The following is a 57,671-nucleotide window of genomic DNA, read 5'->3' on the forward strand; positions in this document are numbered from 1 at the left end:
GATCGTCCCGCAGCGCCGCCCATTGGTCCGGATGGGTGAGCAGGGACAGCACGGCGCTGGCGAGCAGACTGGCCGAGGTCTCGAACCCCGCCGCCACCAGCAACCCGACCATGGCGCGCAGTTCCTCGTCCGACAGCGCGTCCCGCCCGGACTCGGGGTGGGCCAGCCTGCTGACCAGATCGTCACCGGGGCTGTTCCGCTTGAGCACGACGAGATCGCGGGTGTAGGTGTCGAGCCGTTCGCGCAGGACGGGATCGGGGCCGGAGAGCGGGGTCGAGGCGGCGGCGGCCCGGACGGCGAGGTCGTGCAGGCCGGGATGCCATGCCTCGGGGAAGCCGAGGATCTCGCCGAGCACCGTCAGGGACAGCGGATAGGCGTAGGAGTGCAGCAGATCCACGGTGCCGTCGCCCCGGTCGGCCGTCTGCTGCGCGCGGTCGAGCAATCGCTCGGCATGCCGGACGACCGCGGGCCGCAGGGCGGCCACCGATCGGGGGGTGAACGCCCGCTGCGCCGCCCGCCGCAGCCGGGTGTGCTCCGGCGGGTCGGACAGCAGCATGGTGTTCGGCGGGTCCGGGATCTGCGCGCGCGCCCGGGCGGTGCGCTGGGCGGGGGTCAGCAGGGCGCGCGGGTTGTTCGCCAGCCGGGCGTCGCGCAGCGCGGCGTCGGCGGCGGCGTAGCCGAGGACCATCCAGAAACCGCGGCCCGGTTGGTGCGGGAGTTCGGCGTAGACGACCGGTGACCGTGCGCGCAGCTCGTCGTAGACGCGGTGCGCCCGTTCGTGGAAGTCCTCGGCCAGCAGGTCGACCACGATCGGCCGGGGTGTGTCGAGCATGGGTGCGTTGTCCGTTCAGACCGGCATGACCTCAGACCGGCATGGCCTCGAGGAGCGAATACGAGGTGGGAAAGACGGTCGGGTGCGCGGCGACGACCGCGAAACCGGCGCGGCGACAGAGCCGTTCGTACTCGGCGCGGGTGCGCTCCTGCCCGCCCATGTTGACGAGCATGCTGATGTCGGTGAGGTAGGGGGCCGGGTCGGCGGTGTCGACCGTGTCGGGCAGGACCGACTCCACGATCAACACCCGGCCGTCGGCGGGGACCACCGCCCGGCAGCGGTCGAGGATGGTGACGCAGCGGTCGTCGTCCCAGTCGTGCAGGATGTTCTTGAGCACGTAGAGGTCGCCACCCGTGGGCACGGCGGTGAAGAAGTCACCGGCTTCGACGCGGCAGCGGTCGGCGACCCCGGCCGCTGCCAGCGTCGAGGCGGCCTCGGCGACCCCGGTCGGCGAATCGAAGACCACGCCGCGCACCGACCGTGCGCCACGCAGGATCTGCGCGATCAGCGTGCCGTCGCCGCCGCCGACGTCGACCACTGTGCGGTGCCGGGTGAAGTCGTAGCTCACCGGAACCAGGTGCGCGATGGGCAGACTCACCTGCCGCATGGTCGCGTTGAACCGTTCCGACAGCTCGGGCCGGGTGGCCAGGAAGCTGAAGAAGTCGGTGCCGTAGAGCGTTTCGAAGGTCGGCCGCCCGGTGCGCACGGCCTCCTCGGTCAGCTTCCACGAGTCCAGCAGGGCGGGGTCGGTGAACAGCAGCACGGCCGCCGCCTGGGAATCGGGTCGATCCGTCCGCAGCGGCAGGCCCGCCTCGCCCAGCCGGAAGGTGCCCGGGCCGGTCTCGACGACGATCTCCAGGGCGGCCAGCGCGCGCAGCAACCGGGCGAGCGCCCCGGGGTGGGTATCGGTGCGGGCGGCCAGTTCCCGGTAGTCGAGCTCGTCCTCGCCGAGGTGATCGGCGAGCCCGAGCCGGGCGGCGGTGCCGACCACCTGGGAGCAGATCGTCCCGAACATCATGTTCATCAGTCGCTGTTGCGCCGCCATGCCCGCTTCCTGTACCTCGCCGAACCTGCTCGCCGCCTGGGTGTTTCGCCTGCCCGAACGCGAAGGCTCGCTTGACCGAACCGCTCGGTCGCCGTAGATTCTAGCATTGTTGAAAATGATTTTCGTTTTGCTTTGGTCGTTGCTGTTGCTGGTCTGCTGTCGAGGGAAGTGATGAAAGACAATCTCCGTTCGTTACCGACACCCTCGATGGCACCGACAGCCGGGCACGACGATGTGCGGCAGACGGTCAGCGAATTGACCGGAGTACCGGTCGAGGAACTGACCGACAACGCGAACGTGCTCGAGCTCGGCCTCGATTCGGTGACGCTCATGCGGATCTCCGGGCTCATGCGCCGCGCGGGCCACCGCGTCGAGTACCGCGACCTCGTCCGGAACCCGACACTCGGCGCCTGGCAGGCCCTGCTGGGCCGTCGCGAACCCGGCCGCGACGAAAGTCGTTCGGAGGCAGCGGAAACCAGCACGGTGGATCTCGCGCAGCCGTTCCCGCTGGCGGTGATGCAACATGCCTTCTGGGTCGGCCGCACGCGCGCGCAGCACCTCGGCGCGGTCGCCGCGCACTTCTACAGCGAGTTCGACCACGCAGACGGCCTGGACCCGGACCGGCTCGAGCGGGCGATGCGCGCACTGATCGCCCGGCACCCGCAACTGCGCGTCATCGTCGACGCCGCGGGCATGCAGCGGGTCACGGAGCAGGGCTGCTGGCGGGGGTTGGTCGTGCACGACCTGCGTGACATGCCGGAACCGGTCCGGCAGCGGCGGCTGGCCGAGATCCGGGACACCTGCTCGCACCGCAGTATGGACGTCGCGGGCGGCGAGGTGATCGATCTCCAGCTCTCGCTGCTGCCCGGCGGGCGGACCCGGGCCCACCTGGACCTGGACATGATCGCGGGCGACGCGCTGAGCCTGCGCAACCTCCTCGGCGACCTGACCGCGCTGTACCGGCACGGGCCCGACGCGCTGCCCGCCCTGGACTACACCTATGCCCGCTATCTCGCCGATCGCGGTCGGCTGCGGTCGGCCGCGCGCGAGCAGGCCAGGCAGTGGTGGCAGCGCCGGCTACCGGATCTGCCTGCCGCACCCCAGCTTCCGCTGCTGGCCACCGAGACGAACGGGGTGGCGCGGGTCGACCGGCGCGCCCACCGGTTGTCGCCCGAGCGGGCGGCGCTGCTGCGCGAGCGCGCCCACCGGGCCGGAGTGACCACCGCCGGCGTGCTCGCCACGGTTTTCGCGGAAACGGTCGGTATGTGGAGCGCCACCGATCGGTTCCTGCTCAATCTGCCCGCCTTCGATCGCGAGCCGCTGCACGACGACGTGGACCGCCTCGTCGGCGACTTCTCCAGTTCGGTGCTTCTCGACGTGGACCTGTCCGAGCCGCTGCCGGTGGTCGAGCGGGCGCGCGCGCTCACCGTCCGCCTGCGCGAGGTGCTCGGCTACACCGCCTATACCGGGGTCGAGGTGCTGCGGGACCTGAGCCGGGCCGCCGGTGGCGACCGCGTCCTTGCACCGGTGGTGTACACCAGTGCGCTGAGCCTGGGCGAGTTGTACGCGCCCGAGGTTCGGCGGTACCTCGGCGAGCCGTCCTGGACGATCTCCCAGGGCCCGCAGGTCTGGTTGGACGCGCAGGTGACCGAGTTCGACGGCGGCATCCTGCTCAACTGGGACGCCCGGGTGTCGCTGTTTCCCCCCGGGCTGCTGGACGCCATGTTCGACGCCTACGTGCGGTTCGTCGATCTGCTGATCGACGACGACGGCGCCTGGGGCAGGGCAGCGCCCCGTCCCGAGGTCCGCCGCCACCACGCCCCGACCACGTCGGCTCCCGGCGTGCCGCTGCCGCACCGGTTCTTCGCCCGGGCGGCCGTCGACCCCGGACGCACCGCCCTGCTGGCCGACGGTGCCGCGATCTCCTACGGTGCGCTCGCCGAGCGGGCCCGGCGCATGGCGGGCCTGTTGCGGGCGCGGGGAATCGGGCGCGGTGACAGCGTGGGCATCACCCTGCCCAAGGGCGTCGACCAGATCGTGGCGGTGCTGGGCGTGCTCGCCGTGGGCGCCACCTACGTGCCCTCGGGTGTCGACCTGCCCGCGGCGCGGCGCGAACGGGTCTACCGCACCGCCGGGGCGCGGTGGGTGATCACCGATCCGGACACCGCGGCTGCCGGATGGCCCGCGGACCTCACCGCGATCTTCCCCCAGCAGGCGCGCGCGGTGGCCCCGGTGCCGGACATCGCCGAGGTCGATCCGGAGGACGTCATGTACGTCATCTTCACCTCCGGGTCCACCGGGGTCCCGAAGGGTGTCGAGGTGCCGCACCGGGCGGTGGCCGCGACGATCGACGCGGTCGACGACGTGTTCGGTATCGGCGCCGAGGATCGGACGATCGCGCTGTCCGCCTTGGATTTCGACCTGTCCGCCTACGACCTGTTCGCGTTCCTGACGGTCGGCGGCTCGGTGGTGGTGGTCGAGGAGGCGCAGCGGCGGGATGCCGCCGCGTGGGCCGCGCTGATCCGCCGGTGGGGCGTCACCGTCGTCAGCGCGGTGCCCGCCCTGCTGGACATGTTGCTGACCGCCGCGGCCGACACCGGGCTGGGCGCGACGCTGCGGCTCGTCATGCTGGGCGGCGACCGGGTGACGGTGGATCTGCCGGAACGGTTGCGCCGCCTGGTCCCCGATTGCCGGTTCGCCGGTCTGGGCGGCATGACCGAGGCCGCCATCCACGCCACGGTGTGCGAAGTCGGGACGGTGGATCCCGGCTGGTCGAGCGTGCCCTACGGGGTTCCGCTCCCGCACGCGGGCTGCCGTGTGGTGGATCCGCGCGGGCGGGACTGCCCTGACTGGGCGGCGGGCGAGCTGTGGGTCACCGGGGCCGGGCTGGCACACGGCTACCGCGGCGACCCGGAACGCACCGCCGAGAAGTTCGTCCACCACGACGGGCGCCGCTGGTATCGCACCGGTGACCTGGTGCGCTACCGGCCCGACGGAACCCTCGAATTCCTGGGCCGCATCGACCATCAGGTCAAGATCCGCGGGCACCGCATCGAACTGGGCGAGGTCGAAGCCGTGCTCGCCGAGCATCCCCGGGTGACGGCCGCGGCCGCCGGCGTGCTCGAGCACCCGGCCCGTGCCCTCGGTGCGGTCGTGGTCGGGGACGAGATCACCGACGGCGGGCTGCGTGCCTGGCTCGCCGAGCGGCTGCCCCCGTACATGGTCCCGCGCCGGTTCGTCCGCGCCCCCGCGCTGCCGATCACGCGCAACGGCAAGATCGACCGCGACGCGGTGCGCGCCACCCTCGCTGCCGCGAGCACCCGCGACGGCACGGAATCCGGTGCGCCTCTGGAAGGTGTCGAGCGGGCGGTGGCGCGGGCCTGGGCGGCGGTGCTCGGTGTCGAGGAGATCCGTCGCGACGACGACTTCTTCGCCCTCGGTGGCGACAGCCTGCTGGCCACCCGCCTGATCCGGCGGCTGCTCGCCGACGGGGTGCGGGGCGCGGACCTGGCGCGCCTGTTCACCACACCCACGCTCGCCGCTTTCGCCTCGACGCTGACCTTCGGCGCGGCCACGGCGCTGCCGGAGATCGTCGCCGATCCCGCCAACAGGCACGCACCGTTCCCGCTGACCGATATCCAGGTCGCCTACTGGCTGGGCCGGTCCGACGATTTCGATCTCGGCGGTGTCGGCGCGCACCTGTACGTCGAATACGACTGGCCCGGAGTCGATCCGGTGCGGCTGGCGGCCGCGTGGAACCGGGTCGTCGACCGCCATCCGATGCTGCGTGCGGTGGTGGCCACCGATGGGACGCAACGCGTCCTCGCCCGGGTGCCCCGGTACGAGATCCCGGTGGTCGACGGACCCGTCACCGCCGTCCGCGACGACATCGCCGACCGTCTCCGCGACGCCGGGCGCTGGCCGCTGTTCGACGTGCGGGTCGTGCGCGACGGCGACTCGACGCGGGTCTGCGCCGCGTTCGACACCCTCATCGCCGATGGTCTGAGTGCGTTGGTGTTGTTGTCGGAGTGGATGCGGCTGTACGAGGACCCGGCGCTCGAGCTCGCGCCCGTGTCGCTGGAGTTCCGGGATTACGTGTTGAGTTGTGCGCCGTCGGAGGCGGAAGTGGCTGCGGCGCTGTCGTATTGGCGGGGTCGGTTGGCCGAGCTGCCGCCGGGGCCGCAGCTGCCGTTGCGGGTGTTGCCGGCGGCGGTGGGGCGGCCGCGGTTCACGCGCCGGGAGGTCCGCCTCGATTCCGAGCTCTGGCAGGTGATCGTGCGGCGTGCGCGTGGCCTGGGTGTGACACCGAGTGTGGTGTTGCTGGCCTGCTACACCACCGTGCTGGGCGCGTGGAGTGCGCAGCGGGAGCTGACGGTGACGTTGACGCGCTTCGATCGCCGTGAGGTGCATCCGGATGTGATGCGGGTGGTGGGCGATTTCAGCGCATTGTTGCTGGTGGCGGATCAGCCGGCGCGGGGGGAGAGTTGGCTCGGCCGGGTGCGGCGGTTGCAGGAGCAACTGTGGCGCGACCTCGATCACCAGCAGGTCTCGGCGGTGCGGGTGCTGCGCGAGCTGGCGCGGGAGAGCGCGGTGGCCGCGGAACCGGTGCCGGTGGTGTTCACCTCGATGCTCGGGGTGGACGACGAGCTGGCGCGGTCGATCCGGTGGCCGGATGTCACCCGGACCCAGACGCCGCAGGTGTGGCTGGACCACCAGGTCGTCGAGGTGGCCGATGGTCTGGTGCTGAGCTGGGATTCGGTGGACGAGTTGTTCCCCGACGGGCTGGTCGAGGACATGTTCGCCGCCTACCAGGGGTTGGTGCGGGGGTTGGGTGACCTGGATTGGGGGCAGCCGCTCGCGCCTGCGCTGCCCGCGAGGCAACGGGCTGTCCGGGACCGGGTCAACGACACCGCCGCGCCGGTGGACGGTGAGTTGTTGCACGCGCCGATGTTCGAGGTCGCCGCCGCCGATCCCGGCCGTGTGGCGCTCGTTGATGGCGCGGTGACCGTCTCCTTCGGCGACCTGGCGGAGCACAGCCGCCGGATCGCGGCGATGCTGTCCGCGCGGGGCGTGCGTCCCGGTGATGCGGTCGCGGTGTGTGCCGCGCGTGGTGCCGGGTTGGTGGCGGGCCTGTATGGGGTGTTGGCGGCGGGGGCGGCGTATGTGCCGGTGGCCGTGGATCAGCCGGTGCGGCGCCGGACCGCGATCCTTGATCAGGCCGGGGTCACGGCCGTCCTCACCGACGATCGGGCCCGATTCGCGGGCGGGGCCGTCCAAGTGCCGGTGGTAACGATCGCCGACGCCCGCCGGTACGCGCCCGCGCCGGTCCATCGGGGGAGCGGCTGCGATCTCGCCTACGTGATCTTCACCTCCGGCTCGACCGGTGTTCCGAAGGGTGTCGAGATCGAGCATCGGCAGGTGGTGAACACCCTCGCGGATCTGCGGGACCGGTATGGGCTCGGCGCGGGTGATCGGGTATTGGCGGTGGCGGCAGCCGATTTCGATCTGTCGGTGTTCGATCTGTTCGGGGTTCTGGGTGCGGGTGGTAGCGCGGTGATCGTGTCCGACGAGGACCGGCGCGATCCGGAGCGGTGGCTGGCGCTGGTGCGCGAGCACGGGGTGACCGTCTGGAACACGGTTCCGGCGATGCTGGACATGCTGCTCACCGTCGCCGAATCCGGGCCGGGGCTCCCGGCGTCACTGCGGTGCGCGCTGGTGTCGGGGGACTGGGTCGGTCTGGATCTGCCCGGCAGGCTCGCCGCCATGTCGGCGAGGTGTCGTCTGATCGCGTTGGGTGGGGCGACGGAGGCGTCGATCTGGTCGAACTGTTTCGAGGTGGAGTCGGTGGATCCGGGGTGGGTGTCGATTCCTTATGGTCGCCCGTTGCGGAATCAGCGGTTTCGGGTGGTGGACGAGCAGGGCGATGATCGGCCGGATTGGGTGCCGGGGGAGTTGTTGATCGGTGGTGCCGGTGTCGCGCGTGGATATCGCGGGCGGCGGGACCTGACGGCGGCGTCGTTTTTCGACGAGGGCGGTGTTCGTTGGTATCGGACCGGTGATGTGGGGCGGTATCGCGGTGATGGGGTGTTGGAGTTCTTGGGGCGGGTCGATCGGCAGGTCAAGATTCGTGGTCATCGGGTGGAGTTGGGGGAGGTCGAGCAGGCGATAGCCGCCCATCCGGGGGTGCGGCGGGCGTTCGCGGTGGCGGTGGGGGAGCGGGCGCAGGCTCGGCTGGTCGCCTTCGTCGAACCCGAACTCCCCGAAGACCTTCCACACTTCCTCGCGGACCGGATTCCCGGGGGCTGGGCGCCCGAGCTGATCGCCCTGCCGGCTCCGCCGCTGACCGGCAACGGGAAGATCGACCACGCCGCCCTGATCCGGCGCGCCGAAGCGGTGATGGCGGCGCCCGGCACCACGCCCGGTGAGCCGGTGCGGCCGGGGCGGGAGACCCGGATCGCGCGGATCTGGCAGGACATCCTGGGCGGCGGCCTGCCCGACCGGCACGCCAACTTCTTCGCGATGGGCGGCGACTCGCTGTCGGCGACCCGGCTGGTCGGCCGCCTCGCCCGCGAAGTCGGCATCACCGTCACCCTGCGCGCGTTCTTCCTCGATCCGACCATCGCCGGACTCGGCAGGCACGCCGACACCGACACCGCGGTCGAGCCCTTACGGCGCGCAGCCCGGATCCCGGCGGTGACCGCCGACCCCGAGCATCGCCTCGACCCGTTCCCGCTCACCGATATCCAGGTCGCCTACTGGCTCGGTCGGTCGGCCGATTTCGACCTCGGCGGCATCGGTGCCCAACTCTACGTCGAATACGACTGGCCGGACCTGGACGTGCCGCGCCTGGAAGGCGCCTGGAACACGGTGCTCGCCCGGCACGCCATGCTGCGGGCGGTGGTCGGCGCCGACGGTAGGCAACGCGTCCTGCCCGCCACCCCGGGCCACCGGATCCCGATCGTCGCGGCGAACGACGACTTCGAGGGTGTCGCCGCCGCGGTGCGAGCGGAGATGGCGAGCGGGGCACTGGACGCCGCCGCGGGACCGCTGTTCGACCTGCGGGTCGTGCGCGCGGCCGACCGGGCCAGGGTCTGCGTCGTCTTCGACAGCTTGATCGTCGATGGTCTGAGTGCGCTGGTGTTGTTGTCGGAGTGGATGCGGCTGTACGAGGACCCGGCGCTCGAGCTCGCGCCCGTGTCGCTGGAGTTCCGGGATTACGTGCTGGGTTGTGCGCCGTCGGAGGCGGAAGTGGCTGCGGCGCTGTCGTATTGGCGGGGTCGGTTGGCCGAGCTGCCGCCGGGGCCGCAGCTGCCGTTGCGGGTATTGCCGGCGGCGGTGCGGCGGCCGCGGTTCACGCGCCGGGAAGTCCGCCTCGATCCCGAGCTCTGGCACGCCATCGTCCGCCGTGCCCGCACCGTCGGCGTCACACCGAGCGTGGTGTTGCTGGCCTGCTACACGTGGGTGCTCGGCCAGTGGAGTGCGCAGCGGGAGCTGACGGTGACGTTGACGCGCTTCGATCGCCGTGAGGTACATCCGGATGTGATGCGGGTGGTCGGCGACTTCAGCTCCCTGCTGCTGGTCGCGGACCGTCCCGGCGCGCAGGAGAGCTGGCTCGGCCGGGTGCGGCGGTTGCAGGAGCAACTGTGGCACGACCTCGACCACCAACAGGTCTCGGCGATCCGCGTCCTGCGCGAACTCGCCCGCGACAGCGCGGCGCCCGCGGAACCGGTGCCGGTGGTGTTCACCTCGATGCTGGGCGTGGACGACGAGCTGGCGCGGTCGGTGCGCTGGCCGGACTACACGCAGACGCAGACACCCCAGGTGTGGCTGGACCACCAGGTCATCGAACTGCCGGACGGTCTGCTGCTGAGCTGGGACTCCGTCGACGAGTTGTTCCCCGACGGGCTGATCGACGAGATGTTCGCCGCCTACCACGGGTTGGTGCGGCGGTTGGGTGACCTGGATTGGGAGCAGTCGCTCGCACCTGCGCTGCCCGCGAGGCAACGGGCCGTCCGAGACCGGGTCAACGACACCGCCGCGCCGGTGGCCGGTGAGTTGCTGCATGCGCGGATGTTCGAGGTCGCCGCCGCCGACCCCGACCGGACCGCGCTCGTCACCGGGGACACCGTTGTGAGCTTCGGCGCGCTGGCCGACCACAGTCGGCGGATCGCGGCACTGCTCGCCGCCCACGGTGTTCGTCCCGGTGATGCGGTCGCGGTCTGCGCGGCGCGCGGTGCGGCGCTGGTCGCGGCGCTGTACGGCGTGTTGGCGGCGGGGGCGGCGTATGTGCCGGTGGCGGTGGATCAGCCGGTGCAGCGCCGGACCGCGATCCTTGATCAGGCCGGCGTCGCGGCCGTCCTCACCGACGACACCCGCCGATTCCCCGCACCCGCTCACCCCACCGCACCCGCTCGTCCCGCCGGCGCCGCGGCTGCCGAGCCGCCGGTCCTGGACATTGCCGACGCCCGCGGGCACGAGCCCGCGCCGGTCCATCGGGGGAGCGGCTGCGATCTCGCCTACGTGATCTTCACCTCCGGCTCGACCGGTGTTCCGAAGGGTGTCGAGATCGAGCATCGGCAGGCGGTGAACACCCTCGCGGATCTGCGGGACCGCTACGGCCTCGGCGCGAGTGACCGTGTACTCGCCCTCGCCGCAGCCGATTTCGATCTGTCGGTGTTCGATCTGTTCGGGGTCCTGGGTGCCGGTGGTAGCGCGGTGATCGTGTCCGACGAGGACCGGCGCGATCCGGAGCGGTGGCTGGCACTGGTGCGCGAGCACGGGGTGACCGTCTGGAACACGGTCCCGGCGATGCTGGACATGCTGCTCACCGTCGCCGAGACCGTCCCCGAACCCCTCCCGACCCTGCGGCTTGCCCTGGTGTCCGGCGACTGGGTGGGACTGGATCTGCCCGCCCGCCTCGCGGCCCGCTCCGCGAACTGCCGCTTCATCGCGTTGGGTGGGGCGACGGAGGCGTCGATCTGGTCGAACTGTTTCGAGGTCGAGCGGGTCGATCCGGCGTGGGTGTCCATTCCTTACGGTCGCCCGTTGCGGAATCAACGGTTCCGAGTGGTGGACGAGCAGGGCAATGATCGCCCGGACTGGGTGCCGGGCGAGCTGTTGATCGGTGGTGCCGGAGTCGCCCGAGGATATCGCAGCAGACCGGACCTGACGGCGGCGTCGTTTTTCGACGAGGGCGGTGTTCGTTGGTATCGGACCGGTGATGTGGGGCGGTATCGCGATGAGGGGGTGTTGGAGTTCTTGGGGCGGGTCGATCGGCAGGTCAAGGTTCGCGGTCATCGGGTGGAGTTGGGCGAGGTCGAGCAGGCGATAGCCGCCCATCCGGCGGTGCGGCGGGCGTTCGCGGTGGCGGTGGGGGAGCGGGCCCAGGCTCGGCTGGTCGCCTTCGTCGAACCCGAACTCCCCGAAGACCTTCCGCGCTTCCTCGCCGACCGACTGCCTTCCGCCTGGATCCCCGACCTGATACCGCTGCCGGCTCCGCCGCTGACCGGCAACGGAAAGATCGACCACGCCGCGCTGGCCCGCCGCGCCCGAACCCAGTCCGACCCGCCCGACCACGAACCAGGCGAACCCATCCGCCCCGGACTCGAATCCCGGATCGCGCAGATCTGGGCGGACACCGTCGGCGCCGCACCGCCCGACCGGCACACGAGCTTCTTCGCCGTCGGCGGCGACTCGCTGTCGGCGACCCGGCTTGTCGGCCGCCTCGCCCGCGAACTCGGCATCACCGTCACCCTGCGCGCGTTCTTCGCCGCCCCCACCATCGCCGGACTCGGCGACAACGACCCGCACAACGGTATCGACCTCGAAGAAGGTGCTCTGTGAACGTCCCCGAACTGGTAACCGATCTGCGACAGCGCGGAGTGCACCTGTGGGCCGACGGCGAACAGCTGCGATTCCGCGCCCCGCAAGGTGTGCTGACCGCCGACCACCGCGAACAGCTGGCGGCGCACAAACCCGCCGTGCTGGCCCACCTCGCCCGGGAACAGGCGACGATCAGCGTGTCCGCCGACCCGGACGCCGCGCACGAACCGTTCCCGCTGACCCCGGTGCAACAGGCCTACCTGATCGGCCGCGACCCCACCTACCCCTTCGGCGGCGTCGCCTGCGCCAGCTACCTCGAAATCGCCTATGACAGCGCCGAACCCGCAGTCCTCGAACAGGCGTGGAACACCCTCGTTGCCCGCCACGACATGCTCCGCGCCACCGTCCACGCCGACGGCTACCAACAGGTCGCCGCGACCGTACCGCACTACGCGATCCCGGTGACCGATCTGCCGGACGCCGACCCCGCCGACCTCGCCGCCGCCCTCGACCGCCGGCGCGACGCCCTGCTCGGTTCGGCCGGCGACCCCGGCACCTGGCCGCTGTTCGCGCTGCACATCACCCGCACCGGCACCGGATGCGTCCTGCACCTGCTGGTGGAACTGCTGGTGGTCGACGCCGCGAGCATGCAGCTGCTGCTCGCCGAACTCGACGACCTCGTGCGCGCCGGCGACGCCGCCGCACTGCCACCCGCCCCCGCGATCGGCTTCCGCGACTACCTGCTCGGCGTCCAGCAGCTGCGCCACGGCCCGCGCTACCACCGCGACCGCGACTACTGGCAGGCCAGAATCGACTCCCTGCCCGCCGCACCCGACCTGCCCACCCGCGCGAACACCGACGACGCCGACGTCGAGCCCGGCTTCGACCGGTTGCACCACCGGCTGCCCGCCGCCGCCCTGGCCGGACTGACCCGCCACGCGACAGCGCACGGCCTGACCGCCTCCGGCGCGGTGCTGGCCGCCTACGCCGAGGTGATCGGGCGGTGGAGCCGCACCCGGCGGTTCACCCTGAACCTGCCGGTGTTCAACCGGCTGCCCGCGCACGCCGACATCGGCGCGGTGCTCGGCGATTTCACCTCCGTCGAACTGCTCGGCATCGACCTCGACGAGCACGACACCTTCGCCGACCGCGCCCGCGGCATCACCACCCAGCTGTTCACCGATCTGGATCACCGCCTGTTCGACGGCGTGGAAGTGCTCGGCGAACTCACCCGCCGCGCGGGCAACCCGGTGCTCATGCCCGTCGTGTTCACCAGCACCCTCGGCTCCGGCGACGCCGGGGCGCGTGCCCGGCGCGGCCGCATCCTGCGCGGCATCACCCGCACCCCGCAGGTGTGGCTCGACTGCCAGATCACCCCCGACGACGACGGATTGCTGGTCGCCTGGGACGTCCGCCGCGGCGTGCTGGCCGGGGACACGGCCACCGCCGCGTTCGCCGCGTTCGTCGATCTGCTCACCCGGCTCGCCGAAACCCCCGAAACCTGGACCGAGCCCTACCCAGTGCCCCTCCCCGCGGCGCAGCGCGCTCGGCGCGACCGGTACAACGACACCGCCGCCGCGACCACGCCGCGGCTGCTGCACCAGCGGATCCTGGCGCGCGCCGACCTCGCGCCCGACGCGCCCGCGGTCATCCACCGCGACCGCGTGCTCGGCTACGGCGAGCTACGGCGCCGCGTCGCCGCCACCGCCGTCGCACTGCGCGATGCGGGCGTGCGGGCCGGTGACCGGGTGGCCGTGCTCATGGAGAAGGGGCCGGAACAGGTCGTGGCCGTGCTCGCGACGTCGACGATCGGCGCCGCCTACGTGCCGATCACCGTCACCCAGCCGATGGCCCGCCGGGAACGGATCATCGAGCGGGCGGGCGCCCGGGTGGCGCTCACCCAGTCCTGGCTGCGCGACGCGGGCGAGATCCCCGCCACCACCGAACCCCTGGCCGTCGACCTGCTGGCGGGCATCGACATCGTGCCCGACAGCGCGGGCGACCCCGACACCCCCGCCTACGTCATCTACACCTCCGGCTCCACCGGCGAACCGAAAGGCGTCGTCGTCACCCACCGCGCCGCGGCCAACACCCTCGACGACATCGAGACGCGCTTCGCCCTCACCCCCGCCGACCGGGTGCTCGGCATCGCGAGCCTGGCCTTCGACCTGTCGGTGTGGGACATCTTCGGCGTGCTCGCCGCCGGCGGCGCGGTCGTGCTCCCCGACCAGGACCGCGCCGACGACCCCTCCCACTGGCTCGACCTGGTCCACCGGCACGCGGTCACGCTGTGGAACAGCGTGCCCGGACACCTGCAGATGCTGCTGGACGTGCTCGACTCCCCGCCCGATCCGGCCGCACCGGCCGCACCCGCGGCCCGCATCGCCGCGCTGCGGCTGGTCCTGCTGTCCGGCGACTGGATCCCCCTTGACCTACCCGACCGGATGCGCGCCCACCACCCCGAGCTCACCGTGATCGGACTGGGCGGGGCCACCGAGGCCGCCATCTGGTCCATCCACCACCCGGTGCGCGAGATCGACCCGCGGTGGCGCAGCATCCCCTACGGCACCCCGCTGCGGAACCAGGCCGTGCACGTGCTCGACGGTGCGTTGCAGGACTGCCCCGACCACGTCACCGGCGAAATCCACATCGGCGGAACGGGACTGGCCGAGGGCTACCTCGGCGACGAGGAGCTGACCACGCAGCGGTTCATCCGGCACCCCCGCACCGGCGACCGGCTGTACCGCACCGGCGATCTGGGCCGCTTCCACCCCGACGGCAGGCTCGAATTCCTCGGCCGCGAGGACACCCAGGTCAAGATCCGCGGCCACCGGGTCGAACTCGGCGAGATCGAGTCGGCGCTGCGCCGCCATCCCGCCGTCGCCGATGCCGCGGTCCTGGTCGACGGCAGGGGACCGGGCGCGCGGCTGTTCGGCTTCGCCGAGATCGCGACCGGCGACGGCGGCGGCGGGCAGGCCGCGGCGGAGGTGCTCGCTGCCGCCGAGCACGCCGCGGCGGCCGCGCACCGCGACATCGACGGCGAAGCGTTCGTCGCGCTGATGAACGCCGTCGACGAGATGGCCATGCTGTCCATCGCCGCCGAGTTGCGCGCGAACGGCCTGTTCGATCACCGCGACCGCGCCCACGACATCGCCGAGATCGCCGCCGCCACCGGTGTTTCCGACCGCCAGCACGGCCTGCTGACTCGCTGGCTGGCCGCCCTCGCCGACGGGGGAGCCGTGCGCCACGATCCGGCCACCGGCCGCTACCGCGATCTGATCGCCGCGGGTCCGGACGCGGTCGAGGCGGCGTGGCGGCGTATCGACGAACTGGAAGCGATCGTCGGCTACGGCAGCGAGACCCTGTCCTACATCAAGGCATGCAGCAGCAGACTCGACGACCTGCTGCGCGGCGCGCTCGACGTGCGCGAACTGCTGTTCCCCGCCGGGAAACCCGGCGCCGCCCACGCGGTGTACCGCACGAACCTGGTGGCGCGCAGCTCCCATCGCATCGTGATCGACACCGTGTGCGAAATCGCCCGGCAGACACCGCACCGGCTGCGGGTGCTCGAGGTCGGCGCGGGCATCGCGGGCACCAGCACCGACCTGATCCCCGCGCTGGCCGAGTTCGAACCGGACTATTTGTTCACCGACATCTCCGAGTACTTCCTCGGCGAAGCCCGCGCGAGGTTCGCCGCGCATCCCTGGGTGCGTTACGGGCGCTTCGACATCAACGCCGACGCGCTCGACCAGGGCCTGCGACCCAACTCCGCCGATGTCATCCTGTGCGCGAACGTGCTGCACAACTCGGTCGACGCCGACGCGGTGCTGGCGCGGCTGCGCGACCTGCTCGCGCCGGGCGGCTGGCTGGTGTTCCTCGAACCCACCCGGCAGCACAACTACGCGCTGCTGGTGTCGATGGAGTTCGAGTTCTTCAGTGAGCTGGCCGCCTTCACCGATGTTCGCGCGGGCACCGGGCAGGCGTTCTTCACCCGCGACCAGTGGCTGCGCCAGCTCGACACCGCCGGGGCCGAGCAGGTGCGCGTGCTGCCCGCCGAGGACGCTCCGCTCGCCGCCTCCGGCCAGGGCGTGTTCATCGCCCGGTTCAAGAGCGAGCGGCACACCGTCACCGAACACCAACTCACCGACCACGTCGCGACGCTGCTGCCGACCCACATGGTGCCCGACGAACTGCACCTGCTCGACGCCCTGCCCCGCTCGGCCAACGGGAAACTCGACCGGTCCGCGCTGGCCGCCCGCGTCGCCGCCGCACCGGCCGCCACCGCCGATGCCGCCTACACCCCGCCCGCCGACGAGATCGAGGAGCGGATCGCGCAGCTGTGGCAGGAGATGCTCGGCGTGCCCAAGGTCGGCCGCGACCAGAACTTCTACACCCTCGGCGGTGATTCGCTGCTGTTGTCGCAGATGGTCGGCAAGTTGCGCGACCGCGTCCCCGAGGTCGCCGACATCGAATGGCAGGAACTGCTGCGCGACGTCCTGCGCAACCCGACCGTCGCCGCGCTGGCCGCCCGCCGCCGCGGGGCGCGGACCGCGCCCGCCGACACCACCACCGCACCGACCTCGGTGCGGCCGTTGGGCGGCGCGGCCGGACACCCCGCGGGAACCTGGGTGCTGGTGCATGGCGGCACCGGCACGCTCTCGCCCTACGACGCGCTGCTCCCGCATCTGCGCGCCGCGCACCCCGGGGCCCTGCTCGGGCTCGAGCTCACCGACGCGGCGAAGTACTCGGCACTGCCCGCGGACACGGTGATCGGCAGGCAGGCCGCCGACTACGCGAGCGAGCTGCTCGCGCACGACAGCCGCTTCCGGATCATCGGCTATTCCGTCGGCGGGTTGCTGGCCGCCGAGATCGCGCGCACCCTGACCGAGGCGGGGGCGACGGTGGACGAACTCACCGTGATCGGCGCCTACCAGCCGCCCGCCGTGCACGACGAGCTGCTCACCGAGTACGTCTTCGCCCGCTCCCTCGGCGTCGACCCGGCCACCGTCGGATTCCCCGCCGACGACACCGCGGTCGAGACCGCGGTGCGTGTCATCCTCGACCGCACCCCGGACCGGGTTCCGGCCGGTGCGCTCGCCGGGCTCGACGGCGCCGCCGCACTCCCGGCCGCGCAGTTCCGGCAGCTGGCGGCCGTGCCGCGCGCCGATCGCCTCGCCGCGCTGCACACCGCCGCCACCGCCGCGACCGGGCCCTACCGGACCGGCGGACTCACACTCGCCGAATTCCTAAGGCAGTTCGAGATTTTCGCGCACAACCTGCGGGCGATGGGCGCGCACCGCGCCGAGCCCTACGTCGGCCCGATCCGGGTGCTCTGCAACGGCGGTACCGCCACGCTGATGGGCACCCGGGCCGAGGTGGCGCGGTACTGGTCACGGGTCGGGCTCGGCACCGTCGTCATCGACGACATCCCCGGCGATCACCTCACCAGCATGTCGGCGGCGCACGCCGCCGAGGTCGCCGCCCGGATCACCGCGCCGCTGCCGGAGGCGCGCGGCGAGCGGCAGCCGTGACCGAACACAGCCGTCGAACCGGGGCGCGCACCACCGTGGCGGTGCTGGGCGCCACCGGGGTCGTCGGGCGGGCCGCGGTGCGGATGCTCACCGGGCTCGGCATCGGCGAGCTGCGCCTGGGCGCCCGCGACCTCACCCGGGCGTCGGGATTCCCGCCCGACGCCGAACCGCGCCGGGTGGATGCCTTCGACACGGAATCGCTGGCCGCGTTCTGCGCGGGCGCCCGGCTCGTCCTGAACTGCGCGGGCCCGTCCCATCTGCTGCTGGACCGGGTGGCCCGGGCGGCCCTGGCGGCGGGCAGCGACTACGTCGACGTCTCCGGCGACGGCCCCACCCACCGGCTGCTCGCCGGGTCGCCGCTGCTGGACGGCGAGCGGACCGCGGTGCTGTCGGCGGGCATGCTGCCGGGCCTGGCGAACGTCGTTCCGCGCGTGCTGGCCGACGACCTCACCGGCGCCCGGCTGGTAGTCCACGCGGGCGGCATCGAACCGTTCGCCCCGGCCTCGGCCGGCGACCTCGCCCTGTCGCTGGACAGCTCCGACGACGGCCACTGGTACGGCCAGACCCTGGCCGCGTGGTCGGGGGGCCGTCGCGTGCGCAACGCCCTGCCGGTGCGCGAGGACGTCGAGGTCGCCGGGTTCCCCGGCCGGGTCACCACCATGCCGTTCCTCACCGCCGACGCGGAACGGCTGGCCCGGGCGACCGGGTTGGCGGAGCTGCACTGGCACAACGTCTTCGTGGGCAACGCGCTGCGGCTGACGCTCACCCGACTGCGCGGCCGCGTCCGCGCCGACGCCGCGGCGCTCGCCGGGATCGTCGCGGAGATCGGCGCCGCGGCCGACCTCGACCTGGCCGGAACGGACCCCTTCTACCTGATGGCGTTCACGCTGCACCGGCCCGACCGGACCGACACCGCGGTGCTGCGCACCCCGAGCAGCTTCGAGCTCACCGCCGCGACGGCGGTGTGCGCTGTGCGGGCGGTGCTGTCGGGGGCGGTGCCCCCGGGCCTGCACTACGCCGACGACGTCCTCGACCCCCGCGCCCTGCTCGCCGGGGTCACCGCCCTCGGAGCGCTGCCCGTCTGGCACACCCACCGGCACGCCCACGACGAACCGATGGAGGCCGGAAGCCTGTGATCGCCACCGAACCGACGCCCGTACCCGCGACACCGAGGGTCGTCGTGTGCGGCACCTCGTTCGGCCGGGTGTATCTGCGCGCGGTGCAGGCCGACCCGGACGTCGAGCTCGCCGGCATCGTGTCCCGGGGCAGTGCCACGTCTCGGGAGATCGCGAAAACCTCTGGGGTGCCGCACTACTGCGGGGTCGACGAGCTGCCCGGCGACATCGACATCGCCTGCGTCGCGGTGCGCGCGGGCGCGGCGGGCGGTGACGGCGCGCAGCTGGCCCAGCAGCTGCTGCGCCGCGGCATCCACGTGCTACAGGAACACCTGCTGCATCCCGGCGAGCTCGCCGACTGCCTGCGGACCGCCCGCGCGCACGATGCCCGCTACCGGCTCAACGCGTTCTATCCGCACCTGCGCCCGGTCGAATTGTTCCTGCGCGCGGCCGCCATCCTGCGCGCGCGGCAACGGCCACTGCACGTGGACGCCGCGGCGGGTGGCCAGGTCGCCTACTCGCTGCTCGACATCGTCGGCCGTGCTGTGGGCAGGCTGCGGCCGTGGGCGATCGGCGAGCCGGCGCCCGTCGCGCCGGAGCCGGCCGCGCTGGCCGATCCGCCCATGCCCTACACCCACCTGGCCGCCGTGATCGGCGGTGTGCCGGTGTCGTTGCGGGTACAGAACCAGATCCACCCCGCCGACCCGGACAATCACGCGCTGCTGCTGCACCGGATCGCGATCGCCTTCGAGGGCGGCGTGCTGTCGCTGGCCGACACCCACGGACCGGTGCTGTGGAGCCCGCGCCTGCACACCGGCCGCGACGCGACCGGACGACTGGTCATGGCCGGACCCGGCACCGAACGGCTGGACGTGCCAAGCACCGAGGTGCTCGGGCCCGCGACCGCGCCCACGTTCCGGACGGTGTTCGACGAACTCTGGCCGGACAGCGTGCGGGTGGCGTTGCGGCAGTTGCGCGCCGACATCGCCGATCCCCGCCGCTGTGCGGCCGCCGACCAGTGGGCGATGACCGTGACCGCCCTCTGGCAGCGGCTCACCACCGTGCTCGGCCCACCCGAGCTGATCCGGCCGCCCACGCCCGCGCCGGTCCCGTTGCCGCAGCTGCTCGCCGGCCCGGACCCGCAGACCGGAGTCCGCGGATGAACGCGCCCGGTGTGTCCCGGGGACTGGCCGACCTGCACGCGTTCTCGGCCGACCCCTACGCCACCATGTCGCGGCTGTACCGGGAGCACGGCGCGATCACCGAACTCGGAGCCGGGCCGATGCGTTTCCGGCTCGCGCTCGGCACCGACGCGACCGCGTTCATCCTCGGCCACAGCGAACTGTTCAGCTGGGAGGCGGCGTTCACCGCGCTGGCGCCGCTGACCGGGCGGTCCGCCCTGCTGGTCAACGACGGTGACCGGCACCGTCACCTGCGTCGGCTGGTGACACCCGCCTTCACCACGCGCCGTGTCGCCGCGCACCGGGATACCGTGACCCGCCACGTCGAGCAGGCGATGGACGGGTGGGTGCCCGGCGAGGTCGTCGACCTCTATCCGCCGCTGCGCCGGGCCGTGCGCCGCGCCACGCTGGCGAGCCTGTTCGGCGCGGCCGCTGTGGAACGCGCCGACGGCCTGGACGAGTGGCTGCACGACATCCATCAAGCCATCGACACCGACGTCGTCGGCGGGAGCATCGACCGCGGCTCCGGGTCCCCGGTCTGGCGCCGTGCGCTGTTGGCCCGGTCCGCGGTGCACCGGTGGGTGATCGCCGAGATCGAGCGGCGCACCCGGCTGGACGAGCCGGGCGCCGACGTGCTCGGGGTGCTGCTGCGCGGTGTCGACGGCGCCCGCCTCACCGACGACGAAATCACCGACCAGCTGGTCAGTTTGCTCGAGGCCGGTGCCGAGACCACCGCCGCGCAGCTGGCGTGGATGGTGTACCGCACGATGCGTGATCGCCCGCTGTGGGCGTCGGTCACCGCCGCGCTCGCCGGCCATCCCTCGGACGCGCCCGAGCCACCGCGGCTGGCTCGGCTCGTGTCCGAGACGATGCGGCTCTACCCGGCCACGGCGATCATCTCGCGCACGGTGGCCGCCGAATTCACCTTCGCCGGAACCCGTTTCGTCCCCGGCGACCTGCTGATCTTCAGCCCCTTCCACACCCACCGGCTCGATGCGGTGTGGCCGGACCCGGAACGCTTCGATCCCGGCCGGTGGGACCCCGGCTCCCCCCGCTACCGCCGCCCGGCGCCGCACGAGTTCCTGCCCTTCGGTGGCGGCCCGCACCGGTGCATCGGCGCGCGCTTCGCCACCATGGCGATCACCGCCGCGTTCGCCGCGCTCGCGCGCCGGATCGACGGCGAAGTGCTGACCACCGACGCGCGGCCCGCGGGGTTGATCGGGATGCGGCCGCGCGCCGGAATCACGGTGCGTATCACCGCGCGACGATGAGGCGGCGGCCCCGAGGGGCCGCCGTAGGGTCAGCGGCGCGGGGCGCGCAGGACGCCGGCCTGCGCGGTGAGTTGTGCACCGGCCAGGCCGGTTTCCCGCGCCAGGTCCTCGATGCCGAAGGTGTGCCACTCGCTGACGTTGCGCACCACCCTGGTGGGGGCCGCATCGCCGCTGATCCGCCAGGTCGAGGTCATCCGGATCAGGTCACCGCCGATCGGCTCGGCCTCGAGTGTCCCGTCGTAGACGAGGTCACCGATCTGCTCGCGGGCCAACGGCATCGGCGGCAGCGCGGTCGGGCGCGTGACCGGCAGCAGTTCCACCAGCACCGGCGCGCCGGGCGCCAGGCGCGGCAGCATCCGGTCCCACAGCGCCCGGCGATCCTGTTCGCCGATGTGACCGAGCACGCCGAAGACGATCACCGCCGAGATCCGGTCCGGCAGCACCATCGACTCGGCCGGTTCGGCGACGATGGTGACCCGGCGGCGCAGGTCCTCGTCGGCCAGGACGGCGTGGGTCAGCACCGCGCGCATCGCCGGAGACGGTTCGCAGGCAAAGATTTTCGCGGTCGGCAGCACCTCGGCGACGACCCGGCAGGTGCGTCCGGTGCCCGCGCCGATGTCGACCACCGTGCCCGCGGCCGGATCGACCTCGGACAGGATCTTCCGCAGTGCCGCTTCACCGTCGGCGTGTGCGCGGGGCACGAGGTCGTAGAACTCCGCGACGGGTGAGTAGTAGTCGTTCATGCACATCTCCTGATTCCCGGCGGACGCCGACCCGTGTACTTAATGAAAAAGATTATCATTAAGAGTTGGGTCGCGGGCACGGGCTCGACGGGTGCGGGCGCCTGTGCGAGGATAATAAAAAGACGTGTTATTAAATCGGTTTCGGGGCTCGGAGGGGTAGATGGCGCAGACGAACAGACCGGCAGCCGTGCTGGCGACCGTGGTGATCGTGCAGTTCATGGTCTCGCTGGACCTGTCGGTGGTGAATGTCGCGCTCCCGGCCATCCAGTCCGAGTTCGACATGTCGGCCACCGCACTGCAATGGGTCGTCAACGCCTATGCCGTGGTGTTCGGCGGATTCCTGCTGCTCGGCGGACGGCTCGGCGACGTGATCGGCCGCCGGCGGACGATGATCGCGGGCCTGGTCCTCTTCGGCGCCGCCAGCCTGGCGGGCGGCCTCGCCACCGACGAGGCCCTGCTCATCGGTGCCAGGGCGGTTCAGGGCCTGGGAGCCGCCGCCTTGTCGCCGCTGTCGCTGGCCTTGATCACCGTGACCTTCCCGGAGGGGCCCGCCCGCACCAAAGCGGTGGGGCTGTGGGCGGCGGCCACCATGCTCGGCGGTGCGCTCGGCGTGGTGGCCGGCGGTCTGCTCACCGACTTCGTGGACTGGCGGTGGGTGCTGCTGATCAACGTGCCGATCGTGGTCGCCGCGCTGAGCACGGCCGCGCGGGGGATCGGGGGTGCCGAGGACCGGGCGCGACCCCGGCTCGACATCGCCGGCGCCCTGCTGGTGACCACCGCGATGCTGCTGCTGATCCTCGGGGTGGTGCGCACCGACGAGCACGGCTGGGCCTCCGCCGTCACGGTCGGCACGCTCGCGGTCGGCGTGGTGCTGCTGGCGGCGTTCGTCGTGGTGGAAACCCGTGTCGCCGAACCGCTCATGCGCCTGGGGCTGCTCGCGCACGGAAGTGTCGCGGGCGCCAACGTCTTCGGTTTCATGATCACCGCCGGGCAGCTGGCCGCCTTCTACTTCGTCTCGTTGCACATGCAGTCGGTGCTGCTGTACTCGCCCGCCACCGCCGGGGTGTGCTTCGTGCCCTTCGCGCTCGGCGCCGTGGGCGGCATGCGTCTGGTTCCGGTGCTGGTGAACCGGTTCGGCCATCGGGCGACGCTCGTGGTCGGCGGGCTGCTCGGCGCGGTCGGGATCGCGTGGTTCGGCACGGGCGGGCCCGGTGGCACGTTCCTCACCGACATTCTCGGCCCCTCGGTGGTGGCGAGCGTCGGCATCGGCATCAGCTTCGTGGTCATGGGCACCATCGCCATGCGCGGCGTCGCGGCCGAGGAGGCGGGGATGGCCTCCGGCCTGTTGAACAGCTCCCGCCAGCTCGGCGGCGCGCTCGGCCTGGCGGTGCTGGCCACGGTGGCCGCGACGGTCACCGCGGGCGATCGAACTCCCGCGGCGCTCAGCGACGGCTACTCGGCCGCGTTCTTCATGGGTGGCGCGTTGATCGCGGTCGGCACGGTGATCGCGGGACTGCTGATCCCGCGCGCGGAGGTCCCGGCGAAGGTGTGAGGCACCGGGCCGATCCCTGCGGGGATCTGCTCCGGAATGCGCCGATGTGCGAAACTAAATGAAAACCGTTATCGTTAGTGCGTTGTTGTCCCGGGGCGGTTCCGTCGCCGAAAGAGCCTGCGCGCCGGCGCCGATCGCGCGACCGCTTGCCCGAGGAAGCGGCGCGCTGTCCGCCGCCGCGGAGAAGGATGGTCGATGGCTCCGCACATGGTGCTGCACCTGTCGGCGGCGCTCGTCGTCATCGTCGTGGTCGCGCGGCTGCTCGGCCGGGTGGCCGAACGACTGCAGCAACCGCCGGTGATCGGCGAGATCGCCGCGGGAATCTTGCTCGGGCCCACCGTCTTCGGCGGCGAGCTCACCCGGGTGCTGTTCCCCGCCGACATCCGCCCGGCACTGCAGACCCTGGCCACCGTCGGGGTGGTGCTGTTCATGTTCCTGGTCGGGCTCGAGCTGAACGGTGACCTGCTGCGCGGGCGGCGGCGGACGGCCTGTGGGGTGGCGCTCAGTTCGATCGTGGTGCCCTTCGGCCTCGGCGCGTTGCTGGCGCTGTCCCTGGCCGAGCGGTATCCCAGCGCGCACCGCGTGGGGTTCGTGCTGTTCCTGGGCACCGCGATGTCGGTGACCGCCTTCCCGGTTCTGGCCCGGATCCTGACCGATCGCAAGCTGTTGGCCACACCGGTCGGCGCGGTCGCCGTCGCGGTCGCCGCCGTCGACGACGTGATCGCATGGTCGTTGCTGGCCGTGGTGGCGGTGGTGGCCGGCGGTGCCGCCGAGCCGTGGCGGCTCGTGCTCGTCGTGCCCTTCGTGCTGCTCGTGATCGTCGGGCTCCGGCCCCTGCTGGCGCGATGGGGTGCGTGGACCGACCGGCGGTCGCGCGGCAGGCTCGGCGTCGGTGCCCGGTACGGGGCTGCCGCGTCGGTCGTGGTCGCGGGCGGGCTGGCGCTGTCGGCGTCGGCCACCGAATGGATGGGCCTGCACCTGATCTTCGGCGCCTTCCTCTTCGGCGCGGCCATGCCCCGCGAACACGGCATCCAGCTGCGCGCGTGGGTGGTGTCGCGCGTGCGCGGTGTCTCGTCGGTGCTGCTACCGGTGTTCTTCGTCGTCGCCGGACTCGCGGTCGACCTGTCCGCGCTGGGCGGCGCCGCCCTCGGCGACCTGGCGCTCATCCTGCTGACCGCCGTGGGCGGCAAGGGAATCGGTGCCTACCTCGGCGCCCGGGCGAACCGGATCGCACCTCGCGACTCGGCCGCGCTGGCGATCCTGATCAACACGAGGGGCCTGACCGAACTCATCGCCCTGACCGTCGGTGTGGAGCTCGGCGTCCTCGACACCGACCTGTACTCCCTCATGGTCGTGATGGCCCTCGTCACCACCGCCATGGCCGGGATATTGCTGCCACTCGTATATCCGGCCTCGGCCGGCCGGGCCGAACGACCGCCTGAGCATGCCGTGGCCGCGGACTCGGGTGCCGCTCCCGACAGCGCCGCACGCAGCCGCGGCCGGCAATGACGCGCCGCTGAGCCCCGGCGAGCAGCACTCATCCCAGGTCGAGGTGGCGGTTCATCGCCATCGCCGCCTCGGCCAGTTCACGCAGCTCGACCACCTCGACGCCCGACTGCTCGAGCTTCTCGACGCCGACGCAGTCCGCCACGAACGTCGCGGGCTCCCGCCACGCGATCACCACCCGCGGAATACCCACTGCCAGAACGCGATCGGTGCAGGGCAGCCGTGTTGTGGTTGCGCGTTCCGAGCACGGTTCGAGGGTGCTGTAGATCGTGGCGCGAGACAGTCGCGGGTCGTGCGGATCGAGCTTGTCCAGCGCGGCCTCCTCGGCGTGCACCTTCAGGTCGGTCTCGCGGGAGTAGCCGCTGGCGATCTCGATGCCGTCGGCGACGATCACCGCCCCCACCGAGAAGGCTCCCGGTGCGGGCGGGCACCGGCGGGCGAGCTCGATCGCCCGGTTCATCCAGTGGTGGTCGGTGGTCATGGAGTCTCCTTGGGCAGGTAACGCAGGACGGCGACGTCGCCGAGGCGGGTGACGTCGGTCAAGCGCATGCGACGGTGTGGTCCGCCGGGGAACGCGGCCGGGTGCAGGAACCGTGGAGCGTTCGCTTGCCCGACCACAGTCGGCCCGATCGCGAGGAGGAGTTCGTCCGCGAGCCGGTGGGAGAGGAAGGCGGTATGGATGTGCCCGCCGCCCTCGACCATCAGGCGCCGGACACCCCGGCCGCCGAGATCGTCCAGCAGGGCGCCGAAATCGATTGCGGGCCCGAGATCGACGACGTCGGCGAGACCGTCGAGGAGCTGTGCGGTCTTCTCGTGGCCGGCCGAGGTCGTGTAGACGACCGGCCGATGGTCTTCGGTGCCGTGGTGCCAGAACTTCGCGGCGGGATCCAGATCGCCGGTCGCGGTGACGGTGACTTTCAACGGGTGGCGAGAACGGCCTGCGGCCACCCGAGCCGCTTGGCGCGCCTCGCTTTTGACGATCAAGCGCGGGTTATCGGTGCGAACGGTGGCGGCACCGACGAGAATGGCATCCGATTCGGCGCGCACCTGGTCGACGCGATCGAAGTCGGCGTCGTTCGACAACAGCAATCGTTCCGGTCCGGTGTCGTCGAGGTAGCCGTCCACGCTCGTCGCCACCGAGAGAAGGACGTACGGGCGCGTCATGATTTCACCACTTCCCACTGACGAGCAGCGTCCTTGAACTCCACGACTTCGGTGGTCGCCCCGGACCCGAGCAGCCTGTGGAGTTGACGCACATTGTGCAGCACGCGTTCCGAGCCGGTGGATACCCCCACCCGCAGCGCTGTCAGACCCACGTGCGCTGCTGGCTCGAACTGTCCGGTTCGTGCATAGGCGACAGCTTGCCGGGACAAGTACACCGCTTGGTCTCGCAGGTACTCCGGCCTCATCGCGCTGATCGCATCGCTGAATTGCTCGGCGGCAATGCGGTAGCTTCCCAGCGCGAGCTTGCCGTGCGCCTCGTGGGCAGCGATATAGGGCTCGTCGAGGAAGAACCCCCAGGAGGCATCGTGGTCGGCATCGTGCAGGTGCCTGCGCGCGCGGTCGAACGCCCGCTCGCTCCCGGTTCGGTCTCCGATCAGGGCGGCACCGAAACCCGCGTAAGTCGCCGCCACTGCCTGGAATCGGGTTCTCGGTGGTGCTGCTCGCTCGGCTGCTTCGGCGAGCTCGATGGCCTCGGTCCCGTCGCCCTGATCGTTGGCCAGCTGGGCTTTCCTGATCAACGCCGCCGCGATGTAGTAGCTGTCGCCGAGTTGGTGGGACCACGTCAACGCCCGGTCGGTCCAGTGCTGTGCTCGTGACCAGTTGCGGCCGTCTTGGTGTAGCCAGGCCGCCAACTCCGCGTAGAGGATCCGTAGTCGCTGCATCTGCGTCATGTCTCCGATACCGCCGCGTCGGAGTTCATTCATGATCTGCAGGTTTTGCTCGACCAGCGGGATCGCGCTCTGTGAGCCGTGGAGATTGTCGCTTTCGATGAGGGACAGCCGGAGCCTGGAGAAGTGCGCCGCGTGGTCGATCTGCGCGCACGAAGCCAGCGCCGATACGGGACGTGTCCCGACAGCGGCCGCCAGCGCTCCTACTCCGAATCCGGCGAGGACGGTGCGGCGGGGGAGTGACACGAGAACGACCTCTCCGGCGAGGGTCCGGGCGTGCACCCAGACTGGATCTTCATCTTCGGACCCGAGCACGATCGGCGCGGGCCGACCCGCGGGGTCGTTTGTCAGCGTAACCGTCGCGGGCGGGTTGGGGTCTGGTTGCTCCGTGCGGGGACGTGCGACGGAGAGCAGGCGCGCGAAGCGGGCAGCGACCGAGGTGGGGGACTCGAGCAAGGTCTTCTCGAGTAGTGCCTGACTCGACGGCCGGAGGCGGGCCCGTGGCCCCTTCTCCTCCCACTCGGCGATCGTCCGCGGCGCGATACTCGTTCTGGCAGAGAACTTTTCGATACTCAGGTGCATCGCCTCGCGAAGCGCCTTCGACTCCACCCCGGTCCATCGCTCGACGATCATCGGCTTCAGCTCCAGCTCTCGCGTATGCAGTCGTCGGTTCCTCGACAATTACACCCTGGGCGGGTTTCCGGCGCTGCATTCGCCGTTGCGAAGTGCACCCCAACTGCACCGTAAGCGCAACGGCGACGCGTGGCCGGCGTCGCGAGCACGGACGAGTCTTGTCGCAGCCCGAGGCGTCGGCGCCGTGACCCTCGGCATCTGGGGAGCCGAACTGCGACGGAGGGATACCGGACTGTGGGCATTGCCTATTCGAGCGACACCGTGATCACGCGCTGCGACTTCTATCGTCGGTGTGGGCTACCCGCCGAGATCGATCCGAGCGGTGAGCTCATCACTTTCCGGACGGGCAACATCGGGGCGATCACGGTGCCTTCTGCGCTCGCAGCTCAGGTTCGTCTCCATCTGCGCGACCGAGGGATCGACGGCGGCCCGATCATCTCGCACTTCAGGTCCAAGCGATGGACGTTCGTGGTAATTCCTGGCGTCCCGGATCAATGGCAGCTCGAAGGCGAGCTGTTCTGGCTGAACGTCAGCGTGGCTGGAGCAGGTGCCGAGATCGCCTTGCCCGCGCCGACACCTGCCAGCGCGGCGGTTCGTTGTTGGGTGCAGGGCCCTGCGGGCCGTTCCTGGCCTTCCGGCGCGACTGTCATCGAAGCACTGCGGTCCTGTCGGTCGAAGGCGGCGTGGGTGATCGAGTGAACGAATTCGTGACCGAGGTCGGCGGCGCGATCGTGATCCGAGATGTCGCCATCGAGTTGGACCGACGGGAGCGGCCAGAACTCCATAAGCCGCCGGTACACCGCCTCCGGCACAGAGGGGGGCGGAACACGCGGATCATGAGGGTGGTCATCCGGTACGTGGCTGTCGCTGTCGAACTCCGTGCCTCCGTAATACGCATAGCTTTCACCGATCTCGATCCAGTACGAGGAGTGGTCCGTGTTACCTCGACGTCCCGCGAACATGTATCTTCCGTGTCCGATTCCGGGCGCGCCGAAGGATCTTCTTATCAGCACACTGTCAGCCATGCGCGATGCATGGCCGGAAATCGAGAGCGGCACCGAGGCAGAGGAACCCATCGGGTCCGTCGATGACGACGCATGAGCGTCGCCGCTGTCGTGCGGGTCATTCCGTCGGTGTTCCGATGCGCAGCCGGTTGCCGTCGATATCGCGCAGTTCGATTTCGCGCGCCCACGGCGCTTCCTCGACCGGGACACCGAATTCGGCGGCGACGGTGTCGATATCGCGGACGCGGAGGTAGATCAGGGTGTCGGGGCGGGCGTCGCCCTCGTGCTCGGACAAGAACAGCCGAACCTCGCCGCGGGCGACCTCGACGAAGGCGGGGAAACCCGGTTCGAAACGGTGCTCCCACTGTTGTGTGAAGCCCAGCCGCTCATACCAGGCAACCGCCGCGGCGGCATCGGCGACGCGGAGAATGGGGATGACTTCCTCGTCCATGCGGCGATCCTCGCAGACGGCCCCGACAAGTAGGCGTGTGCGGGTCGGTCATGCCCGGCCGGTGGTTGGTCGGAGGGCGGCGGGCCCGCCACCGCCAACACTCCGCCGGAGCGCGGTGGATTCCGAAAGGTGTTCCAGCCGAGCAGACTCCGCGCCGCCCTGGCCCCGGCCGTCACCGGGGCCAGGGCGGCAGTCGGGACTCGGGCGGTCAGAGTGGCAGACCCGCCCCGGCGCTGAGGGTGTCGATGAGGGTGGTGATCAACGCCAACAGTTCGTCGAGCATGGCAATTCCTTTCTCTCGGACTGTTCGTATTCACCGGTACTGCACTTGCTGAGGTACACCGTTGTGCGCGGCGTAAACCCGGCTCGCGTGGCGCGCCGTCCGGCTCCGGGGGTCCGCGGGGAAACCGACGGCGATACACGTCGGGTGCCGAGCCATGGATCGAAAACGGCGCCTCGATTCGGGCCGTTGTCGATGCGGCACTGGCCAAATCGGCCCATGTGTCCACGACACGGGGCTGCATGGATGCGCTTGGGTGGCGTCGCCGGTAAATTGCCGACCTCCGGTCGGGTTCGGCGGCGTAGCGGTCGGGCGGGGAAACCCGGATTCGGTACAGCGGCGCGAGTTCCTTGTTCGGCCTCGGTGTCGGACCCGGATGATGCATGCCGGAAGGCCGCGCAGTGCGCCCATTTCTCAGGGGGTGTTTCGGCGCCGGGGGAACGTGTAATTCGAGGATTACCGCTGACCACGGAGGAGGTGAATCCGATGATTCTCGATTTCGTTTCTCAGCTGATCGCGGCGTTGCGTGCGATCATCGGCATCTGACGCTCGCGAAAGATGATGACGGCCCCGAAGGTCGGTGGTAAGCCCCGCCGACGTTTCCGGGGCCGTCCACGTTTCCCGTGCGCTGTCATCGCCGAAAACCGCGCCCGACCCGCTGCGCCATCGCCGGGATCTTCGACGCCGCCATCAGGGCGCGGAAGGGCCAGCTGTCGTCGCGGGGCAGGATGCCCGCGCGCTGCACGCCGTCGAGGAAGTCGTAGAGGGTTTCGCCTTCCGCCATCAGCCCGTCCTCGGTGAAGTGGTAGCGGTCGACGGCGGGGGCTTGGATGAAGCGGCCGGTGCCGTAGAGGGTGGGCGCGGAATCGTCGTAGGGGTAGAGGCGAAGCGGGCCGGTCCAGTGGCCGCTGCCCATATAGCGGATGACTGTGCGCACCGTGCCGTCGGGTTGGACGTCGATGTAGACCTGGTCGGGTAGCGGGTCGTAGCGCCAGTCCGGGATGGCGTCGAAGAAGGCGAAGTTGTATTTCACGAACTCGTCGATGCCGACGATGGTTCGGCCGAATGTGGTGACGTCGGTGTAGCGGATATCGGGCGCGTACAACTCGTCGTTGACGCTCATGTCGCGGACCAGGAAACTCCACCAGTACTTCTTGGCCCAGGTCATCAGCCAGCTCAGGTCGGTGCCGTGCCGCTCGCCGAGATAGTCGAGCTTGGTGGCGAAGGACTCGAACCATTGCTGGGTGGTCGCCTGCAACTCGGTCTCGGGGATGGCCCGGATGGGCACCGCGCGGTTGGATTCCAGGAACTCCGGTACCGGGCGGGACAGCCGGGGCTGTGCGAGGGCTCGCTGGAACTCTGCTTCGTCGAACATGCCGACTCCTCGTCCGCCACTGGACCGGCCGCCGCGGGGCAACCGAATATGAATCGTATGATTCTTGTTGAATCGCCTGATGTCAATGAGTGCCGTGGGGATGCTCCTCGAACGCTCGATCGAGCGATCGGTCGGCCGATGATCCCGCCTGCACCGCCTTGGCCCATTTCGCCCTGGAAGCCCCCCGGGCCATCCGCGGCCACGACAATCCTCGTGAGGCGATGATCCGCGCTTTCGAACTCCTCGCGAACGGCTGGGATGCTCTTTCCGGCGAGGCATGAAACGGTGGCGCACGGCAGGGGGCGAATCCGAATCACGGTGGACGACGGGAGTTCTGTTGCCGTCCTGGGCCGCGACTGCGGAGTTCGCCCTGCCTCGACCGTCGGTGGTCAGGTCGTGGCGACCATGATCTGCTCGGATTCGGCCGGGCGCAGTCCATCGGGGCGGTCGGCGAAGTAGCGTGCGGTGAGGTCGGCCGCCGAGATGTGCCGGGCGTCGGTGAAACCCGCGGCGCGGGCCAGGTCGACCAGTTCGGCGGGCCGGAAGAAACTGACGAACGGCGTGCCGGAGCGGCGGGCGCCGTCCTCGGCGAACCGGCGCAGCTGCTGTTCCTCGGGCCCCACCTGATCCAGCGGTAGCAGGAATGTGGTGACGAAGGTCGAGCCGGGTGCGAGCCGGGCGAGTTGTTCCAGCGTCGCGATATTGGCTGCCCGGCTGAGGTACATGGTGACTCCGGTGGAGGCGACCAGGGCCGGGCGTCCGGGGTCGAAACCGGCCGCCCGCAACCGCTCCCACCACGAGTCCACCTCGAAGTCGACCGGGACCAGGCGCAGCCGCTCGGGTATTCCGTGACCGAGTTCGACGAGCCGCCGCCGCTTCCATTCCTGCGCCTCGGGCCGGTCCACTTCGAAAATGGTCAGCTTGCGGGCGAACTCGGGCTGTCGTAGTGCGAGCGTGTCCAGTCCGGCGCCCAGTACGACGTACTGATCCACCTCCTGGAGCGCGAGCAGATCTTCGACGAAGCGCGCGCGGGCGACGATGCCCGCGCGCATCGGGCCGGTCCGCGCCGGATCCATGTCCGGCCGGCACCGCCAGCCGTCCTCGGGATCGGCCAAGCGCAACCCGGCCAGGTCGTCGAACACATGCGGGGCCGGATCGTGCAGCACGTGCAGCGCCCGCCACAGCGCGACCCGAACGGCCGTGCTGTCCGGTGCGATCGCCGCCGTCACCGCTGCTCCCGGGGTGCCTGCACGCTCCAGACCCGCCCATCCGGATCGCGGACGGTCATCTCGGTGGTGCCGTAGTGTGTCGGCTGGAATTCGCTGACCACCTCGACGCCGTCGCCCGGCTGCTCGGTGCCGGTCGCCTTCAACACCAGTTGGACACCGGTCGGCCGGTCCTGGGGTACCTCCGCGACGAAGACATATGGCCCGTCGTCGTTGCGGAACTGTCCGGAGTGGTGGTCGGTCTCGAACTCGAGCGTGAATCCGACGCCCTGGAGGAACTTCGCCATCCGGCCCCAGTTGTGCGTCTCCAGGAAAACCGCCTCGATACCCGTGGTCGTCATCGCTCGTCCTCTCTCTCGTGCGCGAGGTAGTCGCGCAGCGCCGCGGCCACCAGCGCCGACAACGACATCCCCGATTCGATCGCGTGGAACTTGACCTGCTTGATCAGCTCCGTCGGCAGGTAGACGTTGAACTGCTTCACTTCCTCCTTGGCCACCCGTCGATGCTAGCATGCTAGCAATCTAGTGCGGATGCCCAGCGGTGCCGCCACGCGGCCGCGAGCCCGTGGTCGGCGCCCGGGCGTCACGACTGGACGAGTGCGGCGAAATCCGGTGGGAGTTCGTTGTCTTCGAGGGCGCGGACCTCGATCGGGCCGCCGGTGTAGGAGTCCTCGCCGATGATCATCAGGTCCTCGTCGAAGGACCAGAAGATGACGTTGCGCATGCGGAGGAGGTAGTTCTTGCCGGCCTCGGCCATGCCTGCCGCGAGGGGGTGCTGCATCAGGAGCGCGCCGGGTTGGATCATGGTGAGGCGCCCTTCGATGACGATGCAGTGGTCGTCGACGACCATGCGTTCGCAGTGGAATTCGAGGATGTGGCCGTTGTTCTCGACCAGGGCGCGGTAGTACTCGGTGACACCGTCGCGGGTCTTGGGGCCGACGTCACCGGTGAGCTGCCAGAAGTGGTAGTTCGTGGCCGGGCCGAGGGTGCCGACCAGGGTGTCGAGGTCGCCGTCGCGTTCGGCGGCGGCGTGGACTCGCATGCGTTCGAGCATGGTCCGCTGCCGCGGCTGGTCGGTGACGGCGAGTCGGGCGGTGATGCAGTCGACGAGGTGGTTGCGGTCGAGTTCGATCATGGTGCTGCCTTTCGGTCATCGCTGGTCGCCGGGCAGGAGAGCCAGGCGGCCGTGTTCTGCGAACGTCGCCGCGACGGCGGCGCGGGCGTCCTCGGTCAGGGGTCGGTAGGTGCCGTTCGTCCGGGTGTAGACGGGATCGCCGCACAGCCACGCCTGGCGGCGCAGGGCCTGCTTGTCGACCTTGCCGGTCCCGGTCTGCGGCAGGTCGGTGACCACGCGCACCAGACCGGGCCGCCATTTGGTGCCGAGGTCGGGCTGGGCGTCGAGGAAGGCGGCGAACTCGTCGGGGTCGAAGGGGTGGTCCGGGAGCGGGAGCAGGGCGGCCATCACCTGGTCGCCGGTGCGGGGGTCGGGGACGCCGTAGACGACCGCGGTGGCGATGCCCGGGTGGCGGGCCAGGATGCGTTCGATGGGTGCCGAGGCGAAGTTCTCGCTGTCGACGCGGATCCAGTCCGAGGTGCGGCCGGCGAACCAGAAGTAGCCGTCGACGTCGCGGTAGGCGAGATCGCCGGTCCAGTAGTCGCCGTCGCGCAGCTTCTCCGCGGTCGCGGCGGGGTTGTTGTAGTAGCCCTCGAAGCGGGCCGCGCCGCCGCGGACCACGATCTCGCCGATCGCGTCGGCGGCGTTGCGGAGGCGCCCGCCCGGGCCGAATTCGGCGACAGAGCAGACGTTTCCGTGGACGTCGACGATCTCGAGGTCGTCGGTCGGCCGCCCGAGTGCGCCCTCGGGCGTGTCCGGCGCGCGGACGATCGCGCAGACGCCTTCGGAGGATCCGTAGGACTCCACGATCCGGCAGCGGAAGCGGCGCTGGAACTCCCGGCGGTCCCGGATGGAGGCTTCGGTGCCGAACCCGAGACGCAACCGGGTCTGCCCCTCCTCGGGACGTTCGGGCTGGGCCAGGATGTAGGACAGTGCCCGGCCGACGTAGTTGAAGAACGTCGCCCCGAAGCGTTGCACGTCGGGCAGGAACCCCGAGGCCGAGAACCGTGGCCGCAGGGCGAGGGTGCCGCCGACGGCGAGGATCGGTGCCCACGCCGACATCACCGCGTTGCCGTGGAACAACGGCATGGCGTTGTAGGCGATGTCGTCGCGGACCAGGCTGTGCCGGTTGAGCTGGGCGATGACGGCGAGCCGGAAGGACGAGCAGACGACGGCTTTGGGAGCGCCGGTCGCTCCGGAGGTGAACAACAACAGCAGCGTGTGCTCGCGGCCCGGCGGCGGTGCGGGTGCGGTGGTGGGGTTCGCCGCGGCGCGGTGCAATGTGTCGCGGTAGCGGGCGCCGTCGCTGTCGAGGATGTCGACGTCGGGGAGGTCGAGGTCGTCCAGCAACGGGCGGTGGCCGGGGGCGACGATCACGGTGCGGATATCGGTGCCGGTGATGTCGGCGGCCAGTTCACCGCCGCGGCGGGTGGCGTTGATGCCGACGATGGTGGCTCCGCAGAGGGCGGCGCCCGCGATCAGCAGCAGGTACTCGGGCTCGTTGTCCATGAGCACGCCGACGTGCCAGGGCCCGGGCCGGCGCAGTGCGGTGAGCGCGGCCGCGCGCTCGCGCGCCGCCCGGACGAACTCGCGCCAGCTCATCCGCTGGTCGCCGAAGAGCAGTGCGGGGTGGTCGTCCTCGGCGCGGGCACCGAGCAGGTCGGCGATCGAGTCATGGGGGAAGTCGGGTGTCACGGTGTCTCCAGTGATCCGAATTACATTTCGTTCCGAAACAGAATGTAATACTCGGAGGTGTTCGCCGAGGCGTTTCGGACAGATCCGCCGCACCCGGCGATAATGAGCCGGCCGAGCGGGACCGCTCCCGAGGAAGAGGTGAAGCAGAGTGCTCGACGACGCGGCGCCGACCGGCTCCGGCCGTCCCCGGGACACCAGGATCGATGACGCCGTGGTGGCCGCGACCCGCGATCTGGTGGCCGAGGTGGGCTATGCGGACCTCACCTTCCGCGCCATCGCCGAGCGCGCCGGGACGTCGGTGCCCGCCATCCGCCGCCGCTGGGCGTCCAAGGCGCATCTGGTGCACGAGGCCGTCTTCCCGGTCGACGTGGCGGCCGGACCCGCCGTCGACGGCACGTTACGCGGGGTCCTGCGCACCATCGTCACCCGATGCGTGGCGGTGGTGGGGTCACCCGCCGGCCGGCGCGCCACCCCCGCGCTGATCAGCGAACTGATGACGGATTCCGCGCTGGAGAAGGAACTGTCGGCGCGGCTGCGCAGCCGGGTCTGGGACGACCTGGCCGATTCGTTCGCCGGTGCCGTCGCGCGCGGCGAAGCGCGTGGCGACCTCGACATCTCGCTGTGTGTGGAAGCGGTGTTCGGCACCACGCTGGTGGCCGTCGTGCTGCGCGGCGCCGAGGCGGTCGACGAGACGTGGATCGAGCAGTTCGTCGACATGCTCGCCGACGGTCTGGCGAGTCACCGATGAGGAACAGCGGCACGCGTCGACTCCGAACAGCTCCGTCTCGCAACCACATTCGAGATGGCGGGAGTCGCCGGATCAGCGTGACGATGCCCGCTGCACCAGATCCGGGCGGAAGCAGACGTGTTCGGGCTCGCGCCGCTTCCCGTCGGCCACCGACACCAGCAGGTCGATGGCCGAGGAGCCGATGCGGGCGCGCGGCTGGCGCACCGAGGTGAGCGGGACGATCGCGGATTCGGCGAAATCGATGTCGTCGTAGCCGACGAGCGCGATGTCGTCGGGCACGGTGACGCCGTGCAGGGTGAGGGCCTGCAGGACGCCGATGGCGAGCAGGTCGTTGACGCAGAACACGGCGTCGGGGCGCTCGTCGGCGGGAAGGGCGACGAGGTGTTCACCGGCCGCGCGACCGGCCAGCACGGTGGGGGCGGGGGTGTCGAGGACGGTGAGCCGGACACCGGGATGCGCCCGCGCGGCGCGGCGGGCGCCGGCGGGGCGGTCGGCGACCTGGGCGAGGGTGGCGGGACCGCCGACGACGGCGATGCGGCGACGGCCGACGGCGCACAGGTGCCGGACCGCCAGGTCGCCGCCGGCGACGTCGTCGACGGCGACCGAGGAGAACGGGGTGCCGTGGCCGTCGCGGTCGACCAGCACCACCGGCACACCGCGGTCGTGGAGAGTGACGAGCCGGTCGATCCGTTCCCCCGCGGGGGAGATGAGCAGCCCGTATACCCGTTGCTCGTCGAAGGTTTCGATGTAGCGGCGTTCCCGGTCGGGCTCGTCGTCGCTGGAGCCGAGCAGCACGACCAGGTCGTGGTCGGCGGCGCGTTGCTGGGCGGCGCGGGCGACATCGGAGAAGAAGGGGTTGCCGATGTCGAGCACGACCAGCCCGACGCAGCGGGAGCGGCCCGCCTTGAGCTGGCGGGCCGCGTCGTTGCGGACGAAGCCGAGCCGGTCGATGGCGGCGAGGACCCGCTCGACGGTGGCGGGGGCGACCTTCTCCGGCGCGTTGAGCACGTTGGAGACGGTGCCCACCGACACCGAGGCCGCCGCGGCCACCTCCTTCATGCTCACCACCGGTGCCCGCGCCTCCTCTGTTCCGCTGCCGGGTTGCTCATCCCCGATCTTGGTCGGCCACCGGTCGCGGGGCAAGCCTGGTCAGCTGGGTGACATGGCGCGGGTTCAGTTCCTCCAGGCAGGTGACCCCGAGCAGCCGCATGGTGCGCTCGAGCTGTCCGGCGAGGATGTCGACCGCGCGCTGCACCCCGGCCTCGCCACCGGCCATCAAGCCGTAGAGGTAGGCGCGGCCGACGAGGGTGCAGCGCGCACCGAGCGCGACGGCCGCGACGATGTCGGCACCGGACATGATGCCGGTGTCGAGCAGGATCTCGGTGTCACCGCCGAGCTCCCGCGCCACCTCGGGCAGCAGGTGGAACGGCACGGGCGCGCGATCCAACTGTCGGCCACCGTGATTGGAGAGCACGATGCCGTCGACACCGGTGTCCACGACCGCGCGCGCGTCGGCGAGGGTCTGGATGCCCTTGACCACCACCTTGCCCGGCCACTGGTCCCGGATCCAGGCCAGGTCCTCGAAGGTCACGGTGGGGTCGAACATGGTGTCGAGCAATTCGGCGACGGTGCCCGACCACCGGTCCAGCGAGGCGAACGCCAGCGGCTCGGTGGTGAGGAAGTCGATCCACCAGCGCGGCCGGGGCAGCGCGTCGAGCACGGTGGCCGGGGTGAGCGCGGGCGGGATGGACATGCCGTTGCGGGTGTCGCGCAGCCGCGCGCCCGCCACCGGCACGTCCACGGTCACCAGCAGGGTGTCGAATCCGGCCGCGGCGGCCCGCTCGACCAGGGCCATCGAGCGGTCCCGGTCCTTCCACATGTAGAGCTGGAACCAGTTGCGGCCGTGCGGGTTGGCCGCGGCCACGTCCTCGATGGACGCGGTGCCCATCGTGGAGAGGGAGAACGGGATGCCCGCCCGCCCGGCGACGCGAGCGCCTGCGTGTTCGCCCTCGGTCTGCATCATGCGGGTGAACCCGGTGGGGGCGATGCCGAACGGCAGCGAGACCGGCCCGCCGAGCACCTCCCAGCCGGTGGTCACCTTGGACACGTCGCGCAGGATCGCCGGATGGAACTCGATGTCCCGGAACGCCTGGCGGGCGCGGTCGAGGGAGATCTCGGCTTCGGCGGCGCCGTCGGTGTAGTCGAAGGCGGCGCGCGGGGTGCGGCGCTTGGCGATGCGGCGCAGATCCTCGATGGTGAGCGCGGCGTCGAGGCGGCGCCGCGTGGGGTTCAGGCGCGGCTTCTTGAACTGCAACAGCGGCGCGAGGTCGCGTGGCCTGGGTACCTGTCGTTTCATCAGCCTGCCTTCCGGACGGATTCGGGGTGCGGGTCGTGCCGGCGCGGCGGGAACGCGGCGGCCACCTCGGCCCGCAACGCGTCCACGTCGCCGTGCAGCAGCCCGTGGGTGCGGGCCTGCACCAGTATGTTGCCCAGTGCGGTCGCCTCGACCGGTCCGGCCAGCACCGGCAGCCCGGCGTGTTCGGCGAGCAGCCGGCACAACAGGGTGTTGCGGGCGCCGCCGCCGACCAGGTGGATGGTGCGCACGGGCAGGCCGGTCAGTTCCACGGCGGTGCGCACGCCCGCGGCGAGCGCGGCGGCCAGGCTCTCCACGATGGCGCGCACCATCGGCACCGGCCCGTCCGGCACCGGCAGGTCACGCGTGGTGTACCAGGCTTCGATGCGGGCGGGCATGTCGCCGGGGGCCAGGAACATCGGGTCGTCGACGTCGAACAGCGCCGCGGGAGCCGGGGCGTCGGCCGCCGCGGCGAGCAGCCGGGCCAGGTCGGCGGTGTGACCGTCGCGCTGCCAGTACCGCACCGATTCGCTGAGCAGCCACAGCCCCATCACGTTGTGCAGGAACCGGGTGCGGCCGTCCAGTCCGGCCTCGTTGGTGAATCCGGCGTCCCTGGCGGCCGGATCGACCAGCGGCGCGGACAGTTCCACGCCGACCAGACCCCACGTGCCGCAGGAGATGTAGGCGGCGGACTCGGGCGCCATCGGCACCGCCGCCACCGCCGAGGCGGTGTCGTGGGAGGCCACCGTGCTCAGCGTCAGCCCGGGATCGAGGCCGAACGCGGTGGCGACCGAAGGCAGTACCGGTCCGAGCGCGGTGCCGGGATCGACGACCGCGGGGAAGAGGTCCGGCAGCCCCAGCCGGGCGCGCAGGTCGGTGTCCCAGGTGCCGTCGAGTCCGAGCAGGCCGGTGGTGGAGGCGTTGGTGCGTTCGGTCACCGCGGTGCCGGTCAGCCAGTACCCGAGCAGATCCGGGATCAGCAGTGCCGCATCGGCGGACTCCAGTGCGCCGCAGCGCTGTTCGGCGGCGAGCTGGTAGACCGTGGTGAACGGCAGGAACTGCAGGCCGTTGCGGCGATACAACTCGTCGCGGTCCACGACCGCGTGCACCGCCTCCACACCCTGCGCCGTGCGGGGGTCGCGATAGTGGTAGGGCAGGTGCACCGCCGCCCCCTGCCGCAGCAGCGCGTAATCGACGGCCCAGGTGTCGATCCCGGCGCCGAGCAGGGTGGGTTCGAGCCTGGCCGCGGCGGCCAGTCCGCGCCCCACCTGCCGGTAGAGGCCGGGCAGATCCCAGTGCAGCGCCGCCCGGTCGCCCTGCCACAGCGGCAGCGGATCGTTGGCGAAGCGGGACACCTGCCGCATCGCGATGCGGCCGGGACCGACCCGCGCGAGCATCACCCGCCCGCTGGTGGCGCCGAGATCGACGGCGGCCACCGCGCCGGTGGCGCTCATCGCAGGAACGCCGCGGCGACCCCGGCGTCCACCGGCACATGCAGCCCGGTGGTGTGCGAGAAGTCCGCGCTGCACAGCGCGAAGGCGGCGTTGGCGACGTGCTCGGGCAGCACCTCGCGCTTGAGCAGGGTGCGCTGGGCGTAGAAGGCGCCGAGCTCGGATTCCTCGACCCCGTAGACCGCCGCGCGTTGCGCGCCCCAGCCGCCGGCGAAGATCCCCGAACCGCGCACCACCCCGTCCGGGTTGATGCCGTTGACCTTGATGCCGTGCTCGCCGAGCTCGGCCGCCAGCAGCCGCACCTGGTGGGCCTGGTCGGCCTTGGCCGCGGAGTAGGCAATGTTGTTCGGCCCGGCGAAGACCGAGTTCTTCGACGAGATGTAGAGGATGTCGCCGCCCATGCGCTGATCGATCAGCGCGCGGGCCGCCGCCTTGGCCACCAGGAAGGAGCCCTTGGCCATCACGTCGTGCTGGAGATCCCAGTCGGCTTCGGTGGTGTCGAGCAACGACTTCGACAGCGACAGACCGGCGTTGTTGACGACCAGGTCCAGGCCGCCGAACGCGAGCACGGCCGCGTCGACGGCGGCCCGGACCTGCCCCTCATCGGTGACGTCGGCGGCCACGCCGATCGCCACGTCGGCCGAGCCGAGCTCGGCCGCGACCTCGGCCGCCTTCGCTCCGTCGCGGTCGGCGAGCACCACGCACGCGCCCTCGGCGGCCAGCCGCGCCGCGATAGCCTTGCCGATGCCCGACGCCGCGCCGGTGACCAGCGCGATCCGGGTGGCCAGCGGCTTGGGCCGCGGGCGGCGGGCGAGTTTGGCCTCCTCCAGCGCCCAGTACTCGATGCGGAACTTCTCGGCCTCGTCGATCGGTTGATACCGGGAGACCGACTCCGCGCCGCGCATCACGTTGATCGCGTTGAGGTAGAACTCGCCGGCCACCCGCGCGGTCTGCTTGTCGGCGCCGTAGCTGAACATGCCGACGCCGGGGATCAGCACGATGGCGGGGTCGGCGCCGCGCATGGCGGGGGAGTCGGCCGTGGCGTGCCGCTCGTAGTAGGCGCGGTAGTCCGCGCGGTAGGTCTCGTGGAGTTCGGTGAGGCGCTGCTTGCACTGCTCGATCGGGGCGTCGGCGGGCAGGTCGAGCACCAGCGGCGCGACCTTGGTGCGCAGGAAGTGGTCCGGGCAGCTGGTGCCCAGCGCGGCCAGCCGCGGATGTTCGGCGCGGGCGAGGAAGTCGAGCACCGGTTCGGTGTCGGTGAAGTGCCCGACCTGGCGGCGGTCGGTGGAGGCCAGCCCGCGCAGGAACGGCGCCAGCGCCGCGGCCTTGGCCCGGCGTTGTTCGGCCGGCAGCGCCGCGTAGCCGGGCAGGACCGGGCCGAACGGTTCGGGCTTGCCGTGGGTGTCCAGGAATCGCTCGATCGTCTCGATGATCTCCCGCGAGTGCGCCTCGGCCTCGTCGGAGGTCTCACCCCACGCGGTGATCCCGTGCCCGCCGAGGATGGTCCCGATGGCGCGGGGGTTGCGGCGCCGGATCTCGGCGATGTCGAGCCCCAGCTGGAAACCGGGTCGCCGCCACGGCACCCACACCACCCGGTCGCCGAAGATCTTCTCGGTCAGCTCCGGCCCGTCCACCGCGGTGGCCAGCGCGATGCCCGAATCGGGATGCAGGTGATCGACGTGCGCGGCCTCCACCAGCCCGTGCATGGCGGTGTCGATGGACGGGGCCGCACCGCCGCGCCCGTGCAGGCAGTAGTCCAGCGCCGCGACCATCTCGTCCTCGCGTTCCACACCGGGATAGACGCCGACCAGGGCGCGCAGCCGGTCCAGCCGCAGCACGGCCAGCCCGGATTCGGTGAGCGTGCCCAGATCACCGCCGGAGCCCTTCACCCACATCAGCTCGACGGGTTCGCCGGTGACCGGATCGGTGTCGGCGCCCTTGGCGGAGGTGTTGCCGCCGGCGTAGTTGGTGTTCTTCGGATCGGCGCCGAGCCGGTGGGAGCGGGCGATGAGTGCGGCGACGGTCGGGTGCGTCATGGCAGGTGGTGTCCTCGTGTCGATGATGGTGTGGTCAGGCGCCCCAGGAGGCCGCGCTGCCCCCGGCACGTTCGGCGGCGAGCCGTTGCTGGTGGCCCGAACGGGCGTAGGCGGCCATCGGGTCCTCCGGCAGGCCGCGCTCGCCGCGCCAGGCGGCCAGCCGCGGCCGCACGTCGGTGTAGAAGGCGTCCATGAACACCGCGTTGGCGGTGAGCACGTCGCCGGCTTCCTGCGCGGCGGTCAGCGCGTCGAGGTCGACCAGCGCCGCCCGCGCGGCCATCTCCTGCACGTTGAGCACCGAGCGGAGCTGGCCGGGAATCTTGTCCTCGATGTTGTGGCACTGGTCGAGCATCAGCGCGACACCGGAGCCGGGGTCGAGCCCGCCGCCGCGCAGCACCTCGAACAGGATGCGGAACAGCTGGAACGGGTCCGCCGCGCCGACGATCAGATCGTCGTCGGCGTAGAAGCGGGAATTGAAGTCGAACGAGCCCAGTTTCCGCAGCCGCAGCAGCTGCGCCACGATGAACTCGATGTTGGTGCCCGGCGCGTGATGCCCGGTGTCCAGGCACACCACCGCCCGCTCACCGAGCGCGCTCACCTGGGCGTAGGCGGTGCCCCAGTCCGGCACGTCGGTCATATACATGGCGGGCTCGAAGAACTTGTACTCCAACACCATTCGCTGGCCGGCGCCGACGTGCCGGTAGATCGTGGCCAGCGACTCGGCCAGCCGGTCCTGGCGGCCGCGGATGTCGCCCTGGCCGGGGTAGTTGGTGCCGTCGGCGAGCCAGATCTTCAGGTCGCGCGAGCCGGTGTCCGCCATGATCTCCAGGCACGCCAGATGGTGATCGATCGCCTTCCGGCGGATGCGCTTGTCGGTGTGGGTCAGGCTGCCGAACTTGTAGTCGTCGTCCTGGAAGGTGTTGGAGTTGATCGTGCCCAGCGCGACGCCGAGATCCTCGGCGTAGCGGGCCAGCGCCCGATAGTCCGGCACGGTGTCCCACGGGATGTGCAGCGCCACCGTCGGCGCCAGGCCGGTGAGCCGGTGCACGGTCGCCGCGTCGGCGATCTTCTCCTCGACGGTGCGGGCGGTACCCGGGGTGCCGAACACCTTGAACCGGGTGCCGGAGTTGCCGAACGCCCAGGAGGGCAGTTCGATCGCGAGGGCCTCCAGCACGGTCTCGACCGACACGGCCGGACCTCCTTTCGTCACGGATGGGGTGGGCGGACGCGTCATCTCAGTGCCCACTCACGGGTGCGCCCTCGAGGCCGCGGGCGGCACCCGGTGCCTCGACCGGGCTGCCGTAGCGTTCGATCTCGATCTCACGCAACGTCTTTCCCTGGGTGCGCGGGGCGAAGACGGCGCCGATGGCGAGGGCGACGGTCAGCAGGCCGATCAGCAGCAGGCCGACGACGGTGAGCCCGGTGGCGGCCAGCAGGGTGGGGAAGAAGTAGCTGAGCAGACCGGTCGCCGACCGGACCACGAAGAACATGAAGCCCTGGGCGCTGGCCCGATACGGCGTGGCGAACAGCTCCGAGGTCCACAGGCTGTAGAAGGCCTGGGCGCCGATGCCGCTGGACACGCCCCACAGCACCGCGAAGAGCAGCAGGGTCGGCATGCCCGCGTCGGTGAAGAACACCAGCACACACCAGGCCAGCACGCCCAACGCCGCGCCGATCACGTAGAGCAGGCGCTGCGAGACCCGGTCGGCGTAGGCCATGAACCCGAACCAGGTGGCGGCCACCGTCGCACCCCACACCAGCACCTGCAGCAGGTTCTGCTGCACCGCGCTGTGCACGCCCGCGCTGTCGTAGACCCGCGGCATGAAGATGCCCGCCTGCCCGGCCACGGTGTTCCAGAAACCGTAGATGCCGATCAGCACCAGCAGCGCGGTGATGTTGATGCGCCGGGAGAACAACCCCCGCAGGCCTTGACCACCGGTGGTGGACCGCACGCCCGCCGTGACGTTCGCGCCGGTGCCGGTCTCGTCCCGCCAGATCTGCGACTCCGCCAACCCCTGCCGGATCCACCAGACCACCGCCGCGACCACGAACAGGTGCAGGAAGATCAGGCGCGAGCCCAGCAGTTCCAGCGGGGCCAGCACCGCGGCCAGTGCGAAGCCGACCAGCGGCCCGACCGACCAGGCCAGCTGCGCGGTGCCCACATGGCGGGCCCGCTCGGTCGTCGGCGCCTGCTCGGCGATGTAGGTCCACGAGGCCGGCACACCCGCGCCCACCGCGATACCGGTGATCACGAACGCCGCCAGCAGCATGGCGAAGTTCATCGCGAACGCCGCCAGCAGCACGCCCGCCATGTACACCAGCAGGTCGTAGGTGTAGATCGCCTTGCGCCCGTAGCGGTCACACAGCGGCCCGCCGATGCCGGCGCCGATCGCCGCGCCGAAGGCGTTGGCGCTCAACGCGGCCAGCAGGCCGACGGCGAAGTTGCTGATGCCGAACGCGTCCTGCCAGAAGGTCAGGCTGGTGGCGATCGCGATGATCGAGCCCGCCTCGATGTAGTTGGACATCGCGACGGAGATCGTCGCTTTCCACCCGGTGGTGGTTGTTGCGCCTACCTTCATGGGTCTTCCTCGGTGATCAGCAGGGTTTCGGGAGGGGAGCGGAGCGAGCCGGGGCTCAGTCCAGGTGGAAGTACTCGGTGAGGCGGTGCATGCCGTCGCCGGGCCGGGCGCCGGGCTGGAAGTACTGGGCCATCGTGGCCTGCCAGCGCGCATCGACCTCGCTCGCGGCCATCGCCGCCTGCGCCGCCGCGAAGTCGGGGGTCTCGAGGTAGCCGACCACCAGCCCGTCCTCGGGGCGCAGGAACAGCGAGTAGTTCGTCCACCCCGCCTCCCGCAGCGTCGCCAACATCTCCGGCCACACCGTGGCGTGCGCGGCGAGGTAGTCCTCGATCCGGTCCGGACGCAGGGAGAGCAGGAAGCAGACGCGTTCGCGGGTCTGGGTCATTCGGGGCCGCCTCGTCGTTGAAACGTTTCAATACGTGAGTGCAGTCACTGTACGTCGGCAAGGTGATTCGGTCAACAGGCTGGCCGCCGGCTCGCGGTCTACTCCGGCCGGTGTCGGTCCAGCCACTGGTCGGCCAGCTGGTCGACCCATGCCTCGACTCCCGTCTCCGGTGGCGACTGCACCAGCACCAGTTCGTCGACGCCCAGATCCGCCAGTGCCTGCCGGTCCGCCGCGGTCGGGGACCGCAGCGCCACCGCGATGACGAGTTCGCCGCGGTCGCGGCCCGCTTCCTCGCACAGCCGGGTGAGGGTGTCCAGCCGCTCGGCCGCAGCAGCAGGACGCCGGTGGCCAGGCGGATCGTAACGCGCCGGCCGCTGCCCGCGCGCAGATTTCCCCCGTGCTACGTGTCCGTGGCGGGCTGCACGCCGGCCGCGGTGCTCCGGTGCAGGGCCAGCAGGGCGGTGTCGTCGGTGACGCCGTTGCCGAGCGAGTCGAGCAGTGTCGTCAGTTCGGTGATCACCTCGCTCGCGCCGGCGGGTGCGATGGATCGGGCGAAGTCCAGGAGTGCGTCTTCACCGTAGAGGCCGCCCGCGCCGGTGCGGGCTTCGGTGAGTCCGTCGCTGTAGAGCAGCAGTGTGTCGCCGGGGGCGAGGTCGATGCCACGGGTGGCGATGGTGGCGCCGGGGAGGGCGCCGATGAGCTGGCCGCCGGGGGTGGGCAGGAAATCGGCGGTGCCGTCGGCCCGCAGCAACAGTGCCGGGGGATGCCCGCCCGCGGCGAGGGTGACGTGGACGGCGACGCCCTCGCGGGTGAGGCGGCCGTGGACGACGGTGCAGAAGCGGGGGTCGCCGGGCTGATAGGCGGCGATCATCACGCGGTTCAGGTGGGTGAGCACGGCGGCCGGGTCGGGGTCGTGGACGGCCGCCGCGCGCAGGGTGTAGCGGATGCGGGAGGTGATGACGGCCGCGGCGGCACCCTTGCCGCACACGTCGCCGAGGAAGAACCCCCAGCCGCCGTCGGCGAGCGGGAACAGGTCGTAGAAGTCGCCGCCGACCTCGTCGAGCGAGGCGATGTGATAGTGGGCGGCGACCTCGAAGCCGGGGACCGGTTCCAGTGCCGAAGGCAGCAGCGTGCGTTGCAGGATGGTGTTGAGTCGTTGCAGCCGTTCGCGTTCGGCGTCCGCGGCGCGGCGCGCGCGCAGCAGTTCGGCTTCGTAGGCGCGGCGTTCGCGGGCGTCGAACACGGTGGTGCGGATGAGCAGGGGCCTGCCGTCGGCGGCGGTCTTGACCGTCGAGGTGACCAGGACCGGGAGACGCTCACCCGTCGCGGTGCGCAATTCCAGTGCGATGCCGCGGATTTCGCCCTGCATGCGCAGCAGCGGGGCGAAGTGGGTCTCGTGGTAGAGGCGCCCGCCGACGGTGAGCAGGTCGCTGAAGTGGCGGCGTCCGACCACCTCGTCGCGGGTGTAGCCGAGCCAGCCGAGCAGGGTGGTGTTGATCTTGGCGATCGTGCCGTCGAGCAACGTCGAGAGATACCCGCACGGCGCGTTCTCGTACAGGTCCTCGGTGCTGTCCTCGAGCAGCATCGCGAACTCCACCGGCTCGCCGGGAAGCGGCCTGCCGCCCTCCGGGCCACCGGTGGTGCACATCCTCACCGCACGCCGGCTGTCGGCGCCCGGGCGGGCAGCCGCCGGACGAAGGCGGCGATGGCGGCGGCGGTCTCCTCGGGCGCCGCCAGCTGGGGGCAGTGGCCGGTGGCCGAGAGAGTGAGCAGATCGCTGCCCGGGATCTGGGCTCGGACGAACTCGCCCACCTCCGGCGGGGCGATGGCGTCCTGCGAGCACTGCGCGACCAGCGTCGGCACCGTGACGGCGGCCAGGTCGTCGCGGTTGTCGGAGAGGAAGGTGACGCGGGCGAAGACCCGGGCGATGTCGGGGTCGGTGCGGCAGAAGCTGTTCTCGAGCTCGGCGGCGAGTTCGGGGCGGTCGGGGTTGCCCATGATCATCGGCGCGACCGCACCCGACCAGCCCAGGTAGTTGGCGTCGAGCGACTCGAGCAGTTCGTCGATGTCGGCGGCGCTGAAACCTCCGCGGTAGCCGCGTGCGGGATCGTCGATGAAACAGGGGCTCGGTGCGAGCAGCACGAGCCCGCGGAACAGCTCGGGCTCGGCGGCCGCGGCCAGGACTCCCATCGTCGCGGCGACGGAATGCCCCACGAACACCACGGGCCCGGCGTCGATCGCGCGGCAGACCTCGACGACGTCGTCGGCGTAGCCCTGCATGGTCCCGTAGCGTTCGGCGTTCCACGCGCTGAGGTCGGAGCCGCCGGAGCCGACGTGATCGAACAGCACCAGCGTGAAGTCCGGCGCCAGCAGCGGTACCACCAACCGCCACAAATTCTGGTCACACCCGAAGCCGTGCGCGAGCACCACCACCGGCGCACCGGCCTGCCCGGTGACCACGATCCGATTCCGTCGCTGCACGTCCATCGGACCATCCTGTCAGACCGGGGTGGTCCGGGGTGCGTGCAGTGGCGCGTGCGACGCTGGGCGCGATGGTCGTCGTCGCCACCCTCGGCGTGCACGATCCGCTGGTGTTGCGGGTCGTCTCCGACCGTTAGACGGTGTCACGGGGCAGACCGCGTTCGGTGACTGCCGTTCGCGGCGCCCGAGGCGAGTTCCGGCTCGTACTTCCGCGCAGGCTCACATCAGATCCGGCTGCCAGGTGGTGACGGCCCAGATCACCAGGACGTTCAGGACGATGATCACGATCGACCACCACGGGTAGTACGGCAACCAGAGGAAATTGGCCAGGATCGACAGCGCCGCGAACACCGCGGCGGTGACCCTGGCCCAGGTGGTGCCCGCCATGAGGGCGATCCCGACGACGGCCAGCAGCACGCCGAGCACGATGTGCACCCACCCCCAGGTCGCCACATCGAGGTCATAGGTGTAGCGCGGGACGATGGTGAAGATCTCGTCGCCGGCCACCGCGGCGACACCCTCCAGGATCGATAGCACCGCGACGGTCAGCAGCAGGACCGCCGCCGCGATGGTGGTGATCGCCGCGATGCTCTGGCCCACCGGATCGGGTTCGCGTACCCGCGCCATGATCGGTTCCTCCTGGATCGGGCTCACACATGTGCGTCGGCGAAGACCTCGCGCAGCCTCGCCTCCTGCTCATGGGAGAGGTTGGTGGTGATGAGTTCGGCGGTCCGGCCGCGGAATTCCTCGTGCACCCGGTCCAGAGTGGCGTCGGAGGTGAGCACGAACAGGGCGGAGGTGCCCGGGGTCACCTGTTCCCGGAGGCGGGCGATGAACTTGTCGTCGATCCCGACGTCGGCCAGCGCCCCGGTGAGCGCACCGATCCCGGCGCCCAGGGCCGCCCCGAGCAGTGGGACGAAGAACAGCAGCCCGAACAGCAGACCCCAGAAAGCGCCGCCGAGCGCGCCTGTGCCTGCCAGATTATGGAGCTGTCGGGTCTTCGGTTTGCGCGCGCCCTCGGGCCAGCTGACGACGGCCGCGTCGTGCACCGTGATCAGCTGGCGCTGTTGCAGATCCTGCAGGGTCGCCACGGCGGTGTCGGCGCCGCCGTCGGTGGGGAATTTCCAGACGCTGAGTGTGCCGGCCACGGAGAACTCCTTCGTCGCGGGTGGATTCGATCGATACCGGGTCGAGGCTGCCAGGACCGGTGCGCCTGCCGCCTCGTTCGTCGTGGGTGAAAGAGATGACGCGGGGGGTGGGAGAGCGGTACCAGGCCGGCCCGGCGATGCCCATGCCGAGCGCGCTCGCGCCCATCACCAGCGGCACGATCGCCATCACGGCGTGATCGCCGGCCATCGCGGGTGGCCCGGGGTATGTGATCCGGATGAGGCGACTATCACGGTCCGGTATCGAAAACGTGCGCTACTTGTCGCGGGCGGTTGCCAGTGGTTGCGTCGATTTGGAGCAGCGCTTGACGGATTTTTCGCACAGCACGGTCGTAGACGTCTCCGGGAGGCGCGGTGACTCCTTCGCCATTCGTGCACGGCTGCGTCAGATCGGCCGACTGCACGCGGATCGGCGACGTTCCGGTCCTCGGATTCCCACTGGTCCCCCGGGCCGCGGCCGACGCCGAGTTCGAGCACTTCCTCGGACCGGGCAGCGCCCGCGCGCTGCTGGTCTGCGCGCCCGCGGGGAGTGGGAAGACGGTGCTGGCTGCTCATCATGCCCTGTCCGATGACGTCACCCGTCCACCGGTGTGGGTGACCGTCACCGCCGAGCTGAACGACGCCGACCGGTGGTGGCATCGCTTGGGCGACTGCTTCGGATTCGACCCGACCGGCCCGGCGGGCGAACCTGCCGGTGCGACCGCGGCAGCCGAACAGCTGCTCGCCGCGGTGTCGGCTGGCCCCGGGCCGAGGGTCCTGGTTGTCGACGATGCGCACCTGCTCACCGACCCGCTGGTGCTGGCCGGCCTCGAGCACATGATCCGGCACGCTCCGAAGTTTCTGAAGATAGTGCTGTGCGGTCGGTTCGAGCCGCCGATCCGCTGGCAGGCGTTGGAACTCGACGGCCGCGTCACCCGGCTCGGGGCCGGCACGCTGTCCTTCGACACCGCGCAGATCGCCGCCGTGCTCGCCCAGCACGGTTGCGAACTCACACCCGAGGAGTTGGCGCAGGTCACCGACATCACCCGTGGGTGGCCCGCACTGGTCCGGATCGTCGCGATCTACCTGGCCGCGCACGCAGAGGACCGCGACCGCGCCGTCCGTGTGCTGGCCCGAGCGCCGCACGCCGTCGCCGACTTCCTGTGTGGGGAGCTGATCGCGGCACTGCCCGAGCAGGTCCGACAGTTCGTGAGCGAGACCAGCATTCCCGCGTCCTACACTCCCGAACTCGCCGAGCACCTGGCCGGACCCGCTGCCCCGAGCCATATCGCCTACCTCGAGCGCATCAATTTCCCGTTCACGTCGGTCGACACCGAGCGCGGTCGCTGGATCAGCTATCACCCGATGGTCCGCCGGTATTTCGCCACCGAACTCCAGCGCGTCGACGCTGCCCGGCTGGGCGAGCTGCACCGGCAACTCGCCGGGTGGTACACGGTCGCCGGGATGTACACCCAGGCTTTCGACCATGTGCTGGCCACCGGTTCCGACGAGCTGCTCGTCGATTTCCTGCGGGCGGAAGGCGTCGCCGCGACCCTGCTCGGCTGCGGCGCCGCGGTACTGGAGATGCTCGACCAGGCGCAGCCGGCGCTGTCGAACGACCCGTTCGTCTGGATGTTACGGGTCATCGACGCACTCGAGCGCGGTGACGCGGCCCAGGCGCATGCCTACCTGGATCTGGTGCGCGCCCGAGGCGGCGATACCGAATCCGTCGCCCCACCGGAGTGGTTGCGCGCCCTGCTGCTCGGGGGGCAGGCGCATGTCCGGACCGTCCCACCGGGTGATCCCGGCGCGGTGGCGATCCCGGAACCGCTGCCGACGGTCGGTCGCGCCGACATCGACGGGTACCTCGCGGTCCATGCGGGCATGCTGCGAGTTCTGCACGGCGATCGCGTCTCCGGCGAACGCGATCTGCTCGTGGGGCTGGCGCTGGCCGAGCACGCGCAACAACCGCGGCTCGTCCTGCACGCGGTCTGCCGCCTGGCGATGGCCGCCGGTGTCGCGGGGGAACTGACAACGGTGCGGGAGCGAGCGCGTCAGGCGGTCGAGCTGGCAGTGGAGTTCGATGCGGACGGCACCGCCGACGCGGTGCTGGCGGCGACCATGGCCGCGTTCGTCGACTACCTGCAGGCGCGACGCGAGCCCAGGGAGCTGGTGTCGCCGCCGGCCCGTCGCCGGCGGGACGGCACGACCGAGCCGACGGCCGGGTGGTGGGCCGAGATCGTCACCCAGTTGACCGTGCTCGATGCCGCACCCGACAACCACGCTGCCGCCGCTCGGTTGCGACGCGGCCTGCTCGGGTTGCTCGACGAGGTCGGCGCCGCCGCGACCACCGGCGGCCTGCTGCCGGTCGCGATCTGGAGTCTGCTGCACCTGCGGGAGGACACCGTCGTTCAGCTGCTCGTCCATCGTGCTCGGGTGGTGCTGGGTCCGACGTGTCCCGAGGTCGCGCTCGGCGCCGCGGCACTGGCGCATACCGCGGGCAAGCCGGCCGCCGTGCACGAACTGGTCGTGCCCTTGCTCGGCAGCGACCACCCGATGATCGTGGTGCCCGCCCTGCTGCTGCACGCCACCAGCAGCGACCGGCTCGGGCGCACCCGTACCAGCGCCGAGGCGCTCGAGCTGGCGTTGCAGCAGGCGGTACCGGACCACCTGGTCCGGCCGTTCCTCGACGTGCCGGGCGCGGTGCCGCTGTTGGCCTCGCACGCGGGCAGCTTCGGCCACCTGGACCGGTTCGCCGACGAGATCCGCCACCATCTCGCGGTGCGGCGGCACCTCACCGGCCATTCGCTCACGGGGACCGAACTCCGGGTGCTCAAGCACCTGCCCACCGGACGGACCACCAGCCAGATCGCCGCCGATCTCGGCGTCTCGGTCAACACCGTCAAGACCCATCTCCGTGGCATCTACGGCAAGCTCGGCATCGCCTCACGTGCCGACGCGCTGACCGAGGCACGGCAACGTGGCCTGCTGTAGTCGGTTCATCCCCTACGGATGACGTTCCCCGGACTCCGGGCGCGCAGGCTGGAGTGATCGTCCGCCCCTCGCCGCCCGCGATCCCAGGAGTGCCGATGCCCGAATGCACCCGCTACCAGTTCATCATCGACGGCGGACTGTCCGAGCGGGCCCGCGCGGCCTTCCCCGAACTCACCGCGACTGTCGCTCCCCACAAAACCGCCACAACACTGTTCGGCCCGGTTCCCGACTCGACAGCCATGCGCGGCATCCTGGCTCGCATCGACGACCTCGGTCTCACCCTGCTCGAGATGCGCAGGTTGCCGGACTGACCGGCGAGCGGGACGACCACGCGGCTGCGCCCGTACGCTCTCCCGCGAGCGGTTGACCCGAGCCCCGACCGGCTCGCGGGCACCGGTGGTGATTCTGCACCTCGACCTGCTCGGCCCGCCGTCGGGGTCTTGCTGATCGGTCTCGCCGAGGTACTCGGCGCCGCCGGGGCCTCTGCGCGCAAGACCTGTCGGAAACCGCGGTGAACCGGCCGGCCGGTGCGCGCACGCAGCTGAGGGGGCTGGGTCGTCGCGGCGCGCACGGTGGTGACGCTGCTGTTGCTCACGGGCGCGCCGATCTCGCCGCGACGCTGGTCGGTGTCCTGCTGTTCGACACGCTGCCCGGTCCGGCAGGGCTCGCTCCGGTTCGATGCGCCGGGGCAGGCGACCTCGGGCGGGGACGAGGGCACGACCTCGCTCATCTGGCGCGTTTGCGGGTGGTGAGCAGCCCGGCCAGCCAGCCGATCGCGAACATCACCAGCAGGATCAGCCACATCGGCGAGCGGACCGTGATCAACAGGAACTCGATGTCCACGTGCGCGCGATTCTCCAGGACGAAGATCAGCGCGAGGACCGTCAACACGAGGGCGATCCATTGGTTGAACGAGATGCGGGCGAACGGGGAAGGCTTCTTCGCCGTCTGGTCCATCATTCTCCTCCTGGGTCGGATTTCGGTGGCGCGCTGCTGATCAGGGCACGGACCCAGCGGGTGGACGGGTCGATGTCGAGCAGCACCGCCTGGAGCAGCAGCGTCAACGGAATGGCCAGCAGGGCGCCGAGCGCGCCGAGAACCCAGGTCCAGAAGATCAGCGACAGGAAGGTCACCGTCACGCTCAGGCCGACCGCGTCACCGACGTACTTCGGCTGGATCACCGACTGGATGACGAAATTGATCACGCTGTAGAGCAGGACGACCCAGATCATCAGCGCGGGGCCGCCCGCGAGCAGCGCGAGCAGCGCCGGTGGCACGAGGCCGACGACGAACCCGACGTTGGGGATGAAGTTGGTGACGAACGACAGCACCGCCCACAGCAGCGGCAGTGGCACGCCGAGCCACCACAGCGCAAGCCCGTCGAACACGGCCACGATCAGCCCGAAGACGGTCGACACGACGAGATAGCGCCGTGTTCCGATGGCGAAGGACCGTAGTGCGGTGGCGATGGCGGGCCGTTCGGCGGTGAGGATGCGCGCGCGGCGGTCGATGGAAAGGCCGTCGACGGCCATGAACAGCAGCAGCGCCAAGACGAACGCGAGGGCCGACAGCACCCCGGCCAGTCCGCTGAAGGTGGTCTCCAGCACGCTCACCACCTGGCGGACGTCGATGTCGCTCAACATGGTGCGGATCTCTTCACCGCCGACGCCCCGGTCGGCCAGCACCGACCGCAATCCGTCGAGCATGTCGTCGAATCGGCCCGAATAGTTCGGCAGTTCGGTGGCGAGCTGCGCTGTCGAGATCACCAGAATCACCAGCAGACCGAGCACGATCGCGTACGCGGTGACCACGGCCAGCACCATTCCCACCCACGCGGGCAGGCCGTGCCTGCGGGCGAATCCCTGGATCGGTTGCACGGCGATGGTCAGCATCAACGCCAGGAACACCGGGCCGAGGATGCCGGCGAATGCCTTCATCCCCGCGACGGCGACCACCGCCGCCGCGGTCGCCAGCAGCACGATCAGACCCCGCGGAAGCGACCACGGCGTATCCGCCGCGGGGAGGGGCGTGTCGACCGTCTCCGAGGCCACCGGTGACTCCCCTCGCGCGCTCGGCATCCAGGACGTTGGCCCGAGCCTAGGGACGGTGGCCCGCCACCCCCTCACCCTTCCGGGGTGAAGTGTGCGGAATGAGGCCCGCCGGCGAACACCGAACGGTATTCGGCGATCGACGTGGTGTGGGAGCGCGGACGTGCGCTGCATCACACTACTCGCCAGTTGTGTGTCACCCTCGGTATCACCTAGCGTGGTCGCTGCCGGATCGCATCGAGGAGGAACGCGACCGAGCGAAGGGGAAATCGCCGCTGAGACAAGGGGATCCGATCCACCCGGCCGCGCCTGGGCGTGCACGGTTGCGACGTTTTCCGGTTTTCACCGCGACACCACCCGCCCCGGAATCGCTGGCGGTCACCACCGCCACCTACCGTTCCGAGGACGCCAATCGGCAACAGCTGCAACGCGGTTCGTTGATCACCGCCCTGCTGGCGGGTCACTGACCGGCGTGACCGATCAGGGCGTGACGATCGGGAATCGCGGGTCGGGGCGGTCGAGCACCTCGATCAACCGGGCCAGCAGGGCGGGGTCGCCGTCGATGTAGACGCCGTCGAGGCCGCCGCCGGACAGCACACCGAGCAGCTGCGGCTTGCTCAGTGTGAGGGTGAGGTCGACGTCGCCGCGCAGCGGCGCCCGAGGGGTCTCCTGGCGATGGGTCAACGCGCCGTTGGAGAGGGTCAGCCGGACGACCCGGTCTTCGTCGGTCAGCTTCCAGTCCATCGTCAGATGGGTTCGTGCGGCGCGGAGTCCGTCGACGCGTACCGCGAGCGCGTCGATGATCATGTCCACGCTCAAGGCGGCGAGCACGTCCGGGTCGCCGGTATCGATGGTCGCTTCGAGGACGCCGTTGCGTAGTTCTTCGGCGCCGGAGAGGTAGAAGTTGCGCCAGGGCCCGTTCTCCGCGCCGTGGCCCAGCCGGTCGTAGACCTCGGCGAGCGCGTGCCGGGCGCGCGCGTGCTCGGGCTCGGCGAACACCGCGTGGTTGAGCAGCGTCGCGGCGAAGCGCAGATCACCGCGGTCGGCGTATTCGCGGCCCTTGGCGATCACCGCCTCGATCCCGCCGTAGTCGGCGACGTAGCGTCGCGCGCTCGCCACCGGTGGGTGTTCCCACAGGTGCGCGGGATTGCCGTCGAACCAGCCCATGTAGCGCTGGTAGACGGCTTTGACGTTGTGACTGAGCGAGCCGTAGTAGCCGCGATTCGCCCACCGGGCGTCCAGCGCGGGCGGGAACGTGAGTTCCTCGGCGATCTCGATCCCGGTGTGCCCCTTGTTGATCAGGCGCAGAGTCTGGTCGTGCAGGTAGGCATACATGTCGCGCTGGTCGGCCAGCCACCCGGTCCAGTTCTCCTGCCCCCAGGTCGGCCAGTGGTGCGAGGCGAAGGCGACGTCGGCGTGGTCGGCGAACATGGCGATGGCCTCGTCCAGGTACCGCGCCCACGCCCGCGTGTCGCGCACGAGTGCGCCGCGCAGGGTGAGCACGTTGTGCATGTTGTGGGTGGCGTTCTCGGCCATGCACAGGGCGCGGTGGTCGGGGAACAGGAAGTTCATCTCGGCCGGGGCTTCGGTGCCGGGCGTGAGCTGGAAGAGCATGCGCACGCCGTCGATCACTTCCTCCTGACCGGTGTGGGTGATGTCGACTGTCGGCGGGATCAGGGTGATCCGTCCGGTGGAGGTGGTCATGCCCAGCCCGCAACCGATCTGCCCCGCAGGGGATTTCGGCAGCGCGGCGCCGTACATGTACAGCGCGCGCCTGCTCATCGCGCCGCCCGCGTAGACGTTCTCACCTGCCGCGTGTTCGAGGAAACCGGCGGGCGCGAGGATCGGCACCTCGGGGTGGCCCTCGGGCAGTACGCCGCGCGCCCCGCCGAAGTGGTCGGCGTGGGAGTGGGTGTAGGTCAGCCCGCGCACCGGCCGGTCGCCGCGATGTTTCCGATACAGGGCCAACCCGGCCGCCGCCGTCTGCGCCGACAACAACGGATCGATCACGACGACGCCCTCGTCGCCCTCGACGATCGTCATGTTCGACAGGTCGAGGTTGCGCAGCTGATAGATGCCCGCGGTGACCTCGAACAAGCCCTGGATGTTGCAGAGCCTGCCTTGCCGCCACAGGCCGGGGTGTGCGGTGTCGGGGCAGTCCTGGGCCAGGAACCCGTAGGACTCGATGTCCCAGACGACGCGTCCGTTTCCGTCGGTGATCGCGGGCGGATCGAGTTCGGCGACCAGTCCCCGGGTCGCGTCGTCGAAGTCTCTCGTGTCCGTGTGGTCCAGATCTTCGCTCATGGTCGCCTCTCTCGTGGTGGCGCCACCGATCGGTTCGGCCTCGGCCGGTGCTCGGGGGCTCGCGCGTCGGTGGGGGACGGACGGCAGGCGGTTCGCCCCACGCTGGCACGGGTCGTCGCCGCGGGAATCACCCGCGTCGGGTGATTCGCGGACGGCGCGGAGGGAGTTGCCTTGTCGGTGGACGTCCCCGGGGCGCGCCGGCAGCCGTGTCCGGGGCTTTTCGGGGCCGGTTCGTCGGCGGGCAGGGAGGTGGGTGCATGACCCAGCAGCAGGCGCCGGAGCGCGCGGTGAAGGTCACGGTGCTCACGCTGACGGCGATGGTCGTCGGGTCGATGGTGGGGGCGGGAGTGTTCTCGCTGCCGCGGCGTTTCGCTCAGGAGACCGGGGTCGGCGGCGCGCTCATCGCCTGGCTGATCGCGGGGACGGGCATGCTGGTGCTGGCGCTGGTGTTCCAGCGGCTGGCGGTGCTCGAGCCGGAACTGGATGCCGGTGTCTACGCCTACGCCAAGGCCGGATTCGGTGAGTTCACCGGCTTCTACGCGGCGGCGGGGTATTGGGCGAGCGCGTGTGTGGGCAACGTGACCTACTGGGTGCTCATCATGTCGACGCTCGGGCAGTGGTTTCCGGCGCTGGGGGCGGGGGACACGCTGATCGCGGTGCTGCTGTCCTCGCTCGGATTGTGGTCGTTCTTCCTGATCATCCGGCGCGGCACCAAGGAGGCCGCGGCGATCAACCGGATCGTCACCATCGCGAAGCTGGTCCCGATCCTGGTGTTCGTGCTGCTGGCGGCGTTCCTGCTGGATCCGGCGGTGTTCGCCGACAACGTGCGTGCCGCGGACTATTCCGGCTCGCTCTGGCAGCAGGTGAGTGACACGATGCTGGTGACGGTGTTCGTGTTCCTCGGCGTCGAGGGCGCCAGCGTCTACTCCAGGCACGCGCGCCGCCGCGAGGACGTCGGGCGGGCTACGATCCTCGGATTCCTCAGCGTGCTGGCGATCTTCGCGTCGGTGACCATCGTCTCCTACGGCATTCTGCCGCGCGCGGAGATCGCCGAGCTGCGCCAGCCGTCGATGGCCGGTGTGCTCGAGGCGGCGGTGGGTTCGTGGGGCACCGCGTTCGTGAGCGCCGGCCTGATCGTCTCGGTGCTCGGCGCGTATCTGGCCTGGACGTTGATGGCGGCCGAGGTGCTCTTCGTCGCCGCGAAGGACGACGACATGCCACGGTTCCTGGCCCGCTCCACCGAGCGCGACGTGCCGGTGAACGCGCTGGTGCTCACCACGGCGCTGTCGCAGACCGTGCTGATCATCACGATGTTGTCCGAGGACGCCTTCGATTTCGCGCTGGACTTGACGGCCGCGCTGAGCCTGATCCCGTTCCTGCTGGCCGCGCTGTACGCCCTGCGGCTCGGGCTGACCCGGGACCACGCCGGCGAACGGCCGGCGACCTGGCGCGGCGACGCGACCGTCGCCGCGATCGCCTCGATCTACACCGTGTTCCTGATCTACGCGGCGGGTCTGAGGTTCGTGCTGGTCTCGATGATCTTCTACGCGCCGGCCACCGTGCTGTTCGTCCTGGTCCGCCGGGAACGCGGACGGCGGGTGTTCACCGGGGCGGAGGTCGTGCTGTTCGCTGTCGTATCGGCCGGGGCGTTGCTCGGCGTGGTCGCGCTCGCGGCCGGGTGGATCAGTCTGTGACAACCGTGGTGCCGCTCGTCGACGGAAGGTGGTTCGATGTCAACCCATCCCATCCCGCACGGAGTCCATTCCGAGGTCGGCCGCCTGCGCAAGGTGCTGGTCTGTGCGCCGGGCCTGGCGCATGAGCGGCTCACGCCCACCAACTCCGACGAGCTGCTCTTCGACGACGTGATGTGGGTGGAGGCCGCCCAGCGCGATCACCTGGACTTCGCCAACAAGCTCACCAACCGCGGCGTGGAGGTGGTGGAACTGCACGATCTGCTCGGCCGCACCCTCGAGCTCCCCGAGGCGCGGGCGTGGCTGCTCGACCGCAAGATCGTCGCGAACCGCGTCGGGCTCGGTCTGGTGGAGGGCACCCGCGCCTTCCTGGATTCGCTGCCGCCGCGGGAACTGGCCCGCTACCTCATCGGCGGCCTGTCGACCGCGGATCTGCCCGCCGACTACCGCAGCGACTATCTCGCCCTGGCCCGCGAATCGCTCGGCAGACCCGAATACCTGCTGCCGCCGCTGCCCAACACGCTCTACACCCGCGACACCACCTGCTGGATCTACGGCGGGCTCACCATCAATCCGCTCTACTGGCCCGCCCGCCACGACGAGCCGCTGCTGATGCAGACCATCTACCGCTTCCACCCCGACTACGCCGCCGACACCGTGTGGTGGGGTGATCCGGAAAAGGACTGGGGGCAGGCGACTCTCGAAGGCGGCGACGTGATGCCGATCGGCAACCGCAGCGTGCTGATCGGCATGAGCGAGCGCACCTCCCGGCAGGCGATCACCCAGCTGGCCAAGGCGCTGTTCGAGGCCGGCGCCGCCGATCGGGTGGTGGTGGCCGGGATGCCGAAGCTGCGCGCGGCCATGCACCTGGACACCGTGTTCACCTTCGCCGACCGGGATCTGGTGGTCGTCCATCCGCGCATCGTCGACGGCATCCACCCGTTCACCCTGCTGCCCGACGACGCCGCGCCGGGCGTGCGGATCGTCGACGAGGCGGGCACCCCCTTCGTCGACGTGGTCGCGCGCGCCCTCGGCCTCGATCGCCTGCGCGTGGTGGAGACCGCCGGTGACGCCTACGCCTCCGAACGCCAGCAGTGGGATTCGGGCAACAACGCCGTCGCCCTGGAGCCCGGCGTGGTGTTCACCTACGACCGCAACACCCTCACCAATGCCGCGCTGCGCCGCGCCG

At 70.8% G+C, this 57,671-nt stretch carries 42 protein-coding genes (2 of these 42 only partly in view); 14 read left to right on the top strand and 28 right to left on the bottom strand.

Going from position 1 to position 57,671, the window contains the following annotated elements; all coding sequences use genetic code 11:
• Positions 1-832, bottom strand: the 5' portion of a protein-coding gene (locus AMO33_RS03670; protein WP_060590529.1) for a cytochrome P450. It extends 416 nt beyond the left edge of the window; the window shows 832 of its 1,248 coding nt (coding positions 1-832); it begins with the start codon at positions 830-832; the stop codon falls past the left edge of the window.
• A 31-nt stretch (positions 833-863) separates the two neighbouring features.
• Positions 864-1,877: a methyltransferase gene (locus tag AMO33_RS03675; protein ID WP_060590531.1), complete on the bottom strand. Its 1,014-nt coding sequence runs from the start codon at positions 1,875-1,877 to the stop codon at positions 864-866.
• Positions 1,878-2,084: 207 nt separating this feature from the next.
• Between AMO33_RS03675 and AMO33_RS03680 the strand changes: the two genes are divergently transcribed.
• From AMO33_RS03680 to AMO33_RS03700, 5 genes are read left to right on the top strand one after another with little or no spacing between them, the layout of a single operon-like run.
• Positions 2,085-11,720 carry a non-ribosomal peptide synthetase gene (locus AMO33_RS03680; RefSeq protein WP_240327405.1) on the top strand — a complete coding sequence of 3,212 codons (9,636 nt, stop codon included), beginning with the start codon at positions 2,085-2,087 and terminating at the stop codon, positions 11,718-11,720.
• A complete protein-coding gene (locus tag AMO33_RS03685) occupies positions 11,717-17,230 on the top strand; it encodes a non-ribosomal peptide synthetase (protein WP_240327406.1) in 5,514 nt (1,837 codons plus the stop codon). Before AMO33_RS03680 ends, AMO33_RS03685 begins: the two co-directional genes overlap by 4 nt.
• Positions 17,227-18,366: a saccharopine dehydrogenase NADP-binding domain-containing protein gene (locus AMO33_RS03690; protein ID WP_060590535.1), complete on the top strand. Its 1,140-nt coding sequence runs from the start codon at positions 17,227-17,229 to the stop codon at positions 18,364-18,366. Before AMO33_RS03685 ends, AMO33_RS03690 begins: the two co-directional genes overlap by 4 nt.
• Positions 18,363-19,508, top strand: coding sequence for a Gfo/Idh/MocA family oxidoreductase (locus AMO33_RS03695; RefSeq protein WP_240327408.1), 1,146 nt, complete (start codon positions 18,363-18,365; stop codon positions 19,506-19,508). Before AMO33_RS03690 ends, AMO33_RS03695 begins: the two co-directional genes overlap by 4 nt.
• Positions 19,505-20,797 carry a cytochrome P450 gene (locus tag AMO33_RS03700; protein ID WP_060590537.1) on the top strand — a complete coding sequence of 431 codons (1,293 nt, stop codon included), beginning with the start codon at positions 19,505-19,507 and terminating at the stop codon, positions 20,795-20,797. Before AMO33_RS03695 ends, AMO33_RS03700 begins: the two co-directional genes overlap by 4 nt.
• Positions 20,798-20,826: 29 nt before the next feature.
• On the opposite strand, the gene AMO33_RS03705 is transcribed toward AMO33_RS03700, so the two are convergent.
• Positions 20,827-21,540 (bottom strand): class I SAM-dependent methyltransferase, encoded by a 714-nt coding sequence (locus tag AMO33_RS03705; protein WP_060590538.1) that lies wholly within the window; start codon positions 21,538-21,540, stop codon positions 20,827-20,829.
• A 160-nt stretch (positions 21,541-21,700) separates the two neighbouring features.
• Here AMO33_RS03705 and AMO33_RS03710 point away from each other — a divergent pair, with 160 nt between their 5' ends.
• Positions 21,701-23,092, top strand: a complete 1,392-nt coding sequence (locus tag AMO33_RS03710; RefSeq protein WP_060590540.1) for an MFS transporter — start codon at positions 21,701-21,703, stop codon at positions 23,090-23,092.
• A gap of 195 nt (positions 23,093-23,287) precedes the next feature.
• The gene (locus AMO33_RS03715) at positions 23,288-24,601 is read left to right on the top strand and encodes a cation:proton antiporter (protein ID WP_076573413.1); all 1,314 of its coding nucleotides are present in this window, start codon (positions 23,288-23,290) and stop codon (positions 24,599-24,601) included.
• A 28-nt stretch (positions 24,602-24,629) separates the two neighbouring features.
• Here AMO33_RS03715 and AMO33_RS03720 read toward each other — a convergent pair whose 3' ends face one another.
• The 3 genes from AMO33_RS03720 to AMO33_RS03730 are packed head-to-tail and all read right to left on the bottom strand — an operon-like array spanning position 24,630 to position 27,123.
• On the bottom strand, positions 24,630-25,079 hold the full coding sequence (locus AMO33_RS03720; protein ID WP_060590542.1) for a deaminase: 450 nt from the start codon (positions 25,077-25,079) through the stop codon (positions 24,630-24,632).
• Positions 25,076-25,723, bottom strand: a complete 648-nt coding sequence (locus AMO33_RS03725) for a RibD family protein (protein WP_231857869.1) — start codon at positions 25,721-25,723, stop codon at positions 25,076-25,078. The genes AMO33_RS03720 and AMO33_RS03725 overlap by 4 nt, the downstream gene beginning before the upstream one ends.
• A 35-nt stretch (positions 25,724-25,758) precedes the next feature.
• A complete protein-coding gene (locus AMO33_RS03730) occupies positions 25,759-27,123 on the bottom strand; it encodes a helix-turn-helix domain-containing protein (protein WP_060590544.1) in 1,365 nt (454 codons plus the stop codon).
• 234 nt (positions 27,124-27,357) lie between these two features.
• On the opposite strand from AMO33_RS03730, the gene AMO33_RS03735 reads away from it, so the two are divergent.
• Positions 27,358-27,822, top strand: a complete 465-nt coding sequence (locus tag AMO33_RS03735; protein WP_228802045.1) for a DNA-directed RNA polymerase subunit beta — start codon at positions 27,358-27,360, stop codon at positions 27,820-27,822.
• Between the two features lie 423 nt (positions 27,823-28,245).
• Here AMO33_RS03735 and AMO33_RS03740 read toward each other — a convergent pair whose 3' ends face one another.
• From AMO33_RS03740 to AMO33_RS03770, 7 genes are all read right to left on the bottom strand, one after another.
• Complete coding sequence (locus tag AMO33_RS03740) at positions 28,246-28,578, bottom strand: glyoxalase superfamily protein (protein ID WP_060590545.1); 333 nt, start codon at positions 28,576-28,578, stop codon at positions 28,246-28,248.
• A 911-nt stretch (positions 28,579-29,489) separates the two neighbouring features.
• Positions 29,490-30,233 (bottom strand): nuclear transport factor 2 family protein, encoded by a 744-nt coding sequence (locus AMO33_RS03745; RefSeq protein ID WP_060590547.1) that lies wholly within the window; start codon positions 30,231-30,233, stop codon positions 29,490-29,492.
• Between the two features lie 389 nt (positions 30,234-30,622).
• Positions 30,623-31,450 carry a class I SAM-dependent methyltransferase gene (locus tag AMO33_RS03750; protein WP_373862102.1) on the bottom strand — a complete coding sequence of 276 codons (828 nt, stop codon included), beginning with the start codon at positions 31,448-31,450 and terminating at the stop codon, positions 30,623-30,625.
• A gap of 8 nt (positions 31,451-31,458) precedes the next feature.
• Complete coding sequence (locus AMO33_RS03755) at positions 31,459-31,800, bottom strand: glyoxalase (RefSeq protein ID WP_060590551.1); 342 nt, start codon at positions 31,798-31,800, stop codon at positions 31,459-31,461.
• On the bottom strand, positions 31,797-31,955 hold the full coding sequence (locus AMO33_RS03760; protein WP_011209833.1) for a ribbon-helix-helix domain-containing protein: 159 nt from the start codon (positions 31,953-31,955) through the stop codon (positions 31,797-31,799). The genes AMO33_RS03755 and AMO33_RS03760 overlap by 4 nt, the downstream gene beginning before the upstream one ends.
• An 86-nt stretch (positions 31,956-32,041) precedes the next feature.
• Positions 32,042-32,593, bottom strand: coding sequence for a hypothetical protein (locus AMO33_RS03765; protein ID WP_060590553.1), 552 nt, complete (start codon positions 32,591-32,593; stop codon positions 32,042-32,044).
• Positions 32,594-32,608: 15 nt separating this feature from the next.
• On the bottom strand, positions 32,609-34,267 hold the full coding sequence (locus tag AMO33_RS03770; protein ID WP_060590555.1) for an AMP-binding protein: 1,659 nt from the start codon (positions 34,265-34,267) through the stop codon (positions 32,609-32,611).
• A 148-nt stretch (positions 34,268-34,415) separates the two neighbouring features.
• On the opposite strand from AMO33_RS03770, the gene AMO33_RS03775 reads away from it, so the two are divergent.
• The gene (locus tag AMO33_RS03775; protein WP_060590557.1) at positions 34,416-35,015 is read left to right on the top strand and encodes a TetR/AcrR family transcriptional regulator; all 600 of its coding nucleotides are present in this window, start codon (positions 34,416-34,418) and stop codon (positions 35,013-35,015) included.
• Between the two features lie 72 nt (positions 35,016-35,087).
• Here the strand turns inward: AMO33_RS03775 and AMO33_RS03780 are convergent, their stop codons facing one another.
• From AMO33_RS03780 to AMO33_RS03830, 12 genes are all read right to left on the bottom strand, one after another.
• Positions 35,088-36,074, bottom strand: coding sequence for a LacI family DNA-binding transcriptional regulator (locus AMO33_RS03780; protein ID WP_060593273.1), 987 nt, complete (start codon positions 36,072-36,074; stop codon positions 35,088-35,090).
• A 46-nt stretch (positions 36,075-36,120) separates the two neighbouring features.
• Positions 36,121-37,371: an alpha-hydroxy acid oxidase gene (locus AMO33_RS03785; RefSeq protein ID WP_170916104.1), complete on the bottom strand. Its 1,251-nt coding sequence runs from the start codon at positions 37,369-37,371 to the stop codon at positions 36,121-36,123.
• The gene (locus AMO33_RS03790) at positions 37,371-38,822 is read right to left on the bottom strand and encodes a rhamnulokinase (RefSeq protein WP_060590560.1); all 1,452 of its coding nucleotides are present in this window, start codon (positions 38,820-38,822) and stop codon (positions 37,371-37,373) included. The genes AMO33_RS03785 and AMO33_RS03790 overlap by 1 nt, the downstream gene beginning before the upstream one ends.
• Positions 38,819-40,855 (bottom strand): bifunctional rhamnulose-1-phosphate aldolase/short-chain dehydrogenase, encoded by a 2,037-nt coding sequence (locus AMO33_RS03795; protein ID WP_060590562.1) that lies wholly within the window; start codon positions 40,853-40,855, stop codon positions 38,819-38,821. Before AMO33_RS03795 ends, AMO33_RS03790 begins: the two co-directional genes overlap by 4 nt.
• Before the next feature lie 34 nt (positions 40,856-40,889).
• The gene (gene rhaI / locus AMO33_RS03800; protein ID WP_060590564.1) at positions 40,890-42,089 is read right to left on the bottom strand and encodes an L-rhamnose isomerase; all 1,200 of its coding nucleotides are present in this window, start codon (positions 42,087-42,089) and stop codon (positions 40,890-40,892) included.
• 1 nt (position 42,090) lies between these two features.
• Positions 42,091-43,434 (bottom strand): MFS transporter, encoded by a 1,344-nt coding sequence (locus AMO33_RS03805; protein ID WP_060590566.1) that lies wholly within the window; start codon positions 43,432-43,434, stop codon positions 42,091-42,093.
• Between the two features lie 55 nt (positions 43,435-43,489).
• Positions 43,490-43,819, bottom strand: coding sequence for an L-rhamnose mutarotase (locus AMO33_RS03810; protein WP_060590568.1), 330 nt, complete (start codon positions 43,817-43,819; stop codon positions 43,490-43,492).
• Positions 43,820-43,917: 98 nt separating this feature from the next.
• Positions 43,918-44,073, bottom strand: coding sequence for a hypothetical protein (locus tag AMO33_RS30125; protein ID WP_174520482.1), 156 nt, complete (start codon positions 44,071-44,073; stop codon positions 43,918-43,920).
• A gap of 146 nt (positions 44,074-44,219) precedes the next feature.
• A complete protein-coding gene (locus tag AMO33_RS03815) occupies positions 44,220-45,467 on the bottom strand; it encodes a SpoIIE family protein phosphatase (protein ID WP_060590570.1) in 1,248 nt (415 codons plus the stop codon).
• 2 nt (positions 45,468-45,469) lie between these two features.
• Positions 45,470-46,306, bottom strand: a complete 837-nt coding sequence (locus AMO33_RS03820) for an alpha/beta fold hydrolase (protein ID WP_060590573.1) — start codon at positions 46,304-46,306, stop codon at positions 45,470-45,472.
• A gap of 213 nt (positions 46,307-46,519) precedes the next feature.
• Positions 46,520-46,927: a DUF7144 family membrane protein gene (locus AMO33_RS03825; RefSeq protein WP_060593275.1), complete on the bottom strand. Its 408-nt coding sequence runs from the start codon at positions 46,925-46,927 to the stop codon at positions 46,520-46,522.
• Between the two features lie 23 nt (positions 46,928-46,950).
• A complete protein-coding gene (locus AMO33_RS03830; protein WP_011209818.1) occupies positions 46,951-47,448 on the bottom strand; it encodes a DUF1269 domain-containing protein in 498 nt (165 codons plus the stop codon).
• 372 nt (positions 47,449-47,820) lie between these two features.
• Between AMO33_RS03830 and AMO33_RS03835 the strand changes: the two genes are divergently transcribed.
• On the top strand, positions 47,821-50,439 hold the full coding sequence (locus AMO33_RS03835) for a helix-turn-helix transcriptional regulator (RefSeq protein WP_139337489.1): 2,619 nt from the start codon (positions 47,821-47,823) through the stop codon (positions 50,437-50,439).
• Positions 50,440-50,534: 95 nt separating this feature from the next.
• Complete coding sequence (locus AMO33_RS03840; RefSeq protein ID WP_011209816.1) at positions 50,535-50,750, top strand: hypothetical protein; 216 nt, start codon at positions 50,535-50,537, stop codon at positions 50,748-50,750.
• Between the two features lie 415 nt (positions 50,751-51,165).
• Here AMO33_RS03840 and AMO33_RS03845 read toward each other — a convergent pair whose 3' ends face one another.
• On the bottom strand, positions 51,166-51,396 hold the full coding sequence (locus tag AMO33_RS03845; protein ID WP_228787055.1) for a hypothetical protein: 231 nt from the start codon (positions 51,394-51,396) through the stop codon (positions 51,166-51,168).
• Complete coding sequence (locus tag AMO33_RS03850; protein ID WP_060590576.1) at positions 51,396-52,517, bottom strand: AI-2E family transporter; 1,122 nt, start codon at positions 52,515-52,517, stop codon at positions 51,396-51,398. Before AMO33_RS03850 ends, AMO33_RS03845 begins: the two co-directional genes overlap by 1 nt.
• A 293-nt stretch (positions 52,518-52,810) precedes the next feature.
• Between AMO33_RS03850 and AMO33_RS31280 the strand changes: the two genes are divergently transcribed.
• The gene (locus tag AMO33_RS31280; protein WP_159005444.1) at positions 52,811-52,954 is read left to right on the top strand and encodes a hypothetical protein; all 144 of its coding nucleotides are present in this window, start codon (positions 52,811-52,813) and stop codon (positions 52,952-52,954) included.
• Positions 52,955-52,967: 13 nt separating this feature from the next.
• Here the strand turns inward: AMO33_RS31280 and AMO33_RS03855 are convergent, their stop codons facing one another.
• Entirely contained in the window at positions 52,968-54,791 is a 1,824-nt protein-coding gene (locus AMO33_RS03855) for an alkyl/aryl-sulfatase (RefSeq protein WP_060590577.1), read from the bottom strand.
• A 257-nt stretch (positions 54,792-55,048) separates the two neighbouring features.
• On the opposite strand from AMO33_RS03855, the gene AMO33_RS03860 reads away from it, so the two are divergent.
• Positions 55,049-56,485, top strand: a complete 1,437-nt coding sequence (locus tag AMO33_RS03860) for a basic amino acid/polyamine antiporter (RefSeq protein WP_011209811.1) — start codon at positions 55,049-55,051, stop codon at positions 56,483-56,485.
• Between the two features lie 36 nt (positions 56,486-56,521).
• On the top strand, positions 56,522-57,671 hold the 5' portion of the coding sequence (locus tag AMO33_RS03865; RefSeq protein WP_011209810.1) for an arginine deiminase. Its footprint extends 98 nt past the window's final position; only the first 1,150 of its 1,248 coding nucleotides appear in the window; it begins with the start codon at positions 56,522-56,524; its stop codon lies beyond the right edge, outside the window.

The organism is Nocardia farcinica, assembly GCF_001182745.1.
Classification (GTDB): domain Bacteria; phylum Actinomycetota; class Actinomycetes; order Mycobacteriales; family Mycobacteriaceae; genus Nocardia; species Nocardia farcinica.

Coding starts and splice junctions, on each gene's coding strand:
- AMO33_RS03710 (WP_060590540.1), top strand. CDS start 21,701: ATGGCGCAGACGAACAGACCGGCAGCCGTGCTGGCGACCGTGGTGATC.
- AMO33_RS03755 (WP_060590551.1), bottom strand. CDS start 31,800: ATGACGACCACGGGTATCGAGGCGGTTTTCCTGGAGACGCACAACTGG.
- AMO33_RS03740 (WP_060590545.1), bottom strand. CDS start 28,578: ATGGACGAGGAAGTCATCCCCATTCTCCGCGTCGCCGATGCCGCCGCG.
- AMO33_RS03855 (WP_060590577.1), bottom strand. CDS start 54,791: ATGAGCGAAGATCTGGACCACACGGACACGAGAGACTTCGACGACGCG.
- AMO33_RS03780 (WP_060593273.1), bottom strand. CDS start 36,074: ATGAAGGAGGTGGCCGCGGCGGCCTCGGTGTCGGTGGGCACCGTCTCC.
- AMO33_RS03805 (WP_060590566.1), bottom strand. CDS start 43,434: ATGAAGGTAGGCGCAACAACCACCACCGGGTGGAAAGCGACGATCTCC.
- AMO33_RS03850 (WP_060590576.1), bottom strand. CDS start 52,517: ATGCCGAGCGCGCGAGGGGAGTCACCGGTGGCCTCGGAGACGGTCGAC.
- AMO33_RS03785 (WP_170916104.1), bottom strand. CDS start 37,371: ATGAAACGACAGGTACCCAGGCCACGCGACCTCGCGCCGCTGTTGCAG.
- AMO33_RS03720 (WP_060590542.1), bottom strand. CDS start 25,079: ATGACCACCGACCACCACTGGATGAACCGGGCGATCGAGCTCGCCCGC.
- AMO33_RS03745 (WP_060590547.1), bottom strand. CDS start 30,233: ATGTTCGACGAAGCAGAGTTCCAGCGAGCCCTCGCACAGCCCCGGCTG.
- AMO33_RS03700 (WP_060590537.1), top strand. CDS start 19,505: ATGAACGCGCCCGGTGTGTCCCGGGGACTGGCCGACCTGCACGCGTTC.
- AMO33_RS03765 (WP_060590553.1), bottom strand. CDS start 32,593: ATGATCGAACTCGACCGCAACCACCTCGTCGACTGCATCACCGCCCGA.
- AMO33_RS03815 (WP_060590570.1), bottom strand. CDS start 45,467: ATGTGCACCACCGGTGGCCCGGAGGGCGGCAGGCCGCTTCCCGGCGAG.
- rhaI (WP_060590564.1), bottom strand. CDS start 42,089: ATGACGCGTCCGCCCACCCCATCCGTGACGAAAGGAGGTCCGGCCGTG.
- AMO33_RS03715 (WP_076573413.1), top strand. CDS start 23,288: ATGGCTCCGCACATGGTGCTGCACCTGTCGGCGGCGCTCGTCGTCATC.
- AMO33_RS03825 (WP_060593275.1), bottom strand. CDS start 46,927: ATGGCGCGGGTACGCGAACCCGATCCGGTGGGCCAGAGCATCGCGGCG.
- AMO33_RS03675 (WP_060590531.1), bottom strand. CDS start 1,877: ATGGCGGCGCAACAGCGACTGATGAACATGATGTTCGGGACGATCTGC.
- AMO33_RS03840 (WP_011209816.1), top strand. CDS start 50,535: ATGCCCGAATGCACCCGCTACCAGTTCATCATCGACGGCGGACTGTCC.
- AMO33_RS03680 (WP_240327405.1), top strand. CDS start 2,085: ATGGCACCGACAGCCGGGCACGACGATGTGCGGCAGACGGTCAGCGAA.
- AMO33_RS03845 (WP_228787055.1), bottom strand. CDS start 51,396: ATGGACCAGACGGCGAAGAAGCCTTCCCCGTTCGCCCGCATCTCGTTC.
- AMO33_RS03860 (WP_011209811.1), top strand. CDS start 55,049: ATGACCCAGCAGCAGGCGCCGGAGCGCGCGGTGAAGGTCACGGTGCTC.
- AMO33_RS03795 (WP_060590562.1), bottom strand. CDS start 40,855: ATGACGCACCCGACCGTCGCCGCACTCATCGCCCGCTCCCACCGGCTC.
- AMO33_RS03790 (WP_060590560.1), bottom strand. CDS start 38,822: ATGAGCGCCACCGGCGCGGTGGCCGCCGTCGATCTCGGCGCCACCAGC.
- AMO33_RS03705 (WP_060590538.1), bottom strand. CDS start 21,540: ATGAACGACTACTACTCACCCGTCGCGGAGTTCTACGACCTCGTGCCC.
- AMO33_RS03810 (WP_060590568.1), bottom strand. CDS start 43,819: ATGACCCAGACCCGCGAACGCGTCTGCTTCCTGCTCTCCCTGCGTCCG.
- AMO33_RS03730 (WP_060590544.1), bottom strand. CDS start 27,123: ATGATCGTCGAGCGATGGACCGGGGTGGAGTCGAAGGCGCTTCGCGAG.
- AMO33_RS03820 (WP_060590573.1), bottom strand. CDS start 46,306: ATGGACGTGCAGCGACGGAATCGGATCGTGGTCACCGGGCAGGCCGGT.